Here is a 40,733-nt window from a genome sequence, read left to right on the forward strand (position 1 = left end):
TAATGCCAGGTGAGAACGTAACCATTACTGTAGAACTGATTGCGCCTATCGCTATGGAAGAAGGTCTGCGCTTTGCGATTCGCGAAGGTGGTCGTACCGTAGGTGCGGGTGTGGTTTCTTCTGTAATTGCTTAATTGAGGGATATTGATAAATGGCAAACCAAAAAATCCGTATCCGCCTGAAAGCTTATGATTACAGTCTGATTGACCGTTCTGCGCAAGAAATCGTTGAAACTGCCAAACGTACTGGCGCTGTTGTTAAAGGTCCGATTCCTTTGCCAACTAAAATCGAACGTTTCAACATCTTGCGTTCTCCTCACGTGAATAAAACTTCTCGTGAACAATTGGAAATCCGTACCCACTTGCGTCTGATGGACATCGTGGACTGGACTGACAAAACTACTGATGCACTGATGAAACTGGATCTTCCAGCGGGTGTGGATGTAGAAATTAAAGTTCAATAAGAACTGAAAAACCGAACAGCTTGGCTGTTCGGTTTTTTTATAGAATTCTTAGGCCGTCTGAAAATTGTCAGACATTTGGCAACGCTTCATCCGAAAAAAATGATGGTTTTAAGAAGTTAAATTGAAATTTTTGTTGATATTTCTTTGATTTGTCAATTATAATGGTGGACTTGGTACATCCGTATCAAGTTTAACTTTGTCTGAAAGGCAGGCCAATCGTAGCCCGCCCCTTTACTTAAAAGGAAAATAATCATGACTTTAGGTCTGGTTGGACGCAAAGTTGGTATGACTCGCGTGTTCGACGAACAGGGTGTTTCTGTTCCGGTAACTGTTTTGGATATGTCTGCCAACCGCGTTACACAAGTGAAATCCAAAGATACTGACGGCTACACTGCTGTACAAGTTACCTTTGGTCAGAAAAAAGCTAATCGTGTCAACAAAACTGAAGCCGGTCACTTTGCTAAAGCGAGTGTTGAAGCTGGTCGCGGTTTGGTTGAGTTTGCTTTGACTGAAGAAAAGCTGGCTGAATTAAAAGTCGGTGATGAAATTACCGTTTCTATGTTTGAAGTTGGTCAATTGGTAGATGTAACCGGTACCTCTAAAGGTAAAGGTTTCTCTGGTACGATCAAACGTCATAACTTCGGTGCTCAACGTACTTCCCACGGTAACTCCCGTTCTCACCGTGTTCCTGGTTCTATCGGTATGGCACAAGACCCTGGTCGCGTGTTCCCTGGTAAACGTATGGCAGGTCAATACGGTAACACTAAAGCAACTGTTCAAAAATTGGAAGTTGTGCGTGTTGATGCTGAACGCCAACTCTTGTTGGTTAAAGGTGCTGTTCCGGGTTCGGTTAACAGCGACGTCGTGGTTCGTCCTAGCGTGAAAGTAGGTGCGTAATGGAATTGAAAGTAATTGACGCTAAAGGACAAGTATCTGGCAGCTTGGCTGTTTCTGATGCTTTGTTTGCTCGTGAATACAATGAAGCTCTGGTTCACCAACTGGTTACTGCTTACTTGGCAAATGCCCGTTCTGGTAATCGTGCTCAAAAGACTCGTGCCGAAGTAAACCACTCTACTAAAAAACCATGGCGCCAAAAAGGTACCGGTCGTGCTCGTTCCGGTATGACTTCTTCTCCGCTGTGGCGTAAAGGTGGTCGTGCATTCCCAAACAAACCTGACGAAAACTTCACTCAAAAAGTGAACCGTAAAATGTACCGTGCCGGTATGGCGACTATTTTGTCCCAATTGGCTCGTGATGAACGTTTGTTTGCAATCGAAGCATTGACTGCTGAAACTCCTAAAACCAAAGTTTTTGCTGAACAAGTGAAAAATTTGGGTTTGGAGCAAGTTCTGTTTGTAACTAAACAGCTCGACGAGAATGTTTACTTGGCTTCACGCAACTTGCCTAACGTATTGGTTTTGGAAGCTCAACAAGTTGATCCTTACAGCTTGCTGCGTTACAAAAAAGTCGTTATCACTAAAGATGCAGTTGCACAATTAGAGGAGCAATGGGTATGAATCAACAACGTTTGACTCAAGTAATCTTGGCACCTATCGTTTCTGAAAAAAGCAACGTATTGGCTGAAAAACGTAACCAAATGACGTTTAAAGTTTTGGCAAATGCAACAAAACCTGAAATTAAAGCGGCTGTTGAGCTGCTGTTCGGCGTTCAAGTTGCAGACGTTACTACTGTTACCATTAAAGGTAAAGTTAAACGTTTTGGTCGCACTTTAGGTCGTCGCAGCGATGTTAAAAAGGCTTATGTAAGCTTGGCTGCCGGTCAAGAGTTGGATTTGGAAGCCGCTGCTGCAGCTGCAGATAAGGAATAAACAAAATGGCAATCGTTAAAATGAAGCCGACCTCTGCAGGCCGTCGCGGCATGGTTCGCGTGGTAACAGAAGGTTTGCACAAAGGTGCACCTTATGCACCTCTGCTAGAAAAGAAAAATTCTACTGCCGGTCGTAACAACAATGGTCATATCACTACCCGTCATAAAGGTGGTGGCCATAAACATCATTACCGCGTTGTAGATTTTAAACGTAACAAAGACGGTATCCCTGCAAAAGTAGAGCGTATCGAATATGACCCTAACCGTACTGCATTTATCGCACTGTTGTGCTATGCAGATGGTGAGCGTCGCTACATCATTGCTCCTCGTGGTATTCAAGCCGGTGCAGTATTGGTTTCCGGTGCTGAGGCTGCTATCAAAGTAGGTAACACTTTGCCGATCCGCAATATTCCTGTTGGTACAACTATTCACTGTATCGAAATGAAACCAGGTAAAGGTGCGCAAATTGCGCGTTCTGCTGGTGCTTCTGCGGTATTGCTTGCAAAAGAAGGTGCTTACGCTCAAGTTCGTTTGCGTTCTGGTGAAGTACGCAAAATTAGCGTAAATTGCCGTGCAACTATCGGTGAAGTTGGTAACGAAGAACAAAGCCTCAAAAAAATCGGTAAAGCTGGTGCTAACCGCTGGCGTGGTATTCGTCCGACCGTTCGTGGTGTTGTAATGAACCCTGTTGATCACCCGCATGGTGGTGGTGAAGGCCGTACTGGTGAAGCTCGCGAACCGGTTAGCCCATGGGGTACTCCTGCTAAGGGCTACCGCACTCGTAATAACAAACGCACGGATAACATGATTGTTCGTCGTCGTTACTCAAATAAAGGTTAATTAGTATGGCTCGTTCATTAAAAAAAGGCCCATATGTAGACCTGCATTTGCTGAAAAAAGTAGATGCTGCTCGTGCAAGCAACGACAAACGCCCAATTAAAACTTGGTCACGTCGTTCTACCATTTTGCCTGATTTCATTGGTCTGACTATCGCTGTACACAACGGTCGCACTCACGTGCCTGTGTTTATCAGTGACAACATGGTTGGTCATAAATTAGGTGAGTTCTCATTGACCCGTACCTTTAAAGGCCACTTGGCCGATAAAAAGGCTAAAAAGAAATAAGGTGAATCATGAGAGTAAGTGCACAACATAAAAACGCCCGTATTTCAGCTCAAAAAGCTCGTTTGGTAGCTGATTTGATTCGTGGTAAAGACGTTGCCCAAGCTTTGAATATCTTGGCATTCAGCCCTAAAAAAGGTGCTGAGCTGATTAAAAAAGTATTGGAATCAGCAATCGCCAATGCCGAACACAACAATGGTGCAGACATTGACGAACTGAAAGTGGTAACTATCTTTGTTGACAAAGGTCCAAGCTTGAAACGTTTTCAAGCTCGTGCCAAAGGTCGCGGTAACCGCATCGAGAAACAAACTTGTCATATTAACGTGACAGTGGGCAACTAAGGAAAAGCTATGGGACAAAAGATTAACCCTACAGGCTTTCGCCTGGCGGTAACTAAAGACTGGTCTTCAAAATGGTTTGCTAAAAGCACCGACTTTTCTACTGTTTTGAAACAAGATATTGATGTTCGTAACTACTTGCGTAAAAAACTGGCTAATGCTTCAGTTGGTCGCGTAGTGATCGAGCGTCCTGCTAAATCTGCACGTATTACTATTCACTCTGCTCGTCCAGGTGTGGTTATTGGTAAAAAAGGTGAGGATATTGAAATCTTGAAGCGTGACTTGCAAACTCTGATGGGTGTGCCTGTTCATGTAAATATTGAAGAGATTCGTCGTCCTGAATTGGATGCACAAATCATTGCTGATGGTATTGCCCAGCAGCTTGAAAAACGTGTTCAATTCCGTCGCGCTATGAAACGTGCAATGCAAAATGCAATGCGTTCTGGTGCTAAAGGCATCAAGATCATGACTTCAGGTCGTCTGAATGGTGCTGATATCGCTCGTAGCGAATGGTACCGTGAAGGTCGTGTGCCTTTGCATACTTTGCGTGCGAACGTAGATTATGCAACTAGCGAAGCGCACACTACTTATGGTGTACTGGGTCTGAAAGTTTGGGTTTATACAGAAGGTAATATTAAATCTTCTAAACCTGAGCATGAGAAGAAACAAAGAAAGGCAGGTGGACGTAATGCTGCAGCCAACTAGACTGAAATATCGCAAGCAACAAAAAGGTCGTAATACCGGTATTGCTACTCGCGGTAACAAAGTAAGTTTCGGTGAGTTCGGTTTGAAAGCCGTAGGTCGTGGTCGTTTGACTGCCCGCCAAATCGAAGCTGCTCGTCGTACTATGACTCGTCATATTAAACGTGGCGGTCGTATTTGGATTCGTGTATTCCCTGATAAACCAATTACTGAAAAACCTATCCAAGTTCGTATGGGTGGCGGTAAAGGTAATGTGGAATATTACATTGCTGAAGTTAAACCAGGCAAAGTATTGTACGAAATGGACGGTGTTCCTGAGTCTTTGGCTCGTGAAGCATTTGAATTGGCCGCTGCCAAATTGCCTATTCCTACAACCTTTGTAGTAAGACAGGTGGGTCAATAATGAAAGCAAATGAATTGAAAGACAAATCTATTGAGCAATTAAACTCTGATTTGTTGGACTTGTTGAAAGCTCAGTTTGGCTTACGCATGCAAAATGCAACCGGTCAGTTGGGTAAATCTAGCGAGTTGAAACGTGTACGTCGCGATATTGCTCGTATTAAAACCATTTTAACTGAAAAAGGTGCTAAGTAATGAGCGAAGCTAAAAATGTTCGTACTTTGCAAGGCAAAGTGGTAAGCGACAAAATGGACAAAACTGTTACAGTATTGGTTGAACGTAAGGTTAAACACCCTCTGTACGGTAAAATTATTCGTTTATCAACTAAAATCCATGCCCATGATGAAAACAATCAATATGGCATTGGTGATGTAGTGGTAATCGAGGAATCTCGTCCTTTGTCAAAAACCAAGTCTTGGGTTGTAAAGGAATTGGTTGAGAAAGCCCGTACTGTTTGATTTAAAACACAGTAATGCAGCTTAATAAGAAACGAAGTCTTGCAGCAAAGTTAATTTGCGTGTAAACTTCGTTTCTTATCTTCCAGCTTCTTATGGAAGTTTCTCTCCCTTCGGGATCCAAGACTGGTTTACTAGAACCGTGATGGTTTCATTTAATAAGCAGCTTAAAGTAAGGTGCGAGTTATATGAAAGTGGTAAATTAAGTTGGTTAATTTAAAGGTACTAATATGATTCAAATGCAGACCATCTTAGATGTGGCTGATAACTCTGGTGCGCGTCGCGTAATGTGCATCAAAGTATTAGGCGGATCTAAGCGTCGCTACGCTTCTGTTGGCGACATTATTAAAGTTGCAGTTAAAGATGCAGCCCCGCGTGGTCGTGTCAAAAAAGGTGATGTATACAATGCGGTAGTTGTTCGTACTGCTAAAGGTGTGCGTCGTCCTGATGGTGCGTTAATTAAATTCGATAACAATGCTGCTGTGTTGTTGAATAATAAACTTGAACCTCTGGGTACCCGTATTTTTGGTCCGGTAACCCGTGAATTGCGTACTGAGCGATTTATGAAAATCGTTTCATTGGCGCCTGAAGTATTATAAGGAATAGCGCGATGAATAAAATCATTAAAGGCGATCAGGTTGTAGTGATTACCGGTAAAGATAAAGGTAAGCAAGGTCAAGTAGTTCGAGTATTGGGTGATAAAGTTGTTGTTGAGGGTGTTAATGTTGTAAAACGCCATCAAAAACCTAATCCAATGCGTGGTATTGAGGGTGGCATTATTGCTAAAGAAATGCCTTTAGATATTTCTAATATTGCAATCCTGAATCCGGAAACTAATAAAGCAGACCGTGTTGGTATTAAGCTGATTGAAAATGAAGGCAAAGTTAAACGCGTTCGTTTCTTCAAATCAAATGGCTCTATCATTGGAGCATAAGGAGATAACATGGCTCGTTTGAGAGAGTTTTATAAAGATACAGTTGTTCCTGAATTGGTTAAACAATTTGGTTACAAATCAGTAATGGAAGTTCCACGTATTGAAAAAATCACCTTAAATATGGGTGTAGGTGAAGCTGTTGCTGATAAAAAAGTAATGGAGCATGCTGTTTCTGATTTAGAGAAAATTGCTGGTCAAAAACCAGTTGTTACTGTTGCTCGTAAATCTATCGCAGGTTTTAAAATCCGTGATAACTATCCAGTTGGTTGCAAAGTAACATTGCGTCGTGATCAAATGTTTGAATTCTTAGATCGTTTGATTACTATTGCATTGCCTCGCGTACGTGACTTCCGCGGTGTAAGCGGTAAATCATTTGATGGTCGTGGCAATTACAATATGGGCGTTCGTGAGCAAATTATTTTCCCGGAAATTGAATACGATAAAATCGATGCTTTGCGTGGTTTGAATATTACTATTACAACTACTGCAAAAACTGATGAAGAAGCGAAAGCTTTGTTGTCACTGTTCAAGTTTCCGTTTAAAGGATAATCATGGCTAAGAAAGCACTTATTAATCGTGAGCTGAAACGTCAAGCATTGGCGAAAAAGTTTGCAGCTAAACGTGAGGCAATTTTCGCTGTTATTAATGATGCTAATGCGACTGAAGAAGAACGTTTTGAGGCACGTTTGAAATTTCAATCCATTCCTCGTAATGCAGCACCTGTACGTCAACGTCGTCGTTGTGCTTTAACAGGTCGTCCTCGTGGCACTTTCCGTAAATTTGGTTTGGGCCGTATTAAAATCCGTGAAATCGCTATGCGTGGCGAGATCCCTGGTGTTGTTAAAGCTAGCTGGTAATAGGAGTATAAATAATGAGTATGCATGATCCTATTTCCGATATGTTGACTCGTATTCGCAATGCGCAACGTGCTAATAAAGCAGCAGTTGCCATGCCTTCTTCTAAACTGAAATGTGCAATTGCAAAAGTTCTGAAAGAAGAAGGTTATATCGAGGATTTTGCGGTTTCTGCTGATGCAAAACCGGTATTGGAAATTCAATTGAAATACTATGCAGGTCGTCCTGTGATTGAGCAAATTAAACGTGTTTCACGTCCAGGTTTGCGTATTTACAAAGCATCAAGTGAGATCCCTAGCGTAATGAATGGCCTGGGTGTCGCTATTGTTAGTACTTCTAAAGGTGTAATGACTGATCGCAAAGCCCGTTCTGAGGGTGTTGGTGGTGAGTTGTTGTGCATCGTAGCCTAGTGGAGAAAAGTAAATGTCACGCGTCGCAAAAAACCCAGTGACTGTTCCTGCTGGTGTAGAAGTAAAATTCGGAACAGATGCATTGGTTATCAAAGGTAAAAACGGCGAATTGTCTTTTCCTTTGCATTCCGATGTTGCTATTGAACTGAACGATGGTAAATTGACTTTTGCTGCAAAAAATGACAGTAAACAGGCTAATGCTATGTCTGGTACTGCTCGTGCATTGGTTAATAACATGGTTAAGGGTGTTTCTGAAGGTTTTGAGAAAAAACTTCAATTGATTGGTGTGGGTTATCGTGCCCAAGCTCAGGGCAAAGTTTTGAACTTGTCTTTGGGTTTCTCTCATCCAATCGTATACGAAATGCCTGAAGGTGTTTCTGTTCAAACTCCTAGCCAAACAGAAATCGTTTTGACTGGTGCAGATAAACAAGTGGTTGGCCAAGTCGCTGCTGAAATTCGTGCATTCCGTTCTCCTGAGCCTTATAAAGGTAAAGGTGTTCGTTATGTGGGTGAAGTAGTAGTGATGAAAGAAGCCAAGAAAAAATAATTGAGGTTCACTAATGGATAAACATACAACCCGACTCCGTCGTGCACGCAAAACCCGTGCGCGTATTGCGGACTTGAAAATGGTAAGATTATGTGTGTTCCGCAGCAATAATCATATTTATGCTCAAGTAATTAGTGCTGAAGGTGATAAAGTATTGGCTCAAGCCTCTACATTGGAAGCTGAAGTACGTAGTAGCCTGAAATCAGGTAGTAACGTTGAAGCAGCAGCTGTAGTTGGTAAGCGTATTGCTGAAAAAGCTAAAGCAGTGGGTGTTGAAAAAGTTGCTTTTGACCGTTCAGGTTTCCAATATCACGGTCGTGTGAAAGCTTTGGCTGAAGCTGCACGTGAAAATGGTTTAAGCTTCTAATATTTGGAGACTTTCAGATGGCAAAACATGAAATTGAAGAACGCGGTGACGGCCTGATTGAAAAGATGGTCGCAGTTAATCGCGTGACTAAAGTAGTTAAAGGTGGCCGTATCATGGCTTTCTCTGCACTGACTGTTGTTGGTGATGGTGATGGTCGCATCGGTATGGGCAAAGGTAAATCAAAAGAAGTACCAGTTGCTGTTCAAAAAGCAATGGATCAAGCTCGACGCTCTATGATTAAAGTACCTTTGAAAAACGGTACTATTCATCATGAAGTTATTGGTCGTCATGGTGCTACTAAGGTATTTATGCAACCTGCTAAAGAAGGTAGCGGTGTGAAAGCTGGTGGTCCAATGCGTTTAGTATTTGATGCTATGGGTATTCATAACATTTCAGCTAAAGTACATGGTTCTACTAATCCTTACAATATTGTACGCGCTACATTAGACGGTTTGTCTAAATTGTATACCCCTGCTGATATTGCTGCTAAACGTGGCTTGACAGTAGAAGATATTTTGGGAGCTAACCATGACTGAGCAAAAAAAGATTAAAGTTACATTGGTTAAGAGCCTGATCGGTACAATTGAATCTCATCGTGCATGTGCTCGCGGTTTAGGTTTGCGCCGTCGTGAACATACTGTAGAGGTTTTGGATACCCCTGAAAACCGTGGCATGATCAATAAAATCAGCTACTTGTTGAAAGTGGAGTCTTAATATGTTTTTGAATACTATTCAACCTGCTGAGGGTGCTACTCACGCTAGTCGTCGTGTAGGCCGTGGTATTGGTAGCGGCTTGGGTAAGACAGGTGGTCGTGGTCATAAAGGTCAAAAAAGCCGTTCTGGTGGCTTCCACAAGGTAGGTTTTGAAGGCGGTCAAATGCCTTTGCAACGTCGTCTGCCGAAACGTGGTTTCAAATCTTTGACTGCGGCCGCTAATGCTGAAGTTCGTTTGAGTGAATTGAATCTGATTGCTGTGAACGAGATTGATGTCTTGGTTCTTAAACAAGCTGGTCTGATTCCTGCAACTGCTTCTAATGTAAAAGTTATTGCTTCTGGTGAAATCTCAAAAGCAGTTACCTTGAAAGGTGTAAAAGCTACTAAAGGTGCTAAAGCTGCTATTGAAGCTGCCGGTGGTAAAGTAGAAGAATAAGGCTTGCACTACAGTGGCTAATCAACAATCTTTATCAGGATTATCCAAATTTGGTGATCTGAAAAAACGTCTGGTGTTCCTTTTAGGTGCTTTAGTCGTTTTCCGTATTGGTGCTCATATACCGGTACCGGGCGTAGATGCTGTTGCATTAGCTAAGTTATACGAAGGCGCTGCAAACGGCATATTCGGAATGTTAAATATGTTCTCGGGTGGTTCGTTGGAGCGCTTTAGTATATTTGCAATTGGTATCATGCCTTATATTTCATCGTCGATTATTGTTCAGCTTGCTTCTGAAATTGTTCCTTCTTTAAAAGCTTTAAAGAAGGAAGGTGAGGCTGGTAGGAAAATAATTACGAAATATACTAGGTATGGGACGGTATTATTGGCTGTATTGCAAAGCTTTGGTGTTGCAACATTTGTTTATCAACAAGGTGTTGTTGTAACGAGTTCGCTTGAGTTTCATATTTCTACAGTGGTCTGTTTGGTTACAGGTACTATGTTTCTGATGTGGTTAGGGGAGCAAATTACCGAGCGTGGTATTGGTAATGGTATTTCTTTAATTATTACAGCAGGCATTGTATCGGGTATCCCATCCGGTATTGTTCGGTTATTAACTTTGACTGAACAAGGCTCTATGAGTATGTTGATGGCGGTATCAATTGTGATTGGTATTTTGCTGTTGATCTATGCTGTAGTTTATTTTGAGAGTGCTCAGCGTAAAGTTCCTGTGCATTATGCTAAAAGACAGTTTGGCTCTGGAATAATGCCGGGACAAAGCATTCATATGCCGTTCAAGCTAAATATGGCAGGTGTTATTCCTCCTATTTTTGCTTCCAGTATTATTTTATTTCCATCTACACTTTTAGGTTGGTTTGGTTCAAATAGTACGAATTCTGTTCTTCATAAGGTTGCTGCAATGCTGCAACACGGACAGCCTTTGTATATTGGATTGTTTGCAACAACTATTATCTTCTTCTGCTATTTCTATACTGCTTTAGTATTTAGCCCTAAAGAAATGGCTGAGAATTTGAAGAAAAGTGGTGCATTTGTACCTGGTATTCGCCCAGGTGAGCAAACTTCTAGATATTTGGAAAAAGTTGTACTGAGACTAACATTATTTGGTGCTTTGTATATCACTACAATCTGTCTGATACCTGAATTTTTAACGACAGCATTGAATGTACCTTTCTATTTAGGCGGAACATCTTTGCTTATCTTGGTTGTCGTTACAATGGATTTTAGGACGCAAATCAATTCCTACGTAATGAGCAGTCAGTATGAAGATTTGATGAGTCGTCCAGATATGAAATCTTTATCACGTAAGTAGGCTTATGGCTAAAGAAGATACCATACAGATGCAGGGTGAAATCCTTGAGACTTTGCCCAATGCAACGTTTAAAGTAAAACTGGAAAATGATCATGTAGTACTTGGTCATATCTCTGGAAAAATGCGAATGCACTATATCCGTATTTCTCCAGGTGATAAGGTAACAGTTGAATTAACTCCTTATGATTTAACCCGTGCTCGGATTGTTTTCCGAGCAAGATAAACGATAAAAGGAAATAAAATGCGTGTACAACCTTCTGTAAAGAAAATTTGTCGCAATTGCAAGATTATTCGTCGTAATCGTGTAGTTCGCGTAATTTGTACTGACCCACGTCACAAACAACGTCAAGGTTAAGAAGCTAGTTTTCTTAACTATTGATTTTGTGGTATAGTGACATACTTTGCCCTAAAAAGGAAAAAATATGGCTCGTATTGCAGGGGTAAATATCCCTAATAATGCCCATATCGTAATTGGCCTTCAGGCTATTTATGGTATTGGTGCGACTCGTGCTAAATTGATTTGTGAGGCAGCAAATATTGCTCCTACTACTAAAGCAAAAGATTTGGACGAGGCTCAATTAGACGCTTTGCGTGAGCAAGTTGCTAAATATGAAGTTGAAGGCGATTTGCGTCGTGAAGTAACGATGAGCATTAAACGACTGATGGATATGGGTTGCTATCGCGGCTTCCGTCATCGTCGTGGCTTGCCTTGTCGTGGTCAACGCACTCGCACAAATGCTCGTACCCGTAAAGGTCCGCGCAAAGCGATTGCCGGTAAGAAATAAATTTTAAGGAATTTGATTAATGGCTAAAGCAAACACAGCTTCGCGTGTACGTAAAAAAGTACGTAAAACCGTAAGCGAAGGTATTGTGCACGTTCATGCATCTTTCAACAATACCATCATTACAATCACTGACCGTCAAGGCAATGCATTGTCTTGGGCTACCTCTGGCGGCGCTGGTTTTAAAGGTTCTCGTAAAAGTACACCATTTGCAGCACAAGTTGCAGCAGAAGCAGCTGGTAAAGTTGCCCAAGAGTATGGCGTTAAAAATTTAGAAGTCCGCATTAAAGGCCCTGGCCCTGGTCGCGAATCTTCTGTACGTGCTTTAAACGCTCTTGGTTTCAAGATTACCAGCATTACTGACGTTACCCCGTTGCCTCATAACGGTTGCCGTCCGCCTAAAAAACGTCGTATTTAATATTGGAGTGATTTAAAACATGGCACGTTATATTGGCCCTAAATGTAAATTAGCACGTCGCGAAGGTACGGATCTGTTTTTGAAGAGTGCACGTCGCTCTTTGGATTCAAAATGTAAAATGGATTCTGCACCTGGTCAGCACGGTGCGAAAAAACCACGTTTGTCAGACTACGGTTTGCAATTGCGTGAAAAACAAAAAATCCGTCGTATTTATGGTGTGTTAGAACGCCAATTCCGTCGTTACTTTGCGGAAGCTGATCGTCGTAAAGGTTCTACCGGTGAATTGCTGTTGCAATTGCTGGAGTCCCGTTTGGATAATGTCGTTTATCGTATGGGTTTTGGCTCTACCCGCGCTGAAGCACGTCAATTGGTTTCTCATAAAGCTATCGTTGTAAACGGTCAGGTTGTTAATATCCCTTCTTTCCAAGTTAAAGCAGGCGATGTTGTAGCTGTTCGTGAAAAAGCTAAGAAACAAGTACGTATCCAAGAGGCATTGAGCTTGGCTACTCAAATTGGCTTGCCAAGCTGGGTATCTGTTGATGCCGACAAATTGGAAGGTGTATTCAAAAATATGCCGGATCGCTCAGAATTGTCTGGCGATATTAATGAACAGCTGGTGGTAGAGTTCTACTCTAAATAATGCTAGCTCAATGAGGGACAGTTAAATGCAAAATAGCACAACCGAATTTTTGAAACCTCGTCAAATCGATGTAGATACCTTGTCTTCTACTCGAGCTAAGGTGTCTATGCAGCCATTTGAGCGTGGTTTTGGTCATACTTTAGGTAATGCTTTGCGTCGTATCTTACTGTCATCCATGAATGGCTTTGCCCCAACTGAAGTAGTTATTTCTGGCGTATTGCACGAATACTCTACTATTGATGGTGTTCAGGAGGATGTTGTTGACGTTCTCTTGAACATTAAAGGTATCGTATTCAAGCTTCACGGTCGTAACCAAGTTCAGTTGACTTTGAAGAAAACAGGTGCCGGTGCAGTTGTAGCCGGTGATATTGATTTGCCACACGATGTGGAAATCATCAATCCTGAACATGTTATTTGCCACTTGGCTGACAATGGCCAAATCGACATGGAAATTAAAGTAGAGCAAGGTCGTGGTTATCAGTCTGTTTCAGGCCGTCGCGTATTGCGTGATGAGAACAAACAGATTGGTGCGATTCAGTTGGATGCGAGCTTTTCGCCCATCAGTCGTGTTAGCTTTGAAGTTGAACCTGCACGCGTAGAGCAACGCACGGATTTGGATAAATTGGTTTTGGATATTGAAACCAATGGTTCTATTGATCCAGAAGAAGCTGTACGTAGTGCCGCACGTATCTTAATTGACCAAATGTCTATTTTTGCAGATCTGCAAGGTACTCCGGTTGAAGAGGTTGAAGAAAAAGCACCTCCTATCGATCCTATCTTGCTGCGTCCTGTAGATGATTTGGAATTAACCGTACGTTCAGCTAATTGTCTGAAAGCTGAAGATATTTACTATATTGGCGATTTGATTCAACGTACTGAAACCGAGCTTCTCAAGACCCCTAATTTGGGTCGTAAATCTTTGAATGAGATCAAAGAAGTGTTGGCCTCTAAAGGTCTGACATTAGGTTCCAAATTAGAAGCTTGGCCGCCTGTAGGCTTAGAAAAGCCGTAAGTTTGAAGATTAAAGGATAATGACATGCGTCATCGTAATGGCAACCGCAAATTAAACCGTACTAGCAGCCACCGTGCTGCGATGCTGCGCAATATGGCGAATTCCTTGTTGACTCACGAAACCATCGTGACAACTTTGCCTAAAGCAAAAGAATTGCGCCGCGTAGTTGAGCCCTTGATTACCTTGGGTAAAAAACCTTCTTTGGCAAACCGTCGTTTGGCTTTTGACCGCACTCGCGATCGTGATGTTGTAGTTAAATTGTTTGACGAATTGGGTCCACGCTTTGCTGCTCGTAACGGCGGCTATATTCGTGTACTGAAATACGGTTTCCGTAAAGGCGACAATGCTCCTTTGGCATTGGTTGAATTGGTTGATAAAGCAGCTGATTCTGCTGAATAAGCAAATTAATATGAAAGCACTACCTGTTTAGGTGGTGCTTTTTTATTTGGATAGACCCTTTCTCATTTCGCAGTGCTACAATACTTCAACGGGAAACCCTTATTCTATAAGGGTTTCCCGTTTTATTTTGTCTAAAAAAGCAGCCTTAAAATAATAATAGTTGGTCGGAATTTACCCTTTTTTCTTGGATTTTCAGCTCTCCCAACAGCAGTTTCATGGTGGTATATTGCTTTTCTGTTACTTCCAAACAGCGGATTGAGCCTTCTTGCGGTAGGTTTGCACATAGCCTATTGTGGTGTTTTTGCAACGAATCTCGACCTTTGACAATACGGCTGTATACGGAAAGTTGGAGCATTTGGTATCCATCTTTTAAAGGAACTGGCGGAATTGATTGGCGGCTTTGCGCTTGGCCGCCGTGGTAACAGGTAGGTCGAAGAAGACGATAATCCTCATAAATTTAGCCTCACTCATATTGGTATTCTTTCAATGGCAAGATTTCGGGCAGTTTCAGCTGTTTAGCGTTTTTGTTAGTTACGCTGGCTTGAAATGAAGAAATCATTTTGTCGATGGCAGCCAAGGTGCTGAAATGTTGCCGTTCGATGCAGATTTGATAGTGAAGGATCTTGATAAGGTTTTGTTTGAGGTTGGGTGTCAGTTCAGTTTTCAGACGGCCTTGTTTATGCAAATGTATAACGACCAGGTCGGCCAATGGGCGTAAGGGTTCGAGAAAGTCATCGGCGAGGTTGAATGGATTTAGTTCGCTCCTATGAAACAAGCCTAATGCAGGCAACCAACCATATAAGGTCAGGGCGCGTGCTACTGCTGCACGGAGTACGGCGTAGGTGTAGTTCAATGCGGCATTGACGTACGGGTAAACTTTTCCCCAAAGAGGGCTTGGAAGTAGAGGGCGGCAGCTTGGGCTTCACGGTTTCCTGTATCGCCTGAACGGACTTCGACTGCCAAAGTGCGCAGCCGTTTGGTTGCAAGATCATTGCCTGTTTCGTCTGCGACAAATGCTTGATTTAGGATTTTTTGGCGGACGATATGTTGCCAGAGTTGCTTTTTTAAGGGTTCGCTTATATTCAGTTGCAGCTTGAGGATTTTAAGTTGGCGGTGATATTGGGCATAAGGCAGCCATTGTCCGTAGGGTAGGAATTGCTCATCACATGTCAGCAGGGTTGCACTATGATCGGCTAAGGCTGATAAGAGCGGGGCGGTAATTAGGGTTTCGCGGTTTTCGATGATGATAACGGCGATGTCTTCTAATGGTACGGTATGGGACTCGCCGTTTTGTTGAATCAGCAGTTGCCGGCGTTGTAAGGATAATTTACCGCCGTTTTGAATGAGCAGGCTGCGCCAAGTCATGTTTTTCCCCTTATTTTTTATAAAAAATCCCTGCTTCAGGCCGTCTGAAACAGGGATAGATTAATTTAACGGACAGGTGGGCGTTTTTTCAGACGGCATGGTCTGATTTCTTTGCCGAGTTCGTCGATTTGGTATTTTGGGAATGAAAGGGCGGTTTTGACACCGATTCGATATATGCCGTCTTCGTCGAATTTTTGCAGCAGAATCCGTTGTTTTTTACTGCGAGGAAAACGGCTGGTTTCAACACGCGCTTTAAATTCCTGCCATTCGCGGCTGTTGTCTTTGCCGTTGAAGTATTCGTAAGGGGTTTGATTACCTTTGTTTTGGTTTTCGCTGCCCAATACCAGCACTTTATTGTTGAAACTGTCGTCCCATGTGCGCGAGAACGGCAGGGCATGGTCGATTTCGATATAGCCTTTTTCGTTCAGACGGCCTAGGTTGATTTCTTTGCCCGAATACAGGCATTTGCCGTGTTGTTGCTCGTACAGGCGCAGTTTCAGAATATCTTTGGATTTGGGTTCGCCGACAAAATTGGGGAAATACTCTCGGAACTTAGCGGCGGCTTTTTCCCGGTCTTTACGGTTTTCTTCTTGGCGTTTTTCGATTTCTTTGCGGTCTTTAAACGATTTGCCTACTTCCCTTGCCGTTTCAATATGGATACGTGCAGGGGAGCCGTACCGGCGTACAACGGCATTTATGACTTTTCTGGCTTGAGATAAGGCGCGCAAGACGACGGGGTTGCGGATTTCGTCGGCGGGAATCGGCGGCAGATAAATCTTTTCTTCCGCATTTTTCTTGCCGTAATGGTCTCCGTAGATTTCGGCGCAGGCTTCATCGTAACGTTTGCCTTGCTCCATTAGAGGCACAATTCGGCGCAATGCTTTCAAGGAAATTTGGACGAACTTGTCGAAGCTGATGTGTTTTAACAGCGCTTCTAAAATTTCGGGCTGAACACGGTCTTTCAGACGGCCTGTAATGTCTTCATCGGTTTTGAACAGGGAGAATGCCGTGCCGATTTCGTCTTGTAATTCGGGAGAAAGGTTTAATGGGGATTTTTTGTCTTTCAATCCTTCTTTTTCCAGCGCACGGCTGATGGCATGGTAGGCCTTCATTTCCATCAATGTTGAGGCTTCGGCATTGTCTTTACCATAGCGCAAGCCTTTGAAAAAGGCGGTATCTTCTAAACCCAGCAGCTTACGGGCTTGTGCGTAAGTCAGTTTGGATTTTCTGTATGGCTCGTCCATAAGCGTGGCGCGTTCGGTAGTGGTCAATGGCCGCTCGCTGCCTTGCTCTAAAATACGCAGGTTGTTCAGCTTGGTCAGCCAGATGAAACGTCCGGCGGTGTAGGTGTTTTTAGCGGCTTTCGGCTCTGTCGGCTCAAAGGTGCAATACCCCAACATTTTTTGAACAGCATCGCCAGACAGGGCAGGGCGTTGCGCCATCAGCAGGGTTTCAATACCTTCTTTAAGGCCGTCTGAAACATGCGGATTGCCGAATTCTTTTTGTTTTTCAAACAGTAAATTCAGCTCTGCTTGTAAATCTTTGCGGTTGAACGTATGCGAATAATCGCCGCGTTGGTTGCGGATATGGCCGCTTTCTTTCTCAAATTTATTTAAAGCTAATTCGGCTGGTGTGCGGAAATTGCCTGTTTGTAAGGCATGGGCATTGTCGGCTACGCCTTTAAGCAAAGCGCCAAGCTCCTTATCGGCAGTTTCGCCCTCGTTTTTTCTTTGCGACAAATAGCCGCGATGTTTGATTAAATGCAACAAGACTGCCGACCACTCCAAAGGCGTCAGTTTGCGATCTAATGCGGCTGCGCGAAGTTGCCATGGTGTATTCGGTAAGGATTTAATCAAGCCGTTTTCATCAAAATCGGCGGCTTGTAATACGCCTTCGCGTTTCAATAGACGGCGGGCCCGAAGCAGACGGTGGGCGCGACGGCGGGTCAGGCGGCGAACACTGCGTGCCAAGCGTCTTGCCGCTGCGAGAGAGTCGCCTGTTTTCGGTACTTCTGCACGCTCAAATACGCGCACGCCCAAATCAATCAGGCGGATGGGGTTTTCTTCTTCGTTAATTTCTACCATCGCCCAGCCGACGGATGCAATGCCGATATCGAGACCGAGGATGTAGTTGATTGGATTGGGTTTGAATGCAGCCATCAGTTTCTCCGTAATGTGATGTTTGGTAAGTATAAATATATCCTAGGTAAGTATTACTATGCAAATGAAATGCTTGACTGGGTGCCGATTTGGAATTAGAATCCGTCCATATTGTTGCACTGCGAAATGAGAAACGTTGCTACAATAAGGCCGTCTGAAAAGATGTGCCGCAACGCTCTGCCCCTTAAGGCTTCTGCTTTAAGGGGCATCGTTTTATCTAGATGGCAGGGATTAAAAAGGCCGTCTGAAATTTCAGACGGCCTTTGGTATTACCAGATATCGGATTTGATTTTGCGTTTCAAGCCTGGGTGTTCAGAGAGTTTGAACTCTGGGTCTTTACCCATTTTCAGCTTGGCTGTGTAGTCTTTCAACAGCAGGAAGGCAAGTGGTGACAGGAGCAGGATGGCAACGAGGTTAATCCATGCCATGATGCCCATGGCCATGTCTGCCATATCCCATACCAAGGGTACGTTGGCAACTGCGCCGAAGTAGACCCATGCCAAAACCAGCATACGGAAAACGGCGGTAACCAGCCAATGGCTCTTGATGAATTGGACGTTGGACTCAGCATAGGCATAGTTGCCGATAACGGTTGAAAAGGCAAACATAAACAGGATGGCGGCAAGGAAGCCCGCGCCCCATTCGCCTACCTGGCTGACGATTGCCGCTTGGGTCAGCGCCGCACCACTCAGGTCGCCGTAAGGCTGTTGATAGGTCAAGACGATAAAGGCAGTGCATGAGCAGACGATGATGGTATCGACGAAAACGCCCAGCATTTGAATCATGCCTTGGGAGACGGGGTGTTTCACTTCGGCTGCGGCTGCGGCGTTCGGCGCAGAACCCATACCCGCCTCATTGGAATACAGGCCGCGTTTGATACCCTGCATCATGGTGGTCGAAATCAGACCGCCGAGGAAACCGCCTGCAGCCGAATCGAAGTTGAACGCGTTGGAGAAAATCTGATCGAACACATCAGGAATCAGGGAAATATTGGTAGCAATGATGAAGAGTGCTATGACGAGATATAAAACCGCCATCAGCGGAACGATAATTTCCGCGGCTTTAGATACGCGACGGATACCGCCGAAGATAATAGGGGCAGTCAGAATGACCAGGGCGACACCGACATAGTGTTGATCCCAGCCCCATGCCGCTTTGGTGGTATCGGCGATGGTATTGGTCTGTACGGCTTCAAATACAAAGCCGAAACAGAAAATCAGGCTCAGGGCGAACAAAACGCCCAGCCATTTTTGTCCCAGGCCTTGAGTTATGTAGTAGGCAGGACCGCCGCGGAAGTGGTGGTTGTCGTAGTCCCGGACTTTAAAGAGTTGGGCCAGTGAAGATTCGACAAACGCCGAACTCATGCCGATTAAGGCGGTTACCCACATCCAGAATACCGCGCCCGGCCCGCCGAGTTTGATGGCAATCGCCACGCCGGCGATGTTGCCCACGCCTACGCGGCTGGCCAAGCCGGTAACGAATGCTTGGAACGGTGTGATTCCGTGCGGATCATCACCTTGTTTGCGGCCGCCCAGCATTTCTTTGATACTGCGGCCGAAGAGGCGGAATTGTACAAAACCGGTGGTAACGGTGAAAAAGAGGCCTGCGCCTAAAAGCATATATACCAACCCCGACCACATTGGGTCGTTGATGGCGTTTACCCAGCCGTGAAGCTGTTCGAAAAATTGATCCATACAAACCTTTCAGAGTTTTTGCATTTTCAGACAGCCTGTGTGTGTGGGCTGTCCTGTAATTGGATGTATTCTAGCAGACTGTCAACAAACTGAAAAACGTTTACATATTCTTTTTTATATTATGCTTTTGATTATCATGGAATTTTATTATTATAATGTAAAGGAATTGTCGATTTTAATTTTTCCGTTTTACATATTTGAACAAAAAGGCCGTCTGAAAACAGAATCTTGTTTTCAGACGGCCTTGATTTTATTTCAATGTGTTATTCGGGACGCATTTGCGGGAACAGAATCACGTCGCGGATGGTTTGCGAATCGGTCAGCAACATTACCAAGCGGTCGATGCCGATGCCGCAGCCGCCGGTCGGCGGCAGGCCGAATTCCATGGCACGGATGTAGTCGGCATCGTAGTGCATGGCTTCGTCGTCGCCAGCGTCTTTTTGCGCCACTTGTGCCTTGAAGCGTTCGGCTTGATCTTCCGGATCGTTCAACTCGGAGTAGCCGTTTGCCAGTTCGCGGCCGACAACGAAAAGCTCGAAGCGTTCGGTCAAACCCGGTTTGCTGTCGGATGCGCGTGCCAATGGCGATACTTCGACAGGGTAGTCGATGATGAAAGTCGGGTTCCACAGTTTGCTTTCTGCACAACCTTCAAACAGGGCAAGTTGCAGGCTGCCGATGCCCGGAGACGGAGGCAGGCTTTCGCCGTGTTTGACGATTTCTTTTTTCAGCCATTCTTCATCGTTCAACTGCTCGTCGGTGTAGTGCGGATTGTATTTCTTGATGGCTTCGAGAATGGTCAGGCGTTCAAACGGGCTTTCCAAATCGACTTCTTTGCCGTTGTAGCTGATTTTTGCCGTGCCGTTTACCGCGCGGGAAGCGTTGCGGATGATGTCTTCCGCCATTTGCATCATGCGTTCGTAGTCGGAGAAGGCTTCGTAGAATTCGATCATGGTGAATTCAGGGTTATGGCGCACGGACATGCCTTCGTTACGGAAGCTGCGGTTGATTTCAAACACGCGCTCCAAACCGCCGACCACCAAGCGTTTCAGATACAGCTCGGGCGCAATGCGCAGGTAGAGCGGAATGTCCAAAGCATTGTGGTGGGTAACAAAAGGTTTCGCTGTTGCGCCGCCCGGAATCGGATGCATCATCGGGGTTTCGACTTCGAGATAATGCTCGTTCACCATGAAATTACGCACGGATTGGATGATTTGGCTGCGTTTGATGAAGGTATTGCGCGATTCTTCGTTGGCAATCAAATCGACGTAGCGTTGACGGTATTTGGTTTCCTGATCGCTCAAGCCTTTGTGTTTGTCCGGCAGCGGACGCAGGGATTTGGACAGCAGGCGGATGTCGGACACGCGCACGGTCAATTCGCCATGGTTGGTTTTAAACAAAGTACCTTCCGCACCGACGATGTCGCCCAAGTCCCAGTGGTTGAAGTCGTCCAAAACTTCTTGGCTCACGCCTTTGTTGTTTAGATAAAGCTGGATTTGACCGGTAACGTCTTGAATGGTGGCGAAGCTGGCTTTGCCCATTTGACGTTTGAGCATCATGCGGCCGGCCACTTTGACGGGAATGCCTTGCGGGTCGAGTTCTTCTTTGCTGATTTCACCGTATTGGGTATGCAGGTTGGCGGCAAAGCTGTCGCGTTTGAAATCGTTAGGGTAGGCGTTGCGTTCTTTGCGGATGTTGTGCAGTTTCTCGCGGCGCAGGGCGATGATTTGGTTTTCGTCCAACTGCGGCTCGATTTGCGGATTGTTTTGTTCGCTCATGGTGTTTTCCGGAAAAATGAGTCAGGCTGCCGGAGTTTTCAGACGGCCTGAATAAAGTGAAAAATTGGCTCTATTTTACGCGATGTCGGTGTTTTTTTCTATAAAGGCAGAAAGGCCGTCTGAAACCTGAAAAATTGGTTTCAGACGGCCTTTTGTTTCATGAAGGTCAGTTAGATATCGGTTTCCAAATAAACGACTTGGGTTTGCAGATATTCTTCCAAACCGTGTTTACCGTCCGCGCCGCCGATACCTGATTTTTTCCAACCGGCATGGAAGCCCTGCATGGCTTCAAAGTTTTCGCGGTTGATGTAGGTTTCGCCGAAACGCAGGCGGCGGGTTACATAAAACGCTTCATTCAGATTGGTGGTATAGACGGAGCTGGTCAGGCCGAATTCGCTGTCGTTTGCCAAGGCGATGACTTGATTGAGCGTGTCGAAAGTGGCAACCGGCAGGACGGGGCCGAAGGTTTCTTCCTTCATAATGTCCATGCTGTTGTCGGTATCAGTCAGCAGGGTAGGTTCAAAGAAGTAGCCTTTGCCGTTGGCACGTTTGCCGCCGCAAACCAAAGTTGCGCCTTGTCGAACTGCGCGTTCGACTTTCTCGGCAACGGCTTTGACGGCACGCTCTTCAATCAACGGGCCCATTTCCAGTGAGCCGGGTTCGGCTTCGGCCGGGTTGCCGTAGCGTACGCCTTTCATGGCGGCGGTCATTTTTTCGATAAACGCGTCTTTCAGGCTGCTGTGGACATATACGCGTTCGGCGCAGTTACAGATTTGGCCGGTGTTGCCGACGCGCGAAGCCAAGATGGATTTCACTGCCAAGTCCAAATCCGCGTCTTTCAAAACGATGGCAGGGGCTTTGCCGCCGAGTTCCAATGAGACTTTGGTAATGTTAGTGGCGGCGGCTTCCATTACTTGGCGGCCTGCTTCTACAGAACCGGTCAGGCTGACCATGTCGACTTGCGGATGTGATGCCAAGGCATTGCCGATTTCTGCACCCGGGCCGTTGACGACGTTGAATACGCCGGCCGGTAAGCCTGAAGCGTGAACGATTTCAGCAAAGATGTGGCAGTTGATCGGGGTGACGCTGCTGGGTTTGACGACGATGGTATTGCCTGTTACCAAAGCCGGGCCCATTTTGCGGGCAATCAGGAAGAAGGGGAAATTCCACGGCAAAATGCCGGCGATTACGCCCAAAGGACGTTTGAACAATAAAATGTTTTCGCGCGGGCGGTCGCTTTGGATGATTTCGCCTTCATAACGGCGCGCCCATTCGGCTTGATAATCGAGATAGTCGGCAGTGAACATGACTTCTATGCGTGCCAAGTCTTTGGTTTTGCCACCTTCGGCGACAATGGTGTCGGTCAGCTCGTCGGCGCGTTCACGGATGCCTTGGGCGATTTTGCGCAAGTATGCGCCGCGTTCAACGGCAGGCAAACGCTCCCATGCGGCTTGCGCCTCTCTGGCGGCGGCAACGGCACGGTCAACATCGGCTTTTCCGCCTTTAGGCTCACGCGCGATGACTTCTTCGGTTGCCGGATTCAATACATCGCGCCATGTGCCGTTAAAATCGGTTTCAAAACGGCCGTTGATATACATAGACAGTTGTTTCATCAAACTTTCTCCTATTGTTGTAGTTGAATGTAGTTTTAGTCTATGCCTAAATTGTCTGGCATACAAGAGTATTTAGAGTGGGTTGACGGTAGGTATTTGGAAGTTTTTAGAAAAAGTTGATGGAAGGGGGAGTCGGACTTGGTTGATTAAAGGTAGGTTGGTGCTGGTGTGATGCGTTGGGTAACGTTCATGCGCGGCATTGGGACAAAGCCTGTATATGGCTTGATTTTGAAGATAGGGGAGGTATCGTATGGAGAAGGGTTTGATAGGGATGTAAAAAAACCTGCTTTTTTCAAAGCAGGTTTTTATATTTGGTGGGTCGTGAGCGATTCGAACGCTCGACCAACGGATTAAAAGTCCGCTGCTCTACCGACTGAGCTAACGACCCGATAGGCTGTGCATTATAGGTGGCTTGTTTCTTTCCGTCAACTGTTTTTTTGAAATTTTTTTCAAAAAACGTAAATCGATTGTTATTTGGCGTTAATTCTCCCGTTTCCGAGTATTAATTATGTTATGATTTTCTAATCTGTCAGTTCTGATGGATATTTTTTAGACCAAAGGATATACAACATGAAAAAATTATTGATTGCTGCGATGATGGTGGCTGGTTTGGCTGCTTGTTCTCAAGAGGCGAAACAGGAAACTCAAGAAGCGGCTTCTGCCGTTGCTTCTGATGTGAACGCTGCTGCTGAACACGCGGCTTCTGCTGCTGATGCTGCTGCTTCCGAAGCTAAAGGCGCTGCTGAACAAGCTGTTTCTGACGCTAAAGAAGCCGGTGCCGATGCGAAGGAAACTGCGGAGAAAGCAATTTCCGATGCTAAAGAAACTACCGGTAAAGCCATCGATGGTGCTAAAGAAGCCAGCGACAAAGCTTTGGACGATGCAAAAGCTGCTGTGGGCGAAGCTAAAGACGCTGCCAAAGATGCGGCTAAAGATGCTTTGGGTAAAGCTGCCGATGCAACTCAAGAAGCTGCCGACAAATTGAAAGATGCTGCTAAATAAGCCGGTGTCCGATATTTGAAAAGGCCGTCTGAAAAAATGTTTTTCAGACGGCCTTTTTGTATCGGCGGATTATTTTTTTTCTTGCTGACGCGTGTACACCAAAGAAGTCAGGATGGATGCGCCCAGTGCGCCGAAGACGACGGACAGGGAAATGGAAATCGGAATATGTACCCAGTGCATAATCAGCATCTTGATACCGATAAAGCTCAATACGAAGGCCAAGCCGTATTTGAGGAAGATAAAGCGTTCGGCAAAATCCGCCAGCAAAAAGTACATGGCACGCAGGCCTAAGATGGCAAAAATGTTGGAGGTAAGGACGATGAACGGGTCGGTGGTGACGGCAAAAATAGCAGGAATGCTGTCCACGGCAAAGATGACGTCGCTCAATTCGATCATAATCAATACCAGTAAAAGCGGCGTAGCGATGCGTTTGCCGTTTTCAATGGTAAAGAATTTTTCACCGTCAAACTGTAGGCTGGTCGGGATGACTTTTTTGAGCAGGGTCAGGATCTTATTTTGGGAAAGGTCTTCTTCAGCTTCGGCTTCGGGCTTCATCATGTGAATGCCGGTGTATAAGAGGAAGGCGCCGAAGAGGTAGAGAATCCATTCAAATTGTTGTACCAAGGCTGCGCCGATGAAGATCATGATGGCGCGTAGGACGATGGCGCCGAATACGCCATAGAGTAAGACGCGGTGTTGGAATTTGGGTTCGACTTTGAAATAGCCGAAAATCATCAGGAAAACGAAGATGTTGTCGACGGCAAGGGATTTTTCGAGCACATAGCCGGTGAAGAATTCGAGGACTTTTTCTTTGGCGACAACGACCCCGTAAGCCGGGTTGCCCGCCAGTTCGAAATAGAGCCAGCCGGCAAACGCGCAGGATACGGCCACCCAAATGCCGCTCCAAGCGAGGGCTTCTTTAATGCTGACTTTGTGGGCACCGTTTTTTTTCAGCGACACCATATCGATGGCGATCATAATTAAGACGGCAATAAAGAAGATGCCGTAAAACATCGGCGAGCCGACGGACGGGTATTGGGTCATAAACAATCCTTGTGTGTGGGGTATGGGTAAGGTTTACCAAGACAGGTAGAACATTGCTTTGGCAAAAAAGACGATAAACAGCATATGGCTGAATACGACGGCGTGTATGTATTTCGACCAGCCGACGGTAAGGGTGTGCCGTGCCATTTTGACGACGGCGATGGCAAAATGTACCAAAACGCTTACTGCCAACAGGATTTTGATGCTCAGCATGATGCCGAAGGAGCTGTCGAATGGGTGGTGCAGTATCGGCAGGTAGCGGTTGTACACCATCACGATGCCGCTGATGAACAGGGTAATGACGACAGGCGGCATCACGCGGACGGCACGATAGGACATGGCACGTTCGACTTCACGGCGCGATTCGCGCGAAACGCGGCCGGTGTGTAAAACGGAGAGGACCAGCATTTCGAAAAATACGCCGCCGACAAAGGCAATCGCGCAATAAACGTGGATGATGTGTGCCAGTGCGTAGATACTCATGACGGGTGTTTCCGGTAATTCAGACAAGTCGTCATTGTATCACTACCGAATGCGGTTGATGTATGCGCAATTTTATGCCAAGTATATTAAAATTTATAAATATTCTTTTGGAATTGCCGTTTGTTTTTGTATTTAACCGCTCATCAAGAGCGTTATCTTAGTTTAATCTGTCTTTACTTATCAGAAAATATATTAATGAAAGGTTGTGCCATACTGTTTCATATACAGCTTAACCCCTGATGGAGAATCAAACCATGAAGAAAACTTTTGCAAAAACTGTGACCTTGATCATGTTGGCCGCTTCTTTGGGTGCATGTGCCAATATGACTCAAACCCAACGCAACACTGCTGCTGGTGCGGTATTGGGCGGCGTGGCAGGTAATTTGATTGGTGGCGATACCGGCTCTACCTTGGGTGGCGCGGCTTTGGGTGGTGTTATCGGCAGTCAAGTTCATACCCGCTACTAATCCTTTATTTGGTTAAAAATAAAAAGGCCGTCTGAATGTTCAGACGGCCTTTTGTTTTACGGTTTATTCGTTGACGAACGTTACACCGGTCAGTTGCGATTGCAAAATAGCAGTGCGCAAGGCAGTCAGTGCTTTCGGACGGACAAAGTTGCGGCGATAAGCCAAAACGACACGGCGGTGCGGTGCAGTGCCTTCAAACGGGATAATGCTGAAAAGCATGTGGTCGTTTTCGGTCAAGGCGGTAGCCGGCATGACGCTGATGGCCAGGCCGCTGGCAACCATGTGGCGGATGGTGTTGATGGAGCTGCCTTGCAGGGTATTGGTCAAGCCCTGGATTTTTTGCTTGGAAGCCAATTCGGAACAGCTTGCCAACACTTGGTCGCGCATACAGTTGCCTTCGGATAGCAGTAACACTTGTTCTTCGCTCAAAAGCTGAGGCGTAACGGCATCGAGTTCTTCAAAGTGATGGCCTTTGGGAACGATGACGAAGAAAGGTTCGTCATACAGGGGCTCGGTTACGATGCCCGGCTCTTGGAACGGTTCGGCAACGACGATTGCATCGACATCGCCGCGTTTGAGCGACTCGGTCAGGATGTGGGTATAGTTCTCTTCCAGCATCAGCGGCATTTTCGGCGCGGTTTCACGCAGCGCGGTAATGAGCTTGGGCAGAAGGTAGGGGGCAACGGTAAAAATCAGGCCGAGTTTGAACGCGCCTTCCAATTCGTTTTGCTCTTCATTGGCAAGGTGCTTGATGAGTTCGGCTTCTTCCAGAACCCGGCGGGCTTGGGCGACAATGCGCTCGCCCGCTTCGGTCGTGATGATGTCGTTGCTGCTACGGTCGAACAGGGATACCGACAGCTCTTCCTCCAGCTTTTTGATGGCGATGGAGAGGGTGGGCTGGCTGACAAAGCAGCGTCGTGCGGCACGTCCGAAGTGACGTTCTTGTGCGACGGCTACGATGTAACGCAATTCGGTCAAGGTCATGTGTTAAGCCTTTTTTTGTTCCGGCAGGGTGATGTTCAGCTCAAGAACGTCCAAGCCGTCTTGTTTCTCTTGGGAGATGCGGATGTCGTCCAATGATACGTTGACGTATTTGGACAGGACTTCCAGCAGCTCTTTGCGCAAGGTCGGCAGATAATCTGGAGCTTGGCCTTCTTGTGCGCGTTCTTGCGCGATGATGATTTGCAGGCGGTCGCGCGCGACGGTGGCGGTTTTCGGCTTTCTGCCGAACAGCATATCGAGCAGTGACATGTATTAACCTCCGAACAGTCGTTTTAAGAAACCTTTTTTCTCGGCTTCAAGGAAACGCATTTCGCGGTTTTCACCCAAGAGGCGGGCAATAACGTCTTTGTAGGCTTCGGCTGCGGCGGCATTGTCTTGGTGGATGACAGGTTCGCCGGCGTTGGAGGCCTGCAGTACGTTTTGTGATTCAGGAATCACACCGATCAACGGAATACGCAAGATGTCGCAGATATCTTGAACAGACAGCATTTCGCCCTTGGCCACGCGCTCAGGGGAGTAGCGGGTAATCAGCAGGTGCTCTTTAACTGTGCCGCCTTGTTCGGCTTTGCGGGATTTGCTTTGCAAAATGCCCAAGATGCGGTCGGAGTCGCGGACGCTGGATACTTCCGGATTGGTGGTGATGATGGCTTCGTCGGCAAAGTAGAGCGCCATCAGTGCGCCTTGTTCGATACCAGCAGGGGAGTCGCAGATAATGAACTCGAAGCCCATTTTTTTGCTGGACAGCTCTTTCATCACTTTGTCGACGCCGTCGCGGGTCAACGCGTCTTTGTCGCGGGTTTGCGAGGCGGGCAGGATGTAGAGGTTTTCGCAGTTTTTGTCTTTAATCAGGGCTTGGTTGAGTGTGGCTTCGCCTTGGATGACGTTGATGAGGTCATACACGACGCGGCGTTCGCAACCCATAATCAGGTCGAGGTTGCGCAAACCGACGTCGAAGTCGATTACGGCGGTTTTGTGGCCGCGCAGGGCCAGGCCGGTTGCGATGCTGGCGCTGGTAGTGGTCTTGCCTACGCCGCCTTTACCTGAAGTTACTACGATGATTTTGGACACGATATTTCCTTTTTAAGTACTGATGTTTATTCGGCGTCGATTGCGCTGATAACCAGTCGGTTGTCTTGCAATGATACTTGTACGGGTTTTTTGTGCAGATGCTCGGGCAGGTCTTGCTCGAAGTTGCGGTAGATGCCGGCAACGGAGACTAACTCGGCCTGCATGGAATGGATGAAGATGCGCGCGTTGGTGTTGCCTTTCGCACCGGCCAACGCCCTGCCGCGCATGGGGGCGTAAATATGGATGTTGCCGTCGGCGATAAGTTCTGCACCTTGGCTGACGATGCCGGTAACGATGAGGTCGCCGTTTTCAGCGTACACCTGCTGGCCGGTACGCACGGGCGTGCTGACCAATACGGTCGGATTGTTGATGACGGTGGCCTGTACGTCTTGCGGCTGCGGTGCTTGGCGCGGGGTGGGCGCTGCCTGTGTGTCGGCTGCCTGGGTGGCGTTGCCTTGTTTGAATACCAAGTGGTAACGCGCCGCCGCCGCTGCCCATGTGTCGCTGGTGTGGTGCAGCCCTAAAATTTGCATGCCGTAACGGGCAAACAGGGAAATCATGCCGCCCAAATCGATGGATTCGGGATGGTCGAAATCTTGTACGTCTAAAATGAAGGGAACGAATTCGTCTTGGGATTGGCCTGCCAGTTGGCGCAGGAATTCTTCCAATTCGGTTAGATCTGCGGTGTGCAGATGGATGGATAAGACGTCCAAACGTGACGTTTTTATGTCGAATGCGGGTTTCATTGTAATGAAATAATAAAATTTTTTAATGACGTAAGTTTACCGTGTAAATCTTGGCTATTCAATCTGTTTGGCCGTCTGAAACCAAAATATTTTGTTTGAACGTTTTTCAGCTGTATTTAGTGTGGTTTTTTGGTGTGAACGTAGGTTTCAGACGGCCTTGGGAAAGGGGTAGCCGTGTGTGTCGATGTCGTCGGCGGCGGCCCACGGCGTGTGGATGAGGGTGGAGGGCAGGTGCGCCAATTCGGGGAGGTAACTGCGGATGTAGCTGCCGTCGGGGTCGATTTGATGTGAACGGTGGGCATAGCGGACGGTGGCCGTGTCTTGTGCGGCAAGGTGCCAGTTAGCTTGGTTGAGCGCGGGGTCGGTGCCGGTTTGGACGGAGGTTGTCCACGCGATGCCTTGGTTAGGGTCAAAGTTGAGGGCATGGCAGAAATAGTGGGCGCACAGCTGCTGGAGAACGGGGTGTAAGTGGCCGGTGGCTTCGAGGCCGCGGATGGAGGCGTCGATGATGGGCACGCCGGTTTGGCCGTGTCGCCAGTATTCGCATATCGGAGCGGCATCGGTTGTTTCGGGCAGGCGGCGGTGGTAGGCGAGCTGGTAGCAGTAGTCGCGGAAAATAAGCTTGTCCAGCCACTCGAAATGTCGGTTTGCCAAGCCTTCGGCGGCCAGCAGGCGCGGTGAAATGCAGCCTGCGGACAGGTAGGCATTGAGGAGGCTGGTGTTTTTTCGTGCCGGAAAATTTTGGGTAATCGGGTAGTGAACCAAATTCTGTTTGAACGCGTGCCATTGCGTTAAGGCCGCGGTTTCGCCACCCTGTTGATAGGCAGGCAATACTGCGCCGGTATGGGCTGGAAACAGTGGAACGTTTTGTCCGGTTTGAACAGGCAATTCGGTTTCAGACGGCCTTTGTCCTGAATAAGCCTGCAACCATGCTTGTTTATAGGCGGCAAAATCGGTGTAGGGCAGGCCGTTGGCATCCATGAGGGGGGATTTGGCCAAAATGCCGCGGTCGTTGGCGTGTTGCAGGGCAATGCCTGCTCGGTCGAAATTGTGCCAGAGGTGGTTGTCTTGACGGATTTCGGCTTCGGTGTAGGCTTCGTCTGTGATGACGGTATGGGCATTGAGCGCAGCAGCCAAGGGGAGGAGGTCTTCGTCGGAGGCAACGACATATAAAGGAATATGGTGTGCCGCCAGACGGGTATGCAGCTCTTGCGCGGCTTGATAGTGGAACAGGCTTTGACGCGGATTGTGGTTTTCAGACGGCCTTTGGCTGACCCAGACGCAGGTGATGGGCAAACCGCTTGCAACGGCGGCATTAAGCGCGGCATTGTCGTGCAGGCGGAGGTTGCGGCGGAACCAGACAAGGACGTGGGCAGATTTCATGAGCATGTTCCGACGAAAAAGGGGAAACCATTTTATCAGAATCGGCCTCATGTATCAGGCTGTCTGAAAAATCTTTTGGTTTGATTTCGCTATATAATTTTGGTTTTAGCGACGAGGTGGCAACCATGACCGAGCAAACCGTTTTGGCACTCATTACCTGCCAAACCTATCCCGAACCATCGGACAACCTGAAAACATTGGCGGCATGCTTGGAAAGCATGGGCGTGAAAACCGTATTTGATGCGTGGCAAAACCATCCGTCCGCACCGTTTTTACTGCCTTTGTGCGCATGGGATTATGCCGCCGAACCCGAAGTCTTCCGCCAATGGCTGGAGCATGCCGAGCAGGCGGGGCAGCGTTTTATCAATCCGCCCGAGCTGATGGCTTGGAATATGGAAAAGACTTATTTGTGCGATTTGGCAGAACGCGGTGCGCAAGTGATTCCCAGCGTGTTCGTTCCGCCGCAAAAAGCCGAATTGGCCGACATCCTGAACCGACAAGGTTGGATGGAAGCAGTCATCAAGCCGGCATTTGGGCAGAGCGGCAAAGGCGTGGTTAAAGTTTGTGCGGACGCATTGGACGTGAACATGGCGGATTATCCGCAAGGTATGATTGTTCAACCGTATATCCGCGAAATCGAAACAGCGGGTGAAACCTCGCTGGTGTTTTTCAACGGCATACTCAGCCATGCCGTGCGCCGTCAGCCGCCGCAAGGCGAATGGCGCGCCAACTCGGCCTATGGCGTGTCGGTGTTCGGTATTGAGCCGCCCGAGTTTGCCGTCCGTGCCGCGCAAGACGTACTGGCCGCTTTGCCGCAAATTCCGGTTTACGCTCGGGTGGACGGTACATTGGTCGGCGACACCTTCCTGCTCAATGAATTGGAACTCATCGAGCCCGCCCTGTATTTGCACACCAGCGAAGGCGCAACGGAACGCTTTGCCCGATTGTTGGCGCAGTTGCTTGGGTAACATTCATCAACCTGACTTTATCAATATAAATAGCAAGCCTCAGGCCGTCTGAAAACCATCTTTCGGACGGCCTGAAGCTTTTTAAAACAAGATTTGCGTGTTTGTATTTTTCAATAATGTGCCATTTGTCGATTGTGTCATTTTAATTGTTGCAGTCTTAATTGATGGTTGATTAACTTTCATTTGGCATTTTCTCTCGGCCGCAGCCTTTATTTTTAGCGGATTGTAAACAATCTGGCCGGTCTAAATAGATATCTTTTTAGGGTAAAACCTCAAAAATCTTTTTAAAAAGAAAGATATTGTCTTATTGAATATTCTGTGCTGAAATTACATGACACTACAAAAAGTAGTGCATAAAAAAATAAAACAGACAAAGGAGAAAGCCATGCAATTGTTTTTAGACAATCTTAAAGCCTTTTTCGAAACCATCAGCGGCTGGGTCTGGGGACCTATTATGTTGATGCTGCTGGTTGGTACGGGCATTTTGCTGACCGTTTTGCTGAAAGGCTTGCAGTTCACCATGTTGGGTTATGCTCTGAAACAGGCGTTTGTGCCGTCAAAGAAGCATGAAAACGGCGAAGACCACGAAGGCGATATTTCCCATTTTGCGGCGTTGATGACCGCGCTGTCTGCCACCATCGGTACGGGTAACATTGCCGGTGTGGCGACTGCGGTGGTAACCGGCGGCCCGGGCGCGGTATTTTGGATGTGGATGACCGCCATTTTCGGTATGGCCACCAAATACGGCGAGGGCGTGTTGGCGGTGAAATACCGCGTCACCAATTCCAAAGGCGAAATGTCCGGCGGCCCGATGTATTACATCGAAAAAGGCTTGGGCAAAAACTGGAAATGGATGGCCGTCGCATTTGCGCTGTTCGGCACATTTGCTTCCTTCGGTATCGGCAGCTCGGTGCAGTCCAACTCGGTTGCGCAGGCAGTGCAAACCAGCTTCGGTGTCGAACCTGCCTACACAGGCGTGATATTGACCGTATTAACGGCCATTGTACTTTTGGGCGGCATTAAGGGCATCGCCAAAGCCGCGTCCTTTATCGTGCCTGCCATGGCAGTGTTTTATGTAGTAGGCGGTATTGCCATTATCGTGATTAATTCCGATGTATTGATGCCCGCCGTCAAACTGATTTTCTCCGATGCGTTTAGCGCGCAAGCCGTGGCAGGCGGCGCCATCGGTACGGTCATCCGCTACGGCGTGGCGCGCGGCGTGTTCTCCAACGAGGCAGGTATGGGTTCTGCGCCGATTGCCGCCGCCGCCGCGAAAACCGACCACCCCGTCCGCCAGGCTTTGGTTTCCATGACCGGTACTTTTTTGGATACCATCGTTGTCTGCTCGATTACCGGTATCGTGTTGGTCATGGGTCTGCTCGGCGCAGGTGGCGAGTTTGTCAAACCTGAATTGAGCGGCGCGGCGCTGACAACCGTCACTTTCCAAAAAATGCTGCCCGGTATCGGCGGCTGGATTGTCACCATCGGCCTGATTTTCTTTGCCTACTCAACCATTCTCGGCTGGTGTTATTACGGCGAGAAATGCGCGGTTTACGTCTTCGGCGAGAAGTTTGCCGGTTTGTACCGCGTTGGTTATGTTTCTTCAGTTATGCTGGGAACCGTGTTGAGCCTTGATTTGGTGTGGCTGGCTTCGGATACATTCAACGGCTTGATGGCATTGCCCAACCTGATTGCGCTTTTGTTGATGGCGAAAGTCATCGTCAATGAAACGCGTGACTTCAAACAAAAAATCAAAAACGGCGAATTGCCGCATTAATGTCCAAGGCCGTCTGAACCTGAACATTCAGACGGCCCGATGGATATTAAGTTTGTTTTGAAAAAAGTCAGAGGAGGAGAAAAATGAAAGTGCTTGTTTTAGGTGCTGGTGTTGCCGGCGTATCTTCCGCGTGGTATCTGGCAGAGGCAGGGCATGAAGTAACGGTCATCGACCGCGCCGAGGGCGTGGCGATGGAAACCAGTTTTGCCAATGCAGGCCAGCTTTCTTACGGCTATACCACGCCTTGGGCTGCACCCGGTATCCCGACCAAAGCACTGAAATGGCTGTTTAAAAGCCATCCGCCTTTGCTGTTTCGCCCTGACGGCAGCCTGTATCAAATCGAATGGCTGTGGCAAATGCTGCAAAACTGCACGTCAGCGCGCTATCAAATCAATAAAGAGCGCATGGTCAGGATTTCTGAATACAGCCGAGAAATGTTCCGCCGTTTTGAAGCGCAAACCGGCATGAATTTTGAAGGGCGCAAAAAAGGGACGTTGCAGATTTTCCGCCAAGCCAAAGAAGTTGAAGCGGCAGAACAAGACATTGCCGTTTTGGAACGCTACGGCGTGCCGTACCGCCGTCTGAAACCCGAAGAATGCGCAGAGTTTGAGCCTGCGCTGGCACGCGTTACCGCCAAAATTGCCGGTGGCCTGCACCTGCCCGCAGACGCGACCGGCGACTGCCACCTCTTCACTGAAAACCTATACAAATTGTGTCAGGAAAAGGGAGTACAGTTTCATTTCAACCGAACCATCCGCCGCATCGAACAGGGCGGCCAGCGCATCAGCGCAGTGGAAACCGAAACAGAACGGTTTGAAGCAGATGCCTTCGTCTGTGCGCTCGGCTGCTTCAGCAGGACGGTTTTGGCGCAGTTGGACCTCGATCTGCTCATTTACCCCGTCAAAGGCTATTCCTTGACCCTGCCTGTCACAAACTCAGACGGCGCGCCAGTGTCCACCGTTTTGGATGAAAGCTACAAAGTCGCCATCACGCGCTTTGACAACAGAATCCGCGTCGGCGGCATGGCGGAATTATCGGGCTACGAAATCAAACTGCCCGAAAAACGCCGCGAAACCCTGGCTTTGGTCGTCAACGATTTGTTCCCCGAAGGCGGCGACTTGAATCAGGCATTGTTCTGGAGCGGCCTCAGACCAATGACGCCCGACAGCACGCCGTTAATCGGGCGCACCCGCTTTGACAACCTGTTCCTAAATACAGGCCACGGCACTTTGGGCTGGACCATGTCGCTGGGTTCGGCAAAATTAACCGCCGATATCGTGAGCGGTAAAGACACCGAAATCCGCAGCGATGATTTGAGCCTGTCGCGCTATCAGGCTTAAGCTGGAAAGCGATAAGGTTTAGTGACATTTCAAACTTAAAGGCCGTCTGAAAATTATTTTTCAGACGGCCTTTTGTTTCAAAATCTGTGTACCTAATCAATAAAATAAATAATAACTATTATCATATGCATTAAAAAGTGTTAGTCTGAACCTGTCCCAGCTTTTAGCGCAGGTTTTCTCATGCCCGATTTTTCGATGTCCAATTTGGCCGTTGCCTTTTCCATCACGCTGGCCGCTGGTTTGTTTACCGTATTAGGCAGCGGCTTGGTGATGTTTTCCAAAACGCCCAATCCGCGCGTGTTGTCGTTTGGTTTGGCATTTGCCGGCGGTGCGATGGTATATGTTTCCCTGACGGAAATTTTCAGTAAATCCAGCGAGGCATTCGCTGAAATTTATGATAAAGACCACGCGTTTGCGGCGGCGACCATGGCATTTTTGGCTGGGATGGGCGGCATTGCGCTGATCGACCGCCTGGTGCCGAACCCGCATGAAACCTTAGATGCGCAAGACCCGTCGTTTCAAGAAAGTAAACGCCGCCATATCGCACGAGTCGGTATGATGGCGGCGTTTGCGATTACGGCGCACAATTTCCCCGAAGGTTTGGCGACGTTTTTTGCCACCTTGGAAAATCCGGCGGTCGGGATGCCTTTGGCCTTGGCGATTGCCATCCATAATATTCCGGAGGGCATTTCCATCGCCGCGCCGGTTTATTTTGCCACCCGCAGCCGTAAGAAAACGGTATGGGCGTGTCTGCTATCCGGCTTGGCCGAGCCTTTGGGGGCGGCTTTGGGCTATTTGGTTTTGCAGCCGTTTTTATCGCCTGCCGTGTTTGGTTCGGTGTTCGGCGTGATAGCCGGTGTGATGGTGTTTTTGGCGTTGGACGAGTTGTTGCCGGCCGCCAAACGCTATTCAGACGGCCATGAAACCGTTTACGGCCTGACAACGGGCATGGCAGTGATTGCCGTCAGCCTGGTATTGTTCCATTTTTAAAACCCGTATGCCAAAGGCCGTCTGAAATGATTCAGACGGCCTTTTTGCGTTATAATCCGCACATCAAAAATAACCTTAATTTCACAAAGTTCCATCATGTTAGACAAATACAATCCAGCCGAAATCGAATCCAAACATTATCAAAACTGGGAAAAGCAGGGCTATTTCCAGCCTGATATGGATTTGACCAAACCGTCTTTCTCCATCCAACTGCCGCCGCCCAATGTAACCGGCACGCTGCACATGGGCCATGCCTTCAACCAAACCATTATGGACGGCCTGACCCGCTATTACCGCATGAAAGGCTGCAACACCGCCTGGATTCCGGGCACCGACCACGCGGGCATCGCCACGCAAATCGTGGTCGAGCGTCAGCTTGCCGCACAAAACGTATCCCGTCATGACTTGGGCCGCGAAAAATTCTTGGAAAAAGTGTGGGAATGGAAAGAAGTTTCCGGCGGCACGATTACGCAGCAGATGCGCCGCGTGGGTTGCTCTGCCGACTGGACGCGCGAGTATTTCACGATGGACGACGTGCGCGCCGAAACCGTGACCGAAGTGTTCGTGCGCCTTTTTGAACAAGGCTTGATTTACCGCGGCAAACGCTTGGTGAACTGGGATCCAGTATTGGGTACCGCAGTGTCGGATTTGGAAGTGGAAAGCGTGGAAGAACAAGGCTCTATGTGGCACATCCGCTATCCGCTGGCCGACAATCCTGCCGAAGCCGTTATCGTGGCGACTACCCGTCCCGAAACGTTGCTGGGCGACGTGGCCGTTGCCGTCAACCCTGAAGACGAACGTTATACCCACTTAATCGGCAAGGAATTAATCCTGCCACTGACCGGCCGCACCATCCCCGTGATTGCTGACGAATACGTTGAAAAAGATTTTGGCACCGGCTGCGTGAAAATCACGCCTGCGCACGACTTCAACGACTATGAAGTCGGCAAACGCCACGACACGCGCCTGATTAATGTGTTCGACTTGGAAGCCAAAGTGCTGGCAAACGCCGAAGTGTTCAACTTCAAAGGCGAAGCGCAACAAGGCTTTGCCCTGCCTGAAAAATACGCAGGCTTGGACCGCTTTGCCGCGCGCAAACAAATGGTTGCCGATTTGCAAGAACAAGGCTTCTTGGTCGAAATCAAACCGCACACGCTGATGACGCCGAAAGGCGACCGTACCGGTTCAGTGATTGAGCCGATGCTGACCAGCCAATGGTTTGTCGCCATGTCCGCCACGCCAAACGGCGGCGAGCCTGACAGCGAATTCAAAGGCTTAAGCCTTGCCGACAAAGCCAAAAAAGCCGTCGACAGCGGCGCAGTGCGCTTTATCCCTGAAAACTGGGTCAACACCTACAACCAATGGATGAACAACATCCAAGACTGGTGTATCTCGCGCCAACTGTGGTGGGGCCATCAAATCCCTGCGTGGTATGACAACGAAGGCAATGTGTACGTTGCCCGCAATCAGGAAGAAGCCGAAAAACAAGCCGGCAAAACCGGTTTGATCCGCGAAGAAGACGTATTGGATACATGGTTCTCCTCCGCGCTCGTGCCGTTCTCCACATTGGGCTGGCCGTCTGAAACCGACGAACTCAAAGCCTTCCTGCCGTCCAACGTCTTGGTCACCGGCTACGAAATCATCTTCTTCTGGGTGGCGCGCATGATTATGATGACCACCCACTTCACCGGTAAAGTACCGTTTAAAGACGTGTACATCCACGGCATCGTGCGCGACCATGAAGGCAAAAAAATGTCCAAATCCGAAGGCAACGTCATCGACCCTGTGGATTTGATTGACGGCATCGACTTGGAAAAACTGCTGGTGAAACGTACCACCGGCCTGCGCAAACCCGAAACCGCGCCGAAAGTGGAAGAAGCAACCAAAAAACTCTTCCCCGAAGGCATTCCGAGCATGGGTGCGGACGCATTGCGCTTCACCATGGCGAGCTACGCCAGCCTCGGCCGCAGCGTCAACTTCGACTTCAAACGTGCCGAAGGCTACCGCAACTTCTGCAATAAATTGTGGAACGCCACCAACTTCGTGTTGATGAACACCGAAGACAAAGACTGCGGCCAAGACGAAATGCAGCCGTTGGCGTTTACCTTTGCCGACCAATGGATTATCGGCAAACTGCAACAAGCCGAAGCCGCCGTTGCCGAAGCCTTTGAAACCTACCGCTTCGACCTTGCCGCGCAAACGCTGTACGAATTTGTGTGGAACGAATATTGCGACTGGTACATCGAGCTGGCAAAAGTGCAAATCCAAACCGGCTGCCCGACAACCCAGCGCACCACACGCCGCACCCTCGTGCGCGTACTCGAAACCATCCTGCGCCTGCTGCACCCAATCATGCCGTTCATTACCGAAGAGCTGTGGCAGGTCGTTGCGCCTCTGGCGAATGCCAAAACCGCCGACAGCATTATGTTGGCCGCTTATCCCAAAGCCGACCCGGAAAAAATCGTGCAGGCTGCTTTTGACCAAATGGCGCAACTGCAAGACCTGATTGGCGCCGTGCGCAACCTGCGTGGCGAAATGGGCATTGCCCCGAACGTGAAAGCGCCGCTGTTTGTGGAAGGCAGTGTGCCTGAAGCGCTGCTGAAATACCTGCCCGCCCTCACGCGCCTGACCGAAGCCAAAACAGTGGACAGGCTGCCCGAAAGCGAAGACGCACCTAGCGCCGTCTGCAATTGCGCGCGCCTGATGCTGAAAGTCGAAATCGATAAAGCCGCCGAAACCGCCCGTTTGAGCAAAGAAGCCGAGAAGCTGCAAAAAGCCTTGGACAAACTCAATGCCAAACTCTCCAAACCCGGCTACACCGAAAAAGCCCCCGTGCATCTGGTGGAAAAAGACAAAGCCGATTTGGCGGAGTTGGAAGACAAAATGGCGAAAGTTCAAACTCAGTTGGCGAAGTTGAAAGACTGATTTTGATTGAATAGACAAGGCCGTCTGAAAAATGTTTTTTCAGACGGCCTCTTTAAAAAAAGGAAATAGATGAAACTCTTTATTCTGCCGGTGCTTTTATCCGCAACAACTGCTCTGGCTTCTCCAATTGTCGGTACATGGCATTGCGTTGGCTCTGATGAAAACATTCAGAGTGATACAAAAGTCGAATATCTTCAGGACGACAGTTTCCGTGGCGACGCTAAGCTCAAAGTGGACGATGACGGCAATGTTTTGGCATACCATGTTGTTGGTGGGGGTAAATGGCGTTTTGCGAACAATGCCTTAACTCAAAGCCAAATCAAGTACAGTGAAGTTTCACGACTCCACAGCCCTGAAACATTGGCATGGTTGGAAGAATCAGAAGACGGCCAATTCTTGGAAAGTATGATATACACCGGATTGGTCGCGCAGATGGACAAGCCCGGTGAAGACGAGGTTTATCAACTGGATAAAACAGGCAAATTGGTGTTTGAAGACGGGACTGCCCGTGAGGTATGTACGAAAGTGAAGTAAAAAGCGACCATAGGTCAGATAGGTTTGTTTGATTGATGGCTAGATAACAAAGGCTGTCTGAAACTTAATTTTCAGACGGCCTTTTTCTTTTTCTTAATCCATCAAATTCAATCAAACCAAACGATCTGACTTTCATCCACGCTGATGCGGATTTCCTGTCCGGTTTGCGGTTTGTCCGTATCGTGGTCAGCGTGGGGATACCAAATCAAATCGCCGTATTGCGGATGGGCGAGGGTGAGGCGTGTGCCTTCGGCGAGGGGAACGGCTTCGCTGATGCGGACGGCCGTGCCGTCTGGGTCGAATCGAATGGCGTGTTGGGGAATGTAGCGTGTGTCGCCGGTGTTGGCCAAACCGAGCAGTAGGGCGGCTTGGGCGTTGACGGGGCGGTGGATAAGGGTTTCCGGCGTGCCGTGTTGGAGGATGCGGCCTTCGTGCATGATGGCGATGGTGTCGGCCATGGTGCAGGCTTCCTCGGCGGAGTGGGTCACGAGGATGGCGGGGATGTTTTGACTGCGGATGCGTTCGGCGGTCAGGGTGCGCAGGTGGCGGCGCAGGTGGGTGTCGAGGCTGGAGAAGGCTTCGTCCAAGAGCAACAGCGACGGGCGCGTGATGAGGGCGCGTGCGAGGGCGAGGCGTTGCTGTTCGCCGCCGGAGAGGCTTTCGGGTTTGCGTTGCGCTTCGTGTTCCAAACCGATGTCGCGCAAGGCCTGCATGGATTGTTCTTCGATTTCGGCTTTGGGCAGGCGGCGCATTTTGAGGCCGAAACCGACGTTGTCGAGGGCGGTTAAATGCGGCAAAAGGGCGTAGTCTTGAAACATCAGCGAGATATTGCGCTTTTCAGACGGCATGTCGGTGATGTTGTCGCCGTTGAGCCAGACTTCGCCGCTGTCGGGACGCACCAGGCCGACGATGGTTTTGAGCAGGGTGGATTTGCCGCAGCCGGAGCGGCCGAGTACGGCGAGGATTTCGCCTGCTTCGACGTTTAGATTAATGTCTTGGGCAACGGTTTTGCTGCCGAAGCGTTTGTTGATGTTTTTGAGTTGTAACATGGTTTCAGACGGCCTTTAAAAATGGGGTCGGCAACGGATGCTGTCGAGCCATGCGGACAGCAGATGTTTGGGGTCGATCAGGCCGTATCGACGGCAGGCTTCGATTGTGACCAACTGGGCATCGTGCATCATGTGTCCGCCCAACATGGCATCAAGCAGGGTGGGGATGTCCATCAGTTCAAAACCGGCGACTTCGCCGTCTTGGTTGGCGGGTTGGAAGCCTTCGGGCAGGACGATGTCGAAGATATACAGGATTTCGTTGTGGACACCGCGGTTAACGGGGCGCAAACTATATATTTGGGCAGTCGGTCGGATATGAGGTGTTAATGAAGCGGGAATGCCTGCTTCTTCTTCGCCCTCGCGGCAGACGGCTTCAGACGGCCTCTCGCCGCTGCTGATGCCGCCGCCGGTCAGATTGTCGAGTTTGTTTGGATCGACGGCTTTGTGCGGACTGCGGCGGCCTATCCAAAAGCGCAAACCGTCTTCTGTTTCGACCAATCCGTTCAAATGCACTGCCTGACTCATCAGGCCGAACGGACGGAAGGCTGCGCGTTCGAGTGCGCATAAAGGCTTGCCCGACTGGTCGCAGATGTCGAACTTTTCACCGCGCCAACCTTTGAGCCAACCGCACTCGCGCCATTGTTGCGCCAGCGTTTGTAAACTGTCGCCCATCTGAGCCCAGCTGTCTGTTTCCAAATTCAGGCCGTCTGAAAGGGTTGACTGCCTGCCTGTCCAATCTTGCCCGAGGCGTTCGCGCCATAATGGGTTCAGACGGCCTAAAGGCAGGCCGTTGAGATACAGAATGCACCAATCGTCGGATGCGCCATAGCTGGTTTGCGCCCAATCCCACAATGCGTCGTGGACATCGGACGCGAATACCTGTTCAAAACGGAAAGACTGAGACATGGCGCATCCTCCAAAAGAACTAAAGATACGTCGATTTTAGCCGTTTATGGCGAATTTGCAAAACAACCGCACTACCCGAAAACCGCTATAATAGAGTAAACCATCCGAAACGAGCACATCATGAGCGAATTGAGCGAAATCCTCGCCTATAACCAACATTTCGTCGAAACGGGCGAATACGAAAAATACTTTACCAACAAATACCCCGGCCGCGAGCTGGCCATCCTCTCCTGCATGGACGCGCGCATTATCGAATTGCTGCCCAACGCGTTGGGTTTGAAAAACGGCGATGCCAAGC

At 48.2% G+C, this 40,733-nt stretch carries 49 protein-coding genes, 1 tRNA gene and 5 pseudogenes; 39 read left to right on the plus strand and 16 right to left on the minus strand.

Annotation, left to right across the window (positions count from 1 at the left end; all coding sequences use genetic code 11):
• The 30 genes and pseudogenes from ACTHUM_RS05880 to rplQ form a co-directional block, all read left to right on the plus strand.
• A pseudogene (locus tag ACTHUM_RS05880) lies at positions 1-134 on the plus strand (hypothetical protein); the annotation flags it as partial.
• A 17-nt stretch (positions 135-151) separates the two neighbouring features.
• Complete coding sequence (rpsJ, locus tag ACTHUM_RS05885) at positions 152-463, plus strand: 30S ribosomal protein S10 (RefSeq protein WP_002642322.1); 312 nt, start codon at positions 152-154, stop codon at positions 461-463.
• A 252-nt stretch (positions 464-715) separates the two neighbouring features.
• On the plus strand, positions 716-1,360 hold the full coding sequence (gene rplC / locus ACTHUM_RS05890) for a 50S ribosomal protein L3 (RefSeq protein WP_004520188.1): 645 nt from the start codon (positions 716-718) through the stop codon (positions 1,358-1,360).
• Positions 1,360-1,980: a 50S ribosomal protein L4 gene (rplD, locus tag ACTHUM_RS05895; RefSeq protein WP_003684798.1), complete on the plus strand. Its 621-nt coding sequence runs from the start codon at positions 1,360-1,362 to the stop codon at positions 1,978-1,980. The genes rplC and rplD overlap by 1 nt, the downstream gene beginning before the upstream one ends.
• Complete coding sequence (rplW, locus tag ACTHUM_RS05900; protein WP_002243944.1) at positions 1,977-2,291, plus strand: 50S ribosomal protein L23; 315 nt, start codon at positions 1,977-1,979, stop codon at positions 2,289-2,291. Before rplD ends, rplW begins: the two co-directional genes overlap by 4 nt.
• Before the next feature lie 5 nt (positions 2,292-2,296).
• Complete coding sequence (gene rplB, locus ACTHUM_RS05905; RefSeq protein WP_003684813.1) at positions 2,297-3,130, plus strand: 50S ribosomal protein L2; 834 nt, start codon at positions 2,297-2,299, stop codon at positions 3,128-3,130.
• 5 nt (positions 3,131-3,135) lie between these two features.
• Positions 3,136-3,414 (plus strand): 30S ribosomal protein S19, encoded by a 279-nt coding sequence (gene rpsS / locus ACTHUM_RS05910; RefSeq protein WP_002215422.1) that lies wholly within the window; start codon positions 3,136-3,138, stop codon positions 3,412-3,414.
• Between the two features lie 8 nt (positions 3,415-3,422).
• The gene (gene rplV, locus ACTHUM_RS05915) at positions 3,423-3,752 is read left to right on the plus strand and encodes a 50S ribosomal protein L22 (protein ID WP_003749277.1); all 330 of its coding nucleotides are present in this window, start codon (positions 3,423-3,425) and stop codon (positions 3,750-3,752) included.
• Positions 3,753-3,761: 9 nt separating this feature from the next.
• The gene (rpsC, locus tag ACTHUM_RS05920; RefSeq protein ID WP_004520189.1) at positions 3,762-4,454 is read left to right on the plus strand and encodes a 30S ribosomal protein S3; all 693 of its coding nucleotides are present in this window, start codon (positions 3,762-3,764) and stop codon (positions 4,452-4,454) included.
• The gene (gene rplP / locus ACTHUM_RS05925; RefSeq protein WP_003684741.1) at positions 4,438-4,854 is read left to right on the plus strand and encodes a 50S ribosomal protein L16; all 417 of its coding nucleotides are present in this window, start codon (positions 4,438-4,440) and stop codon (positions 4,852-4,854) included. The genes rpsC and rplP overlap by 17 nt, the downstream gene beginning before the upstream one ends.
• Entirely contained in the window at positions 4,854-5,045 is a 192-nt protein-coding gene (rpmC, locus tag ACTHUM_RS05930) for a 50S ribosomal protein L29 (protein ID WP_003684705.1), read from the plus strand. The genes rplP and rpmC overlap by 1 nt, the downstream gene beginning before the upstream one ends.
• On the plus strand, positions 5,045-5,308 hold the full coding sequence (gene rpsQ, locus ACTHUM_RS05935) for a 30S ribosomal protein S17 (RefSeq protein ID WP_003684766.1): 264 nt from the start codon (positions 5,045-5,047) through the stop codon (positions 5,306-5,308). The genes rpmC and rpsQ overlap by 1 nt, the downstream gene beginning before the upstream one ends.
• Positions 5,309-5,535: 227 nt before the next feature.
• Entirely contained in the window at positions 5,536-5,904 is a 369-nt protein-coding gene (gene rplN / locus ACTHUM_RS05940; protein ID WP_002215434.1) for a 50S ribosomal protein L14, read from the plus strand.
• Between the two features lie 11 nt (positions 5,905-5,915).
• Entirely contained in the window at positions 5,916-6,239 is a 324-nt protein-coding gene (rplX, locus tag ACTHUM_RS05945; RefSeq protein ID WP_004520190.1) for a 50S ribosomal protein L24, read from the plus strand.
• A 9-nt stretch (positions 6,240-6,248) separates the two neighbouring features.
• Complete coding sequence (gene rplE, locus ACTHUM_RS05950) at positions 6,249-6,788, plus strand: 50S ribosomal protein L5 (protein ID WP_003684750.1); 540 nt, start codon at positions 6,249-6,251, stop codon at positions 6,786-6,788.
• 2 nt (positions 6,789-6,790) lie between these two features.
• The gene (gene rpsN / locus ACTHUM_RS05955) at positions 6,791-7,096 is read left to right on the plus strand and encodes a 30S ribosomal protein S14 (RefSeq protein ID WP_003684736.1); all 306 of its coding nucleotides are present in this window, start codon (positions 6,791-6,793) and stop codon (positions 7,094-7,096) included.
• Between the two features lie 14 nt (positions 7,097-7,110).
• Entirely contained in the window at positions 7,111-7,503 is a 393-nt protein-coding gene (gene rpsH / locus ACTHUM_RS05960) for a 30S ribosomal protein S8 (protein WP_003684738.1), read from the plus strand.
• Between the two features lie 13 nt (positions 7,504-7,516).
• Positions 7,517-8,050 (plus strand): 50S ribosomal protein L6, encoded by a 534-nt coding sequence (gene rplF, locus ACTHUM_RS05965; protein WP_004464590.1) that lies wholly within the window; start codon positions 7,517-7,519, stop codon positions 8,048-8,050.
• Positions 8,051-8,063: 13 nt separating this feature from the next.
• Entirely contained in the window at positions 8,064-8,417 is a 354-nt protein-coding gene (gene rplR, locus ACTHUM_RS05970) for a 50S ribosomal protein L18 (RefSeq protein ID WP_003749287.1), read from the plus strand.
• A gap of 17 nt (positions 8,418-8,434) precedes the next feature.
• Positions 8,435-8,953: a 30S ribosomal protein S5 gene (rpsE, locus tag ACTHUM_RS05975; RefSeq protein ID WP_003684704.1), complete on the plus strand. Its 519-nt coding sequence runs from the start codon at positions 8,435-8,437 to the stop codon at positions 8,951-8,953.
• Positions 8,946-9,131 (plus strand): 50S ribosomal protein L30, encoded by a 186-nt coding sequence (gene rpmD / locus ACTHUM_RS05980; protein WP_003684808.1) that lies wholly within the window; start codon positions 8,946-8,948, stop codon positions 9,129-9,131. The genes rpsE and rpmD overlap by 8 nt, the downstream gene beginning before the upstream one ends.
• 1 nt (position 9,132) lies before the next feature.
• Complete coding sequence (rplO, locus tag ACTHUM_RS05985; protein WP_004520192.1) at positions 9,133-9,567, plus strand: 50S ribosomal protein L15; 435 nt, start codon at positions 9,133-9,135, stop codon at positions 9,565-9,567.
• A gap of 13 nt (positions 9,568-9,580) precedes the next feature.
• Complete coding sequence (gene secY / locus ACTHUM_RS05990) at positions 9,581-10,894, plus strand: preprotein translocase subunit SecY (protein WP_004520193.1); 1,314 nt, start codon at positions 9,581-9,583, stop codon at positions 10,892-10,894.
• Between the two features lie 4 nt (positions 10,895-10,898).
• Positions 10,899-11,117 (plus strand): translation initiation factor IF-1, encoded by a 219-nt coding sequence (gene infA / locus ACTHUM_RS05995; protein WP_003684714.1) that lies wholly within the window; start codon positions 10,899-10,901, stop codon positions 11,115-11,117.
• A gap of 18 nt (positions 11,118-11,135) precedes the next feature.
• The gene (gene rpmJ / locus ACTHUM_RS06000) at positions 11,136-11,249 is read left to right on the plus strand and encodes a 50S ribosomal protein L36 (RefSeq protein WP_003697674.1); all 114 of its coding nucleotides are present in this window, start codon (positions 11,136-11,138) and stop codon (positions 11,247-11,249) included.
• A 67-nt stretch (positions 11,250-11,316) separates the two neighbouring features.
• On the plus strand, positions 11,317-11,679 hold the full coding sequence (gene rpsM / locus ACTHUM_RS06005) for a 30S ribosomal protein S13 (protein WP_003749295.1): 363 nt from the start codon (positions 11,317-11,319) through the stop codon (positions 11,677-11,679).
• 19 nt (positions 11,680-11,698) lie between these two features.
• The gene (gene rpsK / locus ACTHUM_RS06010; protein WP_002216249.1) at positions 11,699-12,094 is read left to right on the plus strand and encodes a 30S ribosomal protein S11; all 396 of its coding nucleotides are present in this window, start codon (positions 11,699-11,701) and stop codon (positions 12,092-12,094) included.
• Between the two features lie 19 nt (positions 12,095-12,113).
• Positions 12,114-12,734: a 30S ribosomal protein S4 gene (rpsD, locus tag ACTHUM_RS06015; RefSeq protein ID WP_003749296.1), complete on the plus strand. Its 621-nt coding sequence runs from the start codon at positions 12,114-12,116 to the stop codon at positions 12,732-12,734.
• 25 nt (positions 12,735-12,759) lie between these two features.
• Positions 12,760-13,746 (plus strand): DNA-directed RNA polymerase subunit alpha, encoded by a 987-nt coding sequence (locus ACTHUM_RS06020; protein WP_003684706.1) that lies wholly within the window; start codon positions 12,760-12,762, stop codon positions 13,744-13,746.
• Between the two features lie 24 nt (positions 13,747-13,770).
• Positions 13,771-14,145, plus strand: a complete 375-nt coding sequence (gene rplQ, locus ACTHUM_RS06025) for a 50S ribosomal protein L17 (protein ID WP_039862272.1) — start codon at positions 13,771-13,773, stop codon at positions 14,143-14,145.
• A 145-nt stretch (positions 14,146-14,290) separates the two neighbouring features.
• On the opposite strand, the pseudogene cas2 reads toward rplQ, so the two are convergent.
• From cas2 to ACTHUM_RS06060, 7 genes and pseudogenes are all read right to left on the minus strand, one after another.
• Positions 14,291-14,616, minus strand: a pseudogene (cas2, locus tag ACTHUM_RS06030) (CRISPR-associated endonuclease Cas2).
• Positions 14,609-15,510 (minus strand): annotated as a pseudogene (cas1, locus tag ACTHUM_RS06035) (type II CRISPR-associated endonuclease Cas1). The pseudogenes cas2 and cas1 overlap by 8 nt, the downstream one beginning before the upstream one ends.
• Positions 15,511-15,686: 176 nt before the next feature.
• Positions 15,687-17,669, minus strand: a pseudogene (gene cas9 / locus ACTHUM_RS06040) (type II CRISPR RNA-guided endonuclease Cas9); the annotation flags it as partial.
• Between the two features lie 269 nt (positions 17,670-17,938).
• Positions 17,939-19,363, minus strand: a complete 1,425-nt coding sequence (locus tag ACTHUM_RS06045; protein WP_004520201.1) for an alanine/glycine:cation symporter family protein — start codon at positions 19,361-19,363, stop codon at positions 17,939-17,941.
• A gap of 263 nt (positions 19,364-19,626) precedes the next feature.
• Positions 19,627-21,138 (minus strand): lysine--tRNA ligase, encoded by a 1,512-nt coding sequence (gene lysS, locus ACTHUM_RS06050; RefSeq protein ID WP_440361276.1) that lies wholly within the window; start codon positions 21,136-21,138, stop codon positions 19,627-19,629.
• A gap of 170 nt (positions 21,139-21,308) precedes the next feature.
• Positions 21,309-22,751, minus strand: a complete 1,443-nt coding sequence (gene aldA, locus ACTHUM_RS06055) for an aldehyde dehydrogenase (protein ID WP_440361275.1) — start codon at positions 22,749-22,751, stop codon at positions 21,309-21,311.
• Between the two features lie 312 nt (positions 22,752-23,063).
• A tRNA-Lys gene (locus ACTHUM_RS06060) sits at positions 23,064-23,139 on the minus strand.
• A gap of 182 nt (positions 23,140-23,321) precedes the next feature.
• Here ACTHUM_RS06060 and ACTHUM_RS06065 point away from each other — a divergent pair.
• On the plus strand, positions 23,322-23,753 hold the full coding sequence (locus ACTHUM_RS06065; RefSeq protein ID WP_003749309.1) for an Ag473 family lipoprotein: 432 nt from the start codon (positions 23,322-23,324) through the stop codon (positions 23,751-23,753).
• A gap of 69 nt (positions 23,754-23,822) precedes the next feature.
• Here the strand turns inward: ACTHUM_RS06065 and ACTHUM_RS06070 are convergent, their stop codons facing one another.
• Together ACTHUM_RS06070 and ACTHUM_RS06075 are read right to left on the minus strand one after the other, a co-directional pair.
• Positions 23,823-24,797, minus strand: a complete 975-nt coding sequence (locus ACTHUM_RS06070; protein WP_070695180.1) for a TerC family protein — start codon at positions 24,795-24,797, stop codon at positions 23,823-23,825.
• Between the two features lie 33 nt (positions 24,798-24,830).
• Positions 24,831-25,280: a CopD family copper resistance protein gene (locus ACTHUM_RS06075; RefSeq protein WP_036493576.1), complete on the minus strand. Its 450-nt coding sequence runs from the start codon at positions 25,278-25,280 to the stop codon at positions 24,831-24,833.
• 254 nt (positions 25,281-25,534) lie between these two features.
• On the opposite strand from ACTHUM_RS06075, the gene ACTHUM_RS06080 reads away from it, so the two are divergent.
• Positions 25,535-25,747, plus strand: coding sequence for a glycine zipper 2TM domain-containing protein (locus ACTHUM_RS06080; protein ID WP_003684747.1), 213 nt, complete (start codon positions 25,535-25,537; stop codon positions 25,745-25,747).
• A gap of 63 nt (positions 25,748-25,810) precedes the next feature.
• Here ACTHUM_RS06080 and ACTHUM_RS06085 read toward each other — a convergent pair whose 3' ends face one another.
• The 5 genes from ACTHUM_RS06085 to ACTHUM_RS06105 form a co-directional block, all read right to left on the minus strand.
• On the minus strand, positions 25,811-26,731 hold the full coding sequence (locus tag ACTHUM_RS06085; RefSeq protein WP_003749313.1) for a hydrogen peroxide-inducible genes activator: 921 nt from the start codon (positions 26,729-26,731) through the stop codon (positions 25,811-25,813).
• Positions 26,732-26,734: 3 nt separating this feature from the next.
• Positions 26,735-26,998, minus strand: coding sequence for a cell division topological specificity factor MinE (gene minE / locus ACTHUM_RS06090; protein ID WP_003680625.1), 264 nt, complete (start codon positions 26,996-26,998; stop codon positions 26,735-26,737).
• Between the two features lie 3 nt (positions 26,999-27,001).
• Positions 27,002-27,817, minus strand: coding sequence for a septum site-determining protein MinD (gene minD / locus ACTHUM_RS06095; RefSeq protein WP_003749316.1), 816 nt, complete (start codon positions 27,815-27,817; stop codon positions 27,002-27,004).
• A 26-nt stretch (positions 27,818-27,843) separates the two neighbouring features.
• Complete coding sequence (minC, locus tag ACTHUM_RS06100; protein ID WP_003749320.1) at positions 27,844-28,563, minus strand: septum site-determining protein MinC; 720 nt, start codon at positions 28,561-28,563, stop codon at positions 27,844-27,846.
• Between the two features lie 147 nt (positions 28,564-28,710).
• Positions 28,711-29,946, minus strand: coding sequence for an FAD-binding domain-containing protein (locus tag ACTHUM_RS06105; protein WP_070695181.1), 1,236 nt, complete (start codon positions 29,944-29,946; stop codon positions 28,711-28,713).
• A gap of 125 nt (positions 29,947-30,071) precedes the next feature.
• On the opposite strand from ACTHUM_RS06105, the gene ACTHUM_RS06110 reads away from it, so the two are divergent.
• The 6 genes from ACTHUM_RS06110 (at position 30,072) to ACTHUM_RS06135 (ending at position 38,480) form a co-directional block, all read left to right on the plus strand.
• On the plus strand, positions 30,072-30,914 hold the full coding sequence (locus tag ACTHUM_RS06110) for an ATP-grasp domain-containing protein (protein WP_070695182.1): 843 nt from the start codon (positions 30,072-30,074) through the stop codon (positions 30,912-30,914).
• A gap of 385 nt (positions 30,915-31,299) precedes the next feature.
• Complete coding sequence (locus tag ACTHUM_RS06115) at positions 31,300-32,691, plus strand: alanine/glycine:cation symporter family protein (protein ID WP_070695183.1); 1,392 nt, start codon at positions 31,300-31,302, stop codon at positions 32,689-32,691.
• Positions 32,692-32,774: 83 nt separating this feature from the next.
• Positions 32,775-34,031, plus strand: coding sequence for a D-amino acid dehydrogenase (locus tag ACTHUM_RS06120; RefSeq protein WP_049336835.1), 1,257 nt, complete (start codon positions 32,775-32,777; stop codon positions 34,029-34,031).
• A gap of 180 nt (positions 34,032-34,211) precedes the next feature.
• Positions 34,212-35,021 (plus strand): zinc transporter ZupT, encoded by an 810-nt coding sequence (gene zupT / locus ACTHUM_RS06125; RefSeq protein ID WP_002224778.1) that lies wholly within the window; start codon positions 34,212-34,214, stop codon positions 35,019-35,021.
• 96 nt (positions 35,022-35,117) lie between these two features.
• Positions 35,118-37,946, plus strand: coding sequence for a valine--tRNA ligase (locus tag ACTHUM_RS06130; protein ID WP_070695184.1), 2,829 nt, complete (start codon positions 35,118-35,120; stop codon positions 37,944-37,946).
• A 69-nt stretch (positions 37,947-38,015) separates the two neighbouring features.
• Positions 38,016-38,480 (plus strand): hypothetical protein, encoded by a 465-nt coding sequence (locus ACTHUM_RS06135; RefSeq protein WP_049336837.1) that lies wholly within the window; start codon positions 38,016-38,018, stop codon positions 38,478-38,480.
• Between the two features lie 107 nt (positions 38,481-38,587).
• On the opposite strand, the gene ACTHUM_RS06140 is transcribed toward ACTHUM_RS06135, so the two are convergent.
• The gene (locus ACTHUM_RS06140) at positions 38,588-39,529 is read right to left on the minus strand and encodes an ABC transporter ATP-binding protein (RefSeq protein WP_070695185.1); all 942 of its coding nucleotides are present in this window, start codon (positions 39,527-39,529) and stop codon (positions 38,588-38,590) included.
• A gap of 15 nt (positions 39,530-39,544) precedes the next feature.
• The gene (locus ACTHUM_RS06145; protein WP_049343715.1) at positions 39,545-40,435 is read right to left on the minus strand and encodes an NUDIX hydrolase; all 891 of its coding nucleotides are present in this window, start codon (positions 40,433-40,435) and stop codon (positions 39,545-39,547) included.
• A gap of 120 nt (positions 40,436-40,555) precedes the next feature.
• Between ACTHUM_RS06145 and ACTHUM_RS06150 the strand changes: the two are divergent.
• A pseudogene (locus ACTHUM_RS06150) lies at positions 40,556-40,733 on the plus strand (carbonic anhydrase); the annotation flags it as partial.

This window comes from Neisseria sp. P0021.S006 (assembly GCF_051956895.1).

Excerpts from the sequence above, each read along its gene's own strand:
- rpsK (WP_002216249.1), top strand. The coding sequence starts at position 11,699 with ATGGCTAAAGCAAACACAGCTTCGCGTGTACGTAAAAAAGTACGTAAA.
- rpmD (WP_003684808.1), top strand. The coding sequence starts at position 8,946 with ATGACTGAGCAAAAAAAGATTAAAGTTACATTGGTTAAGAGCCTGATC.
- rplB (WP_003684813.1), top strand. The coding sequence starts at position 2,297 with ATGGCAATCGTTAAAATGAAGCCGACCTCTGCAGGCCGTCGCGGCATG.
- rplR (WP_003749287.1), top strand. The coding sequence starts at position 8,064 with ATGGATAAACATACAACCCGACTCCGTCGTGCACGCAAAACCCGTGCG.
- rpsE (WP_003684704.1), top strand. The coding sequence starts at position 8,435 with ATGGCAAAACATGAAATTGAAGAACGCGGTGACGGCCTGATTGAAAAG.
- rplD (WP_003684798.1), top strand. The coding sequence starts at position 1,360 with ATGGAATTGAAAGTAATTGACGCTAAAGGACAAGTATCTGGCAGCTTG.
- rpmJ (WP_003697674.1), top strand. The coding sequence starts at position 11,136 with ATGCGTGTACAACCTTCTGTAAAGAAAATTTGTCGCAATTGCAAGATT.
- rpsN (WP_003684736.1), top strand. The coding sequence starts at position 6,791 with ATGGCTAAGAAAGCACTTATTAATCGTGAGCTGAAACGTCAAGCATTG.
- ACTHUM_RS06115 (WP_070695183.1), top strand. The coding sequence starts at position 31,300 with ATGCAATTGTTTTTAGACAATCTTAAAGCCTTTTTCGAAACCATCAGC.
- rplN (WP_002215434.1), top strand. The coding sequence starts at position 5,536 with ATGATTCAAATGCAGACCATCTTAGATGTGGCTGATAACTCTGGTGCG.
- infA (WP_003684714.1), top strand. The coding sequence starts at position 10,899 with ATGGCTAAAGAAGATACCATACAGATGCAGGGTGAAATCCTTGAGACT.
- ACTHUM_RS06020 (WP_003684706.1), top strand. The coding sequence starts at position 12,760 with ATGCAAAATAGCACAACCGAATTTTTGAAACCTCGTCAAATCGATGTA.
- rpsM (WP_003749295.1), top strand. The coding sequence starts at position 11,317 with ATGGCTCGTATTGCAGGGGTAAATATCCCTAATAATGCCCATATCGTA.
- rplP (WP_003684741.1), top strand. The coding sequence starts at position 4,438 with ATGCTGCAGCCAACTAGACTGAAATATCGCAAGCAACAAAAAGGTCGT.
- ACTHUM_RS06045 (WP_004520201.1), bottom strand. The coding sequence starts at position 19,363 with ATGGATCAATTTTTCGAACAGCTTCACGGCTGGGTAAACGCCATCAAC.
- rpsC (WP_004520189.1), top strand. The coding sequence starts at position 3,762 with ATGGGACAAAAGATTAACCCTACAGGCTTTCGCCTGGCGGTAACTAAA.
- ACTHUM_RS06105 (WP_070695181.1), bottom strand. The coding sequence starts at position 29,946 with ATGAAATCTGCCCACGTCCTTGTCTGGTTCCGCCGCAACCTCCGCCTG.
- rpsQ (WP_003684766.1), top strand. The coding sequence starts at position 5,045 with ATGAGCGAAGCTAAAAATGTTCGTACTTTGCAAGGCAAAGTGGTAAGC.
- ACTHUM_RS06080 (WP_003684747.1), top strand. The coding sequence starts at position 25,535 with ATGAAGAAAACTTTTGCAAAAACTGTGACCTTGATCATGTTGGCCGCT.
- rplW (WP_002243944.1), top strand. The coding sequence starts at position 1,977 with ATGAATCAACAACGTTTGACTCAAGTAATCTTGGCACCTATCGTTTCT.
- ACTHUM_RS06070 (WP_070695180.1), bottom strand. The coding sequence starts at position 24,797 with ATGACCCAATACCCGTCCGTCGGCTCGCCGATGTTTTACGGCATCTTC.
- ACTHUM_RS06110 (WP_070695182.1), top strand. The coding sequence starts at position 30,072 with ATGACCGAGCAAACCGTTTTGGCACTCATTACCTGCCAAACCTATCCC.
- ACTHUM_RS06065 (WP_003749309.1), top strand. The coding sequence starts at position 23,322 with ATGAAAAAATTATTGATTGCTGCGATGATGGTGGCTGGTTTGGCTGCT.
- aldA (WP_440361275.1), bottom strand. The coding sequence starts at position 22,751 with ATGAAACAACTGTCTATGTATATCAACGGCCGTTTTGAAACCGATTTT.
- rplC (WP_004520188.1), top strand. The coding sequence starts at position 716 with ATGACTTTAGGTCTGGTTGGACGCAAAGTTGGTATGACTCGCGTGTTC.
- rpsJ (WP_002642322.1), top strand. The coding sequence starts at position 152 with ATGGCAAACCAAAAAATCCGTATCCGCCTGAAAGCTTATGATTACAGT.
- ACTHUM_RS06075 (WP_036493576.1), bottom strand. The coding sequence starts at position 25,280 with ATGAGTATCTACGCACTGGCACACATCATCCACGTTTATTGCGCGATT.
- minC (WP_003749320.1), bottom strand. The coding sequence starts at position 28,563 with ATGAAACCCGCATTCGACATAAAAACGTCACGTTTGGACGTCTTATCC.
- rplF (WP_004464590.1), top strand. The coding sequence starts at position 7,517 with ATGTCACGCGTCGCAAAAAACCCAGTGACTGTTCCTGCTGGTGTAGAA.
- rplQ (WP_039862272.1), top strand. The coding sequence starts at position 13,771 with ATGCGTCATCGTAATGGCAACCGCAAATTAAACCGTACTAGCAGCCAC.
- rpmC (WP_003684705.1), top strand. The coding sequence starts at position 4,854 with ATGAAAGCAAATGAATTGAAAGACAAATCTATTGAGCAATTAAACTCT.
- ACTHUM_RS06140 (WP_070695185.1), bottom strand. The coding sequence starts at position 39,529 with ATGTTACAACTCAAAAACATCAACAAACGCTTCGGCAGCAAAACCGTT.
- rplV (WP_003749277.1), top strand. The coding sequence starts at position 3,423 with ATGAGAGTAAGTGCACAACATAAAAACGCCCGTATTTCAGCTCAAAAA.
- minE (WP_003680625.1), bottom strand. The coding sequence starts at position 26,998 with ATGTCACTGCTCGATATGCTGTTCGGCAGAAAGCCGAAAACCGCCACC.
- rplE (WP_003684750.1), top strand. The coding sequence starts at position 6,249 with ATGGCTCGTTTGAGAGAGTTTTATAAAGATACAGTTGTTCCTGAATTG.
- ACTHUM_RS06130 (WP_070695184.1), top strand. The coding sequence starts at position 35,118 with ATGTTAGACAAATACAATCCAGCCGAAATCGAATCCAAACATTATCAA.
- rpsS (WP_002215422.1), top strand. The coding sequence starts at position 3,136 with ATGGCTCGTTCATTAAAAAAAGGCCCATATGTAGACCTGCATTTGCTG.
- rplO (WP_004520192.1), top strand. The coding sequence starts at position 9,133 with ATGTTTTTGAATACTATTCAACCTGCTGAGGGTGCTACTCACGCTAGT.
- rpsH (WP_003684738.1), top strand. The coding sequence starts at position 7,111 with ATGAGTATGCATGATCCTATTTCCGATATGTTGACTCGTATTCGCAAT.
- ACTHUM_RS06145 (WP_049343715.1), bottom strand. The coding sequence starts at position 40,435 with ATGTCTCAGTCTTTCCGTTTTGAACAGGTATTCGCGTCCGATGTCCAC.
- ACTHUM_RS06135 (WP_049336837.1), top strand. The coding sequence starts at position 38,016 with ATGAAACTCTTTATTCTGCCGGTGCTTTTATCCGCAACAACTGCTCTG.
- rpsD (WP_003749296.1), top strand. The coding sequence starts at position 12,114 with ATGGCACGTTATATTGGCCCTAAATGTAAATTAGCACGTCGCGAAGGT.
- rplX (WP_004520190.1), top strand. The coding sequence starts at position 5,916 with ATGAATAAAATCATTAAAGGCGATCAGGTTGTAGTGATTACCGGTAAA.
- ACTHUM_RS06120 (WP_049336835.1), top strand. The coding sequence starts at position 32,775 with ATGAAAGTGCTTGTTTTAGGTGCTGGTGTTGCCGGCGTATCTTCCGCG.
- lysS (WP_440361276.1), bottom strand. The coding sequence starts at position 21,138 with ATGAGCGAACAAAACAATCCGCAAATCGAGCCGCAGTTGGACGAAAAC.
- ACTHUM_RS06085 (WP_003749313.1), bottom strand. The coding sequence starts at position 26,731 with ATGACCTTGACCGAATTGCGTTACATCGTAGCCGTCGCACAAGAACGT.
- zupT (WP_002224778.1), top strand. The coding sequence starts at position 34,212 with ATGCCCGATTTTTCGATGTCCAATTTGGCCGTTGCCTTTTCCATCACG.